The organism is Luteibacter sp. UNC138MFCol5.1 (genome assembly GCF_900110505.1).
Lineage (GTDB): Bacteria > Pseudomonadota > Gammaproteobacteria > Xanthomonadales > Rhodanobacteraceae > Luteibacter.
The window spans coordinates 196,488-254,158 of sequence record NZ_FODZ01000001.1 but is presented as its reverse complement, the minus strand read 5'-3'; the positions used below and the strand labels follow the sequence as shown (position 1 = coordinate 254,158).

General features: G+C 64.9%; 49 protein-coding genes (1 of these 49 only partly in view). 29 read left to right on the top strand and 20 right to left on the bottom strand.

The genetic code is table 11. The annotated features are described in order from the left end of the window. On the bottom strand, positions 1–11 hold the 5' end (the start) of the coding sequence (gene rpmH / locus BMY69_RS01125) for a 50S ribosomal protein L34 (RefSeq protein WP_045828244.1). 124 nt of this gene lie to the left of the window's left edge; only the first 11 of its 135 coding nucleotides appear in the window; its start codon is at positions 9–11; the stop codon falls past the left edge of the window. 192 nt (positions 12–203) lie between these two features. On the opposite strand from rpmH, the gene dnaA reads away from it, so the two are divergent. The 9 genes from dnaA to BMY69_RS01080 all read left to right on the top strand — a co-directional run bounded on the left by dnaA (position 204) and on the right by BMY69_RS01080 (position 10,664). Continuing rightward, entirely contained in the window at positions 204–1,559 is a 1,356-nt protein-coding gene (dnaA, locus tag BMY69_RS01120; protein WP_090058076.1) for a chromosomal replication initiator protein DnaA, read from the top strand. Positions 1,560–1,772: 213 nt separating this feature from the next. Further along, positions 1,773–2,873, top strand: a complete 1,101-nt coding sequence (gene dnaN, locus BMY69_RS01115; RefSeq protein WP_090175034.1) for a DNA polymerase III subunit beta — start codon at positions 1,773–1,775, stop codon at positions 2,871–2,873. 87 nt (positions 2,874–2,960) lie between these two features. Further along, entirely contained in the window at positions 2,961–4,043 is a 1,083-nt protein-coding gene (gene recF, locus BMY69_RS01110; RefSeq protein ID WP_090175033.1) for a DNA replication/repair protein RecF, read from the top strand. A 69-nt stretch (positions 4,044–4,112) separates the two neighbouring features. Further along, positions 4,113–6,554, top strand: a complete 2,442-nt coding sequence (gene gyrB, locus BMY69_RS01105) for a DNA topoisomerase (ATP-hydrolyzing) subunit B (protein WP_090175032.1) — start codon at positions 4,113–4,115, stop codon at positions 6,552–6,554. Between the two features lie 282 nt (positions 6,555–6,836). Further along, positions 6,837–8,144: a tetratricopeptide repeat protein gene (locus BMY69_RS01100; RefSeq protein ID WP_090175031.1), complete on the top strand. Its 1,308-nt coding sequence runs from the start codon at positions 6,837–6,839 to the stop codon at positions 8,142–8,144. A gap of 198 nt (positions 8,145–8,342) precedes the next feature. Continuing rightward, the gene (locus BMY69_RS01095) at positions 8,343–9,005 is read left to right on the top strand and encodes an energy transducer TonB (RefSeq protein WP_029213930.1); all 663 of its coding nucleotides are present in this window, start codon (positions 8,343–8,345) and stop codon (positions 9,003–9,005) included. Positions 9,006–9,055: 50 nt separating this feature from the next. Beyond that, positions 9,056–9,826: a MotA/TolQ/ExbB proton channel family protein gene (locus tag BMY69_RS01090; RefSeq protein WP_049808741.1), complete on the top strand. Its 771-nt coding sequence runs from the start codon at positions 9,056–9,058 to the stop codon at positions 9,824–9,826. 13 nt (positions 9,827–9,839) lie between these two features. Then, complete coding sequence (locus BMY69_RS01085; protein ID WP_090058085.1) at positions 9,840–10,253, top strand: ExbD/TolR family protein; 414 nt, start codon at positions 9,840–9,842, stop codon at positions 10,251–10,253. A gap of 6 nt (positions 10,254–10,259) precedes the next feature. Beyond that, complete coding sequence (locus tag BMY69_RS01080; protein ID WP_090058087.1) at positions 10,260–10,664, top strand: ExbD/TolR family protein; 405 nt, start codon at positions 10,260–10,262, stop codon at positions 10,662–10,664. A gap of 169 nt (positions 10,665–10,833) precedes the next feature. On the opposite strand, the gene BMY69_RS01075 is transcribed toward BMY69_RS01080, so the two are convergent. Both BMY69_RS01075 and BMY69_RS01070 read right to left on the bottom strand, forming a co-directional pair. Further along, complete coding sequence (locus BMY69_RS01075; RefSeq protein WP_090175030.1) at positions 10,834–11,577, bottom strand: pyridoxine 5'-phosphate synthase; 744 nt, start codon at positions 11,575–11,577, stop codon at positions 10,834–10,836. Between the two features lie 144 nt (positions 11,578–11,721). Continuing rightward, on the bottom strand, positions 11,722–12,351 hold the full coding sequence (locus BMY69_RS01070) for a 4'-phosphopantetheinyl transferase family protein (RefSeq protein ID WP_090175029.1): 630 nt from the start codon (positions 12,349–12,351) through the stop codon (positions 11,722–11,724). A gap of 155 nt (positions 12,352–12,506) precedes the next feature. Here BMY69_RS01070 and BMY69_RS01065 point away from each other — a divergent pair, with 155 nt between their 5' ends. Further along, positions 12,507–15,989, top strand: a complete 3,483-nt coding sequence (locus BMY69_RS01065; RefSeq protein WP_177191041.1) for a hybrid sensor histidine kinase/response regulator — start codon at positions 12,507–12,509, stop codon at positions 15,987–15,989. A 13-nt stretch (positions 15,990–16,002) separates the two neighbouring features. Here the strand turns inward: BMY69_RS01065 and BMY69_RS01060 are convergent, their stop codons facing one another. Both BMY69_RS01060 and acs read right to left on the bottom strand, forming a co-directional pair. Beyond that, positions 16,003–16,671, bottom strand: coding sequence for a response regulator transcription factor (locus BMY69_RS01060; RefSeq protein ID WP_090175028.1), 669 nt, complete (start codon positions 16,669–16,671; stop codon positions 16,003–16,005). Between the two features lie 3 nt (positions 16,672–16,674). Continuing rightward, positions 16,675–18,615 (bottom strand): acetate--CoA ligase, encoded by a 1,941-nt coding sequence (gene acs / locus BMY69_RS01055; RefSeq protein WP_090175027.1) that lies wholly within the window; start codon positions 18,613–18,615, stop codon positions 16,675–16,677. A gap of 187 nt (positions 18,616–18,802) precedes the next feature. Between acs and BMY69_RS01050 the strand changes: the two genes are divergently transcribed. Together BMY69_RS01050 and BMY69_RS01045 are read left to right on the top strand one after the other, a co-directional pair. After that, entirely contained in the window at positions 18,803–20,281 is a 1,479-nt protein-coding gene (locus tag BMY69_RS01050) for a hypothetical protein (RefSeq protein WP_343124087.1), read from the top strand. Between the two features lie 13 nt (positions 20,282–20,294). Next, complete coding sequence (locus BMY69_RS01045) at positions 20,295–21,959, top strand: MFS transporter (RefSeq protein WP_090058098.1); 1,665 nt, start codon at positions 20,295–20,297, stop codon at positions 21,957–21,959. A gap of 85 nt (positions 21,960–22,044) precedes the next feature. Here the strand turns inward: BMY69_RS01045 and BMY69_RS01040 are convergent, their stop codons facing one another. Then, entirely contained in the window at positions 22,045–22,809 is a 765-nt protein-coding gene (locus tag BMY69_RS01040) for an alpha/beta fold hydrolase (protein ID WP_090058100.1), read from the bottom strand. A 147-nt stretch (positions 22,810–22,956) separates the two neighbouring features. On the opposite strand from BMY69_RS01040, the gene BMY69_RS01035 reads away from it, so the two are divergent. Beyond that, positions 22,957–24,039, top strand: a complete 1,083-nt coding sequence (locus tag BMY69_RS01035) for a PA0069 family radical SAM protein (protein ID WP_255364429.1) — start codon at positions 22,957–22,959, stop codon at positions 24,037–24,039. Positions 24,040–24,206: 167 nt separating this feature from the next. Here BMY69_RS01035 and BMY69_RS01030 read toward each other — a convergent pair whose 3' ends face one another. The 3 genes from BMY69_RS01030 to BMY69_RS01020 form a co-directional block, all read right to left on the bottom strand. Further along, complete coding sequence (locus BMY69_RS01030) at positions 24,207–25,109, bottom strand: SDR family oxidoreductase (RefSeq protein ID WP_090175025.1); 903 nt, start codon at positions 25,107–25,109, stop codon at positions 24,207–24,209. A gap of 63 nt (positions 25,110–25,172) precedes the next feature. Then, positions 25,173–25,913 (bottom strand): SDR family oxidoreductase, encoded by a 741-nt coding sequence (locus BMY69_RS01025; protein WP_090175024.1) that lies wholly within the window; start codon positions 25,911–25,913, stop codon positions 25,173–25,175. Positions 25,914–26,045: 132 nt separating this feature from the next. After that, complete coding sequence (locus tag BMY69_RS01020; protein WP_090175023.1) at positions 26,046–27,077, bottom strand: alpha/beta hydrolase; 1,032 nt, start codon at positions 27,075–27,077, stop codon at positions 26,046–26,048. Between the two features lie 247 nt (positions 27,078–27,324). Between BMY69_RS01020 and BMY69_RS01015 the strand changes: the two genes are divergently transcribed. From BMY69_RS01015 to BMY69_RS00980, 8 genes are all read left to right on the top strand, one after another. Continuing rightward, positions 27,325–28,206 carry an AraC family transcriptional regulator gene (locus BMY69_RS01015; protein ID WP_090175022.1) on the top strand — a complete coding sequence of 294 codons (882 nt, stop codon included), beginning with the start codon at positions 27,325–27,327 and terminating at the stop codon, positions 28,204–28,206. 63 nt (positions 28,207–28,269) lie between these two features. Beyond that, positions 28,270–30,204 carry a PAS domain-containing sensor histidine kinase gene (locus BMY69_RS01010; RefSeq protein WP_218143104.1) on the top strand — a complete coding sequence of 645 codons (1,935 nt, stop codon included), beginning with the start codon at positions 28,270–28,272 and terminating at the stop codon, positions 30,202–30,204. Between the two features lie 135 nt (positions 30,205–30,339). Beyond that, the gene (locus BMY69_RS01005; RefSeq protein ID WP_177191040.1) at positions 30,340–30,696 is read left to right on the top strand and encodes a response regulator; all 357 of its coding nucleotides are present in this window, start codon (positions 30,340–30,342) and stop codon (positions 30,694–30,696) included. An 18-nt stretch (positions 30,697–30,714) separates the two neighbouring features. Further along, positions 30,715–31,383 carry a response regulator transcription factor gene (locus BMY69_RS01000; protein ID WP_090175020.1) on the top strand — a complete coding sequence of 223 codons (669 nt, stop codon included), beginning with the start codon at positions 30,715–30,717 and terminating at the stop codon, positions 31,381–31,383. 15 nt (positions 31,384–31,398) lie between these two features. Continuing rightward, the gene (locus BMY69_RS00995; protein WP_090175019.1) at positions 31,399–32,451 is read left to right on the top strand and encodes an aldo/keto reductase; all 1,053 of its coding nucleotides are present in this window, start codon (positions 31,399–31,401) and stop codon (positions 32,449–32,451) included. 934 nt (positions 32,452–33,385) lie between these two features. Continuing rightward, positions 33,386–34,795, top strand: coding sequence for an amidase (locus BMY69_RS00990; RefSeq protein WP_090175018.1), 1,410 nt, complete (start codon positions 33,386–33,388; stop codon positions 34,793–34,795). A gap of 93 nt (positions 34,796–34,888) precedes the next feature. After that, complete coding sequence (locus BMY69_RS00985; RefSeq protein ID WP_090175017.1) at positions 34,889–35,452, top strand: TetR/AcrR family transcriptional regulator; 564 nt, start codon at positions 34,889–34,891, stop codon at positions 35,450–35,452. 9 nt (positions 35,453–35,461) lie between these two features. Continuing rightward, on the top strand, positions 35,462–36,136 hold the full coding sequence (locus BMY69_RS00980) for a hypothetical protein (protein ID WP_143070365.1): 675 nt from the start codon (positions 35,462–35,464) through the stop codon (positions 36,134–36,136). Between the two features lie 43 nt (positions 36,137–36,179). Here the strand turns inward: BMY69_RS00980 and BMY69_RS00975 are convergent, their stop codons facing one another. Beyond that, positions 36,180–37,067: a LysR family transcriptional regulator gene (locus BMY69_RS00975; RefSeq protein ID WP_090175015.1), complete on the bottom strand. Its 888-nt coding sequence runs from the start codon at positions 37,065–37,067 to the stop codon at positions 36,180–36,182. Positions 37,068–37,210: 143 nt separating this feature from the next. On the opposite strand from BMY69_RS00975, the gene BMY69_RS00970 reads away from it, so the two are divergent. Further along, positions 37,211–37,861 (top strand): hydrolase, encoded by a 651-nt coding sequence (locus BMY69_RS00970; RefSeq protein ID WP_090175014.1) that lies wholly within the window; start codon positions 37,211–37,213, stop codon positions 37,859–37,861. Between the two features lie 61 nt (positions 37,862–37,922). On the opposite strand, the gene BMY69_RS00965 is transcribed toward BMY69_RS00970, so the two are convergent. The 3 genes from BMY69_RS00965 to BMY69_RS00955 all read right to left on the bottom strand — a co-directional run bounded on the left by BMY69_RS00965 (position 37,923) and on the right by BMY69_RS00955 (position 41,038). Beyond that, entirely contained in the window at positions 37,923–38,903 is a 981-nt protein-coding gene (locus BMY69_RS00965) for an NAD(P)H-quinone oxidoreductase (protein WP_090175013.1), read from the bottom strand. Between the two features lie 158 nt (positions 38,904–39,061). After that, on the bottom strand, positions 39,062–40,048 hold the full coding sequence (locus BMY69_RS00960; RefSeq protein WP_090175012.1) for an alpha/beta hydrolase: 987 nt from the start codon (positions 40,046–40,048) through the stop codon (positions 39,062–39,064). Positions 40,049–40,144: 96 nt separating this feature from the next. After that, on the bottom strand, positions 40,145–41,038 hold the full coding sequence (locus BMY69_RS00955; RefSeq protein WP_090175011.1) for a LysR family transcriptional regulator: 894 nt from the start codon (positions 41,036–41,038) through the stop codon (positions 40,145–40,147). A 158-nt stretch (positions 41,039–41,196) separates the two neighbouring features. Between BMY69_RS00955 and BMY69_RS00950 the strand changes: the two genes are divergently transcribed. The 3 genes from BMY69_RS00950 to BMY69_RS00940 are packed head-to-tail and all read left to right on the top strand — an operon-like array spanning position 41,197 to position 43,091. Further along, entirely contained in the window at positions 41,197–41,409 is a 213-nt protein-coding gene (locus BMY69_RS00950; protein ID WP_090058120.1) for a tautomerase family protein, read from the top strand. 32 nt (positions 41,410–41,441) lie between these two features. Continuing rightward, on the top strand, positions 41,442–42,182 hold the full coding sequence (locus BMY69_RS00945; protein WP_090175010.1) for an SDR family oxidoreductase: 741 nt from the start codon (positions 41,442–41,444) through the stop codon (positions 42,180–42,182). Positions 42,183–42,194: 12 nt separating this feature from the next. Further along, a complete protein-coding gene (locus tag BMY69_RS00940) occupies positions 42,195–43,091 on the top strand; it encodes an SDR family oxidoreductase (RefSeq protein ID WP_090175009.1) in 897 nt (298 codons plus the stop codon). Positions 43,092–43,121: 30 nt separating this feature from the next. Here BMY69_RS00940 and BMY69_RS00935 read toward each other — a convergent pair whose 3' ends face one another. Both BMY69_RS00935 and BMY69_RS00930 read right to left on the bottom strand, forming a co-directional pair. After that, positions 43,122–43,799: an SDR family NAD(P)-dependent oxidoreductase gene (locus tag BMY69_RS00935; protein ID WP_090175008.1), complete on the bottom strand. Its 678-nt coding sequence runs from the start codon at positions 43,797–43,799 to the stop codon at positions 43,122–43,124. An 18-nt stretch (positions 43,800–43,817) separates the two neighbouring features. After that, complete coding sequence (locus BMY69_RS00930; protein ID WP_090175007.1) at positions 43,818–44,279, bottom strand: VOC family protein; 462 nt, start codon at positions 44,277–44,279, stop codon at positions 43,818–43,820. Positions 44,280–44,405: 126 nt separating this feature from the next. Between BMY69_RS00930 and BMY69_RS00925 the strand changes: the two genes are divergently transcribed. Beyond that, the gene (locus BMY69_RS00925; RefSeq protein WP_218143103.1) at positions 44,406–45,350 is read left to right on the top strand and encodes a LysR family transcriptional regulator; all 945 of its coding nucleotides are present in this window, start codon (positions 44,406–44,408) and stop codon (positions 45,348–45,350) included. Positions 45,351–45,371: 21 nt separating this feature from the next. Here BMY69_RS00925 and BMY69_RS00920 read toward each other — a convergent pair whose 3' ends face one another. Then, entirely contained in the window at positions 45,372–46,271 is a 900-nt protein-coding gene (locus BMY69_RS00920) for a LysR family transcriptional regulator (RefSeq protein WP_090058128.1), read from the bottom strand. A gap of 135 nt (positions 46,272–46,406) precedes the next feature. On the opposite strand from BMY69_RS00920, the gene BMY69_RS00915 reads away from it, so the two are divergent. Then, positions 46,407–47,267 carry an NmrA family NAD(P)-binding protein gene (locus BMY69_RS00915; protein ID WP_090175006.1) on the top strand — a complete coding sequence of 287 codons (861 nt, stop codon included), beginning with the start codon at positions 46,407–46,409 and terminating at the stop codon, positions 47,265–47,267. 82 nt (positions 47,268–47,349) lie between these two features. After that, positions 47,350–47,841, top strand: a complete 492-nt coding sequence (locus BMY69_RS00910; RefSeq protein WP_090175005.1) for a hypothetical protein — start codon at positions 47,350–47,352, stop codon at positions 47,839–47,841. 42 nt (positions 47,842–47,883) lie between these two features. On the opposite strand, the gene BMY69_RS00905 is transcribed toward BMY69_RS00910, so the two are convergent. The 4 genes from BMY69_RS00905 to BMY69_RS00890 form a co-directional block, all read right to left on the bottom strand. After that, positions 47,884–48,744: an aldo/keto reductase gene (locus BMY69_RS00905; protein ID WP_090175004.1), complete on the bottom strand. Its 861-nt coding sequence runs from the start codon at positions 48,742–48,744 to the stop codon at positions 47,884–47,886. Between the two features lie 206 nt (positions 48,745–48,950). After that, on the bottom strand, positions 48,951–50,807 hold the full coding sequence (locus BMY69_RS00900; protein ID WP_090175003.1) for a glycoside hydrolase family 2 protein: 1,857 nt from the start codon (positions 50,805–50,807) through the stop codon (positions 48,951–48,953). Positions 50,808–50,809: 2 nt separating this feature from the next. Continuing rightward, positions 50,810–53,191 carry a GH92 family glycosyl hydrolase gene (locus BMY69_RS00895; protein WP_090175002.1) on the bottom strand — a complete coding sequence of 794 codons (2,382 nt, stop codon included), beginning with the start codon at positions 53,189–53,191 and terminating at the stop codon, positions 50,810–50,812. 62 nt (positions 53,192–53,253) lie between these two features. Further along, on the bottom strand, positions 53,254–56,439 hold the full coding sequence (locus BMY69_RS00890) for a TonB-dependent receptor (RefSeq protein WP_090175001.1): 3,186 nt from the start codon (positions 56,437–56,439) through the stop codon (positions 53,254–53,256). A gap of 672 nt (positions 56,440–57,111) precedes the next feature. On the opposite strand from BMY69_RS00890, the gene BMY69_RS00885 reads away from it, so the two are divergent. Continuing rightward, positions 57,112–57,564 (top strand): cupin domain-containing protein, encoded by a 453-nt coding sequence (locus tag BMY69_RS00885; RefSeq protein ID WP_255364428.1) that lies wholly within the window; start codon positions 57,112–57,114, stop codon positions 57,562–57,564. Positions 57,565–57,671: the final 107 nt, after the last annotated feature.

Here is a 57,671-nt window from a genome sequence, read left to right as displayed (position 1 = left end):
GTACGCTTCATGGCGCTTACATCCGGGTGAAGATGGAAAAAGGCCCAGAAGTATGCGTGACAATCCCGAGAACTGTCAACCGCTTGGCCAGAGAGGGAAGCGCCGCCCGCGGCGGCGGCGAATCGGAGGGCGGAAGACGGAACGCTGGTAGACTTCGTCGTCCACCCCGCGCGCACGCGCCCCTTCTGTGGCAAGAATACCCGATGAGTGATCTCTGGAGGCGCTGTCTCGAGCGTCTTGAAGGCGAACTGACGTCCGAAGACGTCCATACCTGGCTCATGCCGTTGCAGGCCAGGGAGGATGCGACCGGACTGTTCCTGTACGCGCCGAACCCCTATTCGCTGGACACCGTACGCGAGCAATACCTGGGCAAGATCCAGTCGATCGTCGAGCATCTGACGGGCCGCGCCCTGCCCGTCCGTCTCGAAGTCGGCTCGTCCGGACCGCGTCCGGCCCCCGCACGCCCGGCGTCGGCCACCGCGCCGAGCCCGGCGCAGGCCGCGCCGCGCGTGGTCGAAGCCGCGCCCGAACCGCCGCACGTGCACAACCTCGATCCGCACTACACGTTCGAGACCTTCGTGGAAGGCAAGTCGAACCAGCTCGGCAAGGCCGCGGCGATGCAGGTCGCGATGAACCCTGGCCGCGCCTACAACCCGCTGCTGCTCTACGGCGGCACGGGTCTCGGCAAGACCCATCTCATGCACGCCGCGGGCAACATGCTGATGCAGAACAATCCGGGCGCCAAGGTGCTGTACCTGCGCTCGGAGCAGTTCGTCAGCGGCATGGTGAAGGCGCTGCAGCAGAAGAACATGGACGACTTCAAGCGGCGCTTCCGTTCGGTCGACGCGCTGCTGATCGACGACATCCAGTTCTTCGCCGGCAAGGACACCACGCAGGAAGAGTTCTTCCACACGTTCAATGCGCTGTTCGAAGCGAAGCAGCAGATCATCCTGACCTGCGACCGTTACCCGAAGGAACTCGACAAGCTCGAGCCGCGACTGAAGTCGCGCCTTGGCTGGGGTCTTTCCGTGGCCATCGAGCCGCCGGATTTCGAGACACGCGCGGCGATCCTCCTGTCGAAGGCGGCGGAGAAGGACATGGAAGTGTCCGAGGACGTGGCGATGCTGCTGGCCAAGCGCATCCGTTCCAACGTGCGCGACCTCGAGGGCGCGCTCAACACGCTCGCGGCCCGTGCCAACTTCTACCGCAAGCCGATCACGACGGATTTCGCCGAAGAGACGCTGCGCGACCTGCTCAACACGCATGCGCAGGCCGTCACGGTGCCCAACATCCAGAAGACGGTGGCCGACTACTACCAGGTGCGCCTGTCCGACCTGCTCTCCAAGCGCCGTGTGCGCTCGCTGGCGCGTCCCCGTCAGGTGGCCATGGCCCTGTCCAAGGAACTCACCGAGCACAGCCTGCCGGAGATCGGAGAGGCCTTCGGGGGCAGGGACCACACGACCGTGCTTCACGCGTGCCGGACGATCCGCGGTTTCTGTGAGAAAGACGTGCGGATGCGCCAGGACTGGGAGCAGCTCATCCGCATATTGACGGGCTGAGAAGCTGTGGATAATAGGTGGATGACCGGAGGATGGTTTCGAGGTCGAAAGTTATCCACAAGGCACCCACACGAAACCGCCTGTTCAAGCCAGTAGATATAAATTCGTAAATCACTGAAATTCAAAGTGAAATACGAGTTTTCAAGATATCCACCGGCCTAACAACAACCACTAAATAAATCTTAAAAACATAAAAGCAGGAGTAGGGGACGCATGCAATTCAGCATCCAGAGGGAAGTACTGCTCAAACCTCTGCAGCAAGTGGTGGGCGTCGTCGAACGCCGCCAGACGCTGCCCGTGTTGGCCAACCTGCTGGTTCGCGCCTCCGGTAGCGAGGTCTCGTTCACCGGTACCGACCTCGAAGTCGAGATGATCGCCACCACCGGCGCCGACGGCGTGCAGGAAGGCGAGATCACGATTCCGGCGCGAAAGCTGTTCGACATCGTCCGCGCGCTGCCGGACGGCGCGAAGATCGACATCAAATTGAATGGCGAACGCATCGCCCTGAACGCCGGCCGCAGCCGTTTCACGCTGGCGACCCTGCCGTCGAGCGAATTCCCGACGATCGACGAGATCGAACTCGTGGAGCGCGTGACGCTGCCGGAAGAAGTCCTCCGCGACCTGATGGACCGCACGGCCTTCGCCATGGCCAATCAGGACGTCCGCTACTACCTCAACGGCATGCTCCTCGATCTCCAGGAGCACACGCTGCGCTGCGTCGCCACCGACGGTCATCGCCTGGCGCTGAAGGAAACCAAGCTCGAAAGCTCCGTTTCCGCACGCCGCCAGATCATCATTCCGCGTAAGGGCGTGAACGAGTTGATCGGCCTGTTCGAATCGGGCGAGGGCTCGGTGGAACTGGAGTTCGGCCGGAATCACCTGCGCGTTCGCCGAGGGGGCGTGGTGTTCACGTCCAAGCTGATCGACGGTCGCTTCCCGGACTACGAGGCGGTGATTCCGCTCGGCGCCGACAAGTCGGCCACGATCGAGCGCGACGTCCTGCGCAGCGCCCTGCAGCGCGCCGCGATTCTCTCGAACGAGAAGTACCGTGGCGTTAAGCTCGAACTGAGCCCGGGCCGCATCAAGATCGTCGCCCACAATCCGGAACAGGAAGAAGCCCAGGAAGAAGTCGAAGCCGAGACCGTTGTCGACGATCTCGCCGTCGGTTTCAACGTCGGCTACCTGCTGGACGCCCTCGGTGCGCTGCGCGGCGACAAGGTGCGTATCAACCTCCGCGACGCCCAGTCGAGCTGTCTCCTGCAGGAAGAGGGCAACGACGAGGCCCGCCACGTGGTGATGCCGCTTCGCCTCTGACGCATGGCACGTTAAAGTTCGGCCACGACGCCGGGGATGTCTTCGACACCCCGGCGTCTTTCGTTTGGGAACGGGAAAAACGGCGGGATGAAGTTCGAATCGTTGCGGATAAGCGGATTACGTTGCCTGGACGGCGTGTCGTTGACGCCGGCGCCGGGGATCAACGTGTTCGTCGGGCCCAACGGCGCCGGTAAGACCAGCGTGCTCGAGGCTGCCTACCTGCTTTCCCATGGCCGCTCGTTCCGCGCGGGATCACGGGACGTACTTCTGAAGCGGGGCGCTACGACGCTTTCCGTGTTCGCCGAAGTCCGTACCGCTGAGGAGCGAATTCGCCGGCTTGGCCTGGGGCGCGAGGGCGGGCGATGGCAGGCGCGTGTGGATGGCGATTCCGCGGCGTCGCTCGGTGCCTTGGTGCAGGAATGCGCGGTGGTCTGTTTCGAGCCGGGATCCCACGACCTTATCGCCGGCCCTTCGGACGAGCGCCGCCGGTACCTCGATTGGGGTTTGTTCCACGTGGAACATGCCTTCGTGAACCAATGGCGCCGGTATCAACGGGCGCTGAAACAGCGTAACGCCGCCCTACGGCAAGGTGGGAACGTCGACCCGGCGGTCCTGGCGCCCTGGGAAGCGGAACTGGCTCAGGCGGGCGAGGGGATCACCGCATTTCGTCGCGGGTACCTCGAGCGTCTCATGCCTCATGTCCAGGGCTTCATGCGGAACGTCCTGCCGGAGCTCGGCGAGTTTTCGATTCGCTACAAGGCCGGGTGGGACGAGGCCAACGATCTGGCCACCACGCTTGCCGACCGGCGGCTGCGCGATATTGGACGAGGGCACACCACGGTCGGCCCGCACCGGGCGGACTTCTCTGTGGCTTTCGAACAGGCGCCGCTGAGGGAGCACCTCTCCCGCGGACAGGAAAAGCTATGCGCGCTCGCCTGCCTGCTCGGGCAGGCGTCGCTGCATGCCGAAATCCGCGGGGAATGGCCCGTGGTCTGCCTGGACGACCTTGCATCCGAGCTCGATCGGACCCATCAAGAGTGGGTAGTCGCGCAACTTCTTGGCCGCGACGTCCAGGTCTTCGTGACGGGCACGGAGATCCCTTCCGCCCTTGTCGACCAGCCAGTGACTGTGTTCCACGTGGAACAAGGTCAGGTCAGGGGTTTGCTATAATCGACCGACTGTCCCGAAGCCATCCGCGCCGCATCGGGGCCGCATTCTGGCGCCATCACCAGGCATCGCATGAACGAACCTCTCGATCCGACCAACTCGAACGCCTACGACTCCGGCAGCATCAAGGTCCTCAAAGGCCTGGAAGCCGTTCGCAAGCGCCCCGGCATGTACATCGGCGACACCGACGACGGTACGGGCCTGCACCACATGGTGTTCGAGGTGGTCGATAACGCCATCGACGAAGCCCTCGCCGGTTATTGCGACTACGTCACCGTGACCATCCATCAGGACGGTTCGGCCAGCGTCGCCGACAACGGCCGCGGCATCCCCGTCGATACGCACCCGGAAGAGGGCAGGTCCACGGCGGAAGTCGTGATGACCGTGCTCCACGCGGGCGGCAAGTTCGATGCGAACTCCTACAAGGTCTCCGGCGGTCTGCACGGCGTCGGCGTGTCGGTGGTCAATGCCCTCAGCGAGAAGCTCTGGCTGACCATCTGGCGCGACGGCAAGGAATACCGTCAGGAATACGCCCATGGTGAGCCGGTGGCCCCGATCGCCGTCGCCGCCGACACGAACCGTCGCGGCACCATGGTGCGTTTCTCGCCCAGCCCGGCCACGTTCACCAACAACATCGAGTTCCACTACGACATCCTGGCGAAGCGCCTTCGCGAGCTGGCGTTCCTCAACTCCGGCGTCACCATCGAGCTGGTCGACGAGCGCAACGATCGCAAGGACATCTTCGCGTACGAAGGCGGCATCAAGTCGTTCGTGCAGCACCTTGCTCAGCTGAAGACCGCGCTGCACCCGACCGTCATCAGCTTCAGCTCGCAGACCGACGGCATCACCGTCGAGCTCGCGATGCAGTGGACGGACGCCTATCAGGAAACGATGTTCTGCTTCACGAACAACATTCCTCAGCGCGACGGCGGCACCCACCTCACGGGCTTCCGCGCCGCGCTGACGCGCACGCTGCAGAGCTATATCGAGAAGGAAGGACTGGCGAAGAACGCCAAGGTGGGCCTGTCCGGCGACGACATGCGCGAAGGCATGATCGCCGTGCTCTCGGTGAAGGTGCCCGACCCGAAGTTCTCGTCGCAGACCAAGGACAAGCTCGTTTCCAGCGAGGTGAAGACGGCTGTCGAGCAGGTCGTCAACGACCGGCTGGCCGACTTCCTCCTGGAGCATCCGGCCGAAGCCAAGGCCATCGCCTCGAAGGCGGTCGACGCCGCGCGCGCCCGCGAGGCCGCCCGCAAGGCCCGCGAGATGACCCGCCGCAAGGGCGCCCTGGATATCGCGGGCCTGCCCGGCAAGCTCGCCGACTGCCAGGAGAAGGATCCCGCGCTTTCCGAACTGTTCCTGGTCGAGGGTGATTCCGCAGGCGGCTCCGCGAAGCAGGGGCGCAACCGTCGCACGCAGGCCGTGCTCCCGTTGAAGGGCAAGATCCTCAACGTGGAAAAGGCCCGCTTCGACAAGATGATCTCTTCCGCCGAAGTCGGCACGCTGATCACCGCGCTCGGCACGGGCATCGGCAAGGAGGAGTACAACCCCGACAAGCTGCGCTACCACCGCATCATCATCATGACCGACGCGGACGTGGACGGCTCGCACATCCGCACGCTGCTGCTCACGTTCTTCTACCGCCAGATGCCGGAGCTGATCGAGCGCGGCCACGTCTACATCGGCCTGCCGCCGCTGTACAAGGTGAAGCAGGGCAAGCAGGAGATGTACATCAAGGACGACGCCGTCCTGAACGAGTACCTGATCTCCAGCGCGGTCGACAATGCGACCCTCGTGCCGGAGGAGGGTGCGCCTTCCATCGACGGCGTCGCGCTCGAGAAGCTGCTTCGCGACTACCAGGGTGCCCTGGACCAGATCGCACGTCTGAGCCATCGCTTCGACGTCGCGGCGCTCACGGCCATGATCGAGCACACGCCGATGGTGGAAGGCCTGTGGACCGACGCGACGGGCATGCAGGCCTGGCTTGATGGCCTTGCCACGCGCCTCAGTGCCAGCGGCCTCGGCAAGCCGACGTACGCGCTTCGCTTCCGCCCGGCCCAGAACGAGCAGGGCGCGGCGATCGAGGTCGAGCGTATGCAGCATGGCCTCAGCCACACGTGGATCATGCCGCAGGCGTTCTTCACCGGCCTGGAGTTCCGCGCCATCCTGTCGATCTCGCAGCAGCTCGCCGAACTCGGCCTGCAGCCGGGCGCCGTGGTTCGCCGCGGTAACGCCTCGCGCGGCGTGCTCAGCTTCGCCGACGTGCGCAACTGGCTGCTCGACGAAGCCAAGAAGGGCCGCACGATCCAGCGCTTCAAGGGCCTCGGCGAAATGAACCCGGAGCAGCTGTGGGAAACCACGGTCAATCCGGAGACGCGCCGCATGCTTCAGGTGGGCGTCGAAGACGCGGTCGCCGCGGACCAGATGTTCTCGATGTTGATGGGCGAGGCGGTCGAGCCTCGTCGCGATTTCATCGAGTCGAACGCCCTCAAGGTGGCGAATCTCGACATCTGATCGATACGCCTGCGTATGGTGGTTGCACACGATGCCCGGTCGGCGACGACCGGGCATTTTTTGTAGGGGATTACCCACACAGCGCACGTGGACGAAAACGGCGTTTTCAAGCCAACCTTCGGCCCATAAAACCGTCAGTGCCAACATTCTTCTAACAAGTCATTGTTTTGACGGTACTTTTTTCTTGCGCTGCGACTTGTTCTTAGGAATCGAATCGGGTTAACCTCTGTAGTCCCCCGGAGAGCCACTGTGTGTGCCGACTCCTACAACCGAGGTCTGTCAATGAAACAGCGTTCCTTCTCGAAGTTCGCGCTCGCTACCGCCATCGCGCTTTCCCTCGTCAGTGGCGTTGCGTCCGCACGCGATACGAAGTCCGCCGATAAGGACAAGAAGGAAGCGCTGTACCCGAACGCCACGCGTTCCGAGCCGAAGCTCGACCTCAAGAGCGAGAAGGACCAGAAGGCCATCCAGGAAGGTCTGGATGCCGCGAACAACGGTGAGAAGGACAAGGCCGTGCAGCTGCTCACGCCTCTCGCCGACGGCTCGGGCACCAGCAGCAAGTACGCTCAGGCCCTCGCGCTGCAGGGTCTCGCCAACCTCAAGTACAACGACGGCGACGTGAAGGGCGCCATCGTCGAACTGAAGAAGGCGCTCGACATCGGCGTGATGCCGAACGACACCTACTTCCAGCTGAAGTACATGTACACGCAGTTCCTCGTCGCCGACGAGCAGTACGCCGCCGCGCTGCAGTCGCTGCAGGAATGGCGCGCCGAAGGCAAGAAGGAAACGGCCGACTCGTACGGCCTCGAAGGCAACATCGATTACCGCCTCGAGAAGTACCCGGAAGCGATCGCTGCGATCGAGAAGGCGAAGTCGATGCCGGACGCGAAGCCGCAGGGTTCGTGGGACCAGATCCTCGCCGCCAGCTACTCGGAGACGGGCCAGGGCGACAAGGCCGCGGCGCTCGCGACCGAAGCGCTCGCCAAGAACCCGAACGACGCGACCACGCTGAACAACGCAGCCTCGTCGCTGATCCAGGCGCAGAAGTATCCGGAAGCGATCGCGCTGCTCGAGAAGGCGCGTAGCGCCGGCGCGTTCAAGGACGAGAAGCAGTACGTCAATCTCGCCAAGGTCTACCTGATCGACGGCCAGGAGCACACCGATCGCCAGGCCGCGAACGCGGGCAAGGCCGCCGCGGTGCTCAAGGAAGGCTTCGACAAGGGCGTCGTGCAGAAGTCGGCCGAGAACTACAACCTGCTGGGCGATTCGTACGTCACCGGCGACAACATGTCCAGCGCGCTCACCGCCTACCAGCAGGCCGCCGCGGTCGCCACGAACGGCGAGCCGGCGCTGAAGGTCGCGCGTGTGCAGCTACAGGAAAATCAGTACTCCGCGGCCAAGAAGTCCGCGACGGATGCCATCAGCAAGGGTGTGCAACATAAGGGTCAAGCCTACATGGTGCTCGCGGAAGCCGAGCGTGGTCTGAAGAACAAGCCGGGTGCCATCGACGCCATGAAGAAGGCGGCGCAGGATCCGGAAACGTCTGCCAAGGCCAACGCCTGGTTGAAAACCGCAGGTACCGGCAAGTAAGCGCTTGTAAAGCCCCGAAAGTAAGGTTTGTGCGACGCCATAAATCTTCCCTTCAGGTGCTATACAAACGCTATATGCTGGTGTAACTTGCTTATCTTTCCGCTTGCAGAAACCTGCGTTTTCGGCATTGTCAACCCGCCGAGCGCCGGAAGAGCAGTGCGGGCTCACTTCCGCTTGATTAGCTCTTGATAGTGACTGATGGCCTCAAGTAACGAATCAACCGGCCAAGCGCCGTTCAGTTGGGGGCGCACAAGTGCGTTGGCAGTAGCCATCGCGCTGCACTCGTTCGCCTTCCTGCTGCTGGTCGCGCCCATGGCGCCGCCCAAGACGCAGGAAAAGCAGAAAGAGAAGGTGGTGCAGGTCGACTTCATCGAACCGCCGCCGCCGCCCCCGCCTCCTCCGCCGCCGCCGCCGGAACCCCCCAAGCAGCCGCCGCCGAAAATCATTCAGCAGGTGAAGCCGCCGCCGACACCGCCGCCGCCGGCTCCGCCGCCGCCGGCTGTCGAAGAGGCGAGCACGAATGCCGTTCCGGCACCGCCGCCGGCGCCTCCCGCGCCGCCAGCACCGCCGGCCGACATCGCGCCCAGCGAGAATCTGTCGTACCGTCAGCGTAATCCGCCAAAGTATCCGCCGCAGGCGGTTCGCCAGCGGCATGAAGGTACGGTGGTACTTCTGGTCCTCGTGGGTGTCGACGGTTCGCCGAAGGACATCCAGGTCGACCAGTCGAGCGGTTTCCGCGAACTGGACAAGGCAGCGCAGGATGCGGCCAGGAACTGGCGATTCAACCCGGGCAAGCGAGGCGGTCAGGCCGTCGAAGGCTATGCACGTGTCCCCGTTACGTTCAACCTAAACCAGCTGTAAGTCCTCTCACTTACATCTCTGTTCACGCTTGACTTCCCAAGGGTAGCGTTATGTTGCAAGACACCTCCGCTCAGCCTGCTAATCCAGGTCAGAACTCGAATGCCGACGCCCTGAAGCAGATGGGCTTCGACCACCTCATCCACAACTTCGACTTCCTCGGTTGGATTGTGTTCGTGGTGCTGGTCGCGATGTCCGTGCTCTCGTGGTACTTCATCGTCGCCAACTTCATCCGTAACAGCCTCGTGCGTTCGCGCGCCGACAAGGTCATCCAGGGCTTCTGGAACACCTCGTCGACGCAGGAAGCCATTCGCATGCTCGAAGAGCAGCCGAAGGGCGAACCGTTCTCGAAGATCGCTCTCGATGCCGCTTCGGCCGTCGCTCACCACCAGCAGGCTGCTGGCGGTCGCCTCGCCGAGACGCTGTCGCGTTCGGAATTCATCGATCGCGCCCTGCGCCAGGCCGTCGCTCGCGAGAGCCTGCGTCTGGAAGGCGGCCTGACCCTGCTCGCCACGGTCGGTTCGTCGGCTCCGTTCATCGGTCTTCTCGGTACGGTGTGGGGTATCTACCACGCACTTATCGGTATCGCCGCCTCGGGTTCCGCGTCGATGGACAAGGTTGCCGGTCCCGTCGGTGAAGCTCTGATCATGACCGCGTTCGGTCTGTTCACCGCTATCCCGGCCGTGCTCGCGTACAACTTCTTCATGCGCTCGAACCGCCTGACCTACGCCCAGTTCGACGAATTCGCGCACGACCTGCACGACTTCTTCGCCACCGGCGCCCGCGTCGAAGGCACCGCTCCGGTCGCCGTCGTCAAGAAGTAAGAGGAACTGACCCATGGCTATGAGCAGCGGGGGCAACTCCGGTGGTCCGATGTCGGAAATCAACGTCACGCCGCTCGTCGACGTGATGCTGGTTCTGCTGATCATCTTCATGATCACGGCGCCGCTGATGTCCCACAAGGTCCAGATCGATCTGCCGAAGGCTAATCCGAACGTTAAGGATGACACCCCGGTCGAACCGATGGATCTCGCGGTCAAGCCGGACGGTACGTACTTCCTCAATGACGGTGAAGTCAGCGAGGCTGAACTGAAGGCTCAGTTCGCGGTTGCGGCGGCGAAGTCGCCGCAGCCGGAACTCCAGATCCGTGCCGATCGCACCACCGAATATCGCGTGGTGAAGAAGATCCTTGGCGATGCCAAGGACGCCGGTATGGTCCACGTCGGCTTCATGTCGACCGGCAAGGAGTAAAGAACCATGGCATTCAGCTCAGGCAATTCCGGTGGCCCGATGTCGGACATCAACGTCACGCCGCTCGTCGACGTGATGCTGGTGCTCCTGATCATCTTCATGATCACGGCTCCGATGCTGTCGCATAAGATCAAGATCGATCTGCCGCAGCCGAACCCGAACATCGTCAACCCGGAAAATCCGCCGGATCCCGTCCGCCTGCAGATTCGCCAGGATGGCTCGCTGTACTGGAACGACACACCGGTCGACGAACTGGGCCTCAAGGCTCAGATCGCGGTGATCGCCCAGCAGTCGAACCAGCCGGAACTGCAGATCGACGCGGATGACGCGGTTCAGTACGAGGCAGTGGCTCGCGTGCTTTCCGACGCGAAGGGCCAGGGCCTGACCAAGATCGGTTTCGTCAACAACTGATCGCCCGGTCGTCCGGTAAAACCAAAAGCCCCGCCTCACGGCGGGGTTTTTTTTGGCGATACGTCGTCGCCAACCGTAGGAGCGCGCCCTGCGCGCGACAGCTTTTCGCGAAGAGGCGAACGGGCCCTGTCACGCTCTCGCCAGGAGCTGTCGCGCGCAGGGCGCGCTCCTACTTCAGGATGTCGAGGTAGGCGCGTACCGTGTTTGCGAGGCCCTGATAGAGCGCCTCACCGATCAACGCGTGCCCGATCGACACTTCCGCAAGGCCTGGGATCGCCGCCTTGAACGTTCCGAGGTTCGCCTGGCTCAGGTCGTGCCCCGCGTTCACGGCGAGCCCCGCCTGCTGCGCACGCTGCGCGGTTTCCGCGAACGACGCCAGTTCCTTGCGCGCATCCCCGCGGTGGAACGCTTCGGCATACGGCCCCGTGTAGAGCTCGATGCGCTGCACGCCGATGGCCTTCGCTTGTTCGAAGCCTTCGCCGCCGGCATCGACGAACACGCTGACGCGGCAACCGATCTCGCGGAACGCTTCGACGACGGGCTTCAGCGTCTCGATATCCTTCGTGAGGTCGAAGCCGTGATCGGAGGTGATCTGTCCGTCGCCGTCGGGAACCAGCGTGACCTGCGTCGGACGTACTTCGCGGCAGAGCTCGAGCAGGCCGGGATACGCGCCGCGCGCGGGTGCGAACGGATTGCCTTCGATGTTGTATTCGACGCGCCCGCGCAGCAGGCCGGCGAGCGTCCGGACGTCCGTCGGCGTGACGTGCCGCATGTCGGGTCGCGGGTGCACGGTGAGGCCGCCGCAACCGGCGTCGATGCAGGTATTCGCCGCTGTCGCGATATCCGGTTCGTTACCGCCGCGCGAGTTGCGCAGCACCGCGATCTTGTTGAGGTTGACGCTGAGTAGGGTCATCGACTGTCCATAAAAAAACGCACGCCACCATCGCGACGTGCGTAATGACTGTCGTCCCAGCATAACGCGCCACGTCCCTGTGGCGCAGCACTCCACGGCTCACTCCACACACGCCAACTTCGACCCGTCGCGCGGCGAAAAGGTTCAAACCGGAAATGTGAAGACGCGGACGCGACGCGGCTCACCACGCCATGCGACGGCGGACACCAGGTCGTCACCGAGGTGGAGTGGCTGGACCTGCCACGCGGATGCCGGCGCGACGTCGCCGTCGAACGCGGCCGGTGCGACCTCCGACCCCTCCACGCTGAACGAAACGCGATGCAGACCGTAGGAAAGCCCGCCGCCGTGCGCCTTCAACACAGCCTCCTTGGCCGTCCACAAGGTGAGGAACCTCGCGAGGCGGGCGGAATCCGGCAACGCCTCGAGCTCGGCCGCCTCAGTGCCGGCGAAGAATCGCCGTGCGAGTTCCACGGCGCGGGGTCGCGGCCGGACCGTCTCGACGTCGACGCCCACCTCGCAACCGGCGGGCCCTCGCCCGACGGCCAGCAGCGCGACGTCGCCGCTGTGGGACCAGTTGAAACCGAGCGTGTCGAACGGAGCCGGAAAACGCGGCTTGCCGTGCTCCCCGCGCTCGATGGCAGGCGCGCCGTCACCGGCGTACACGGCCAGAAGCCGTGCGAACGCCGCCTCGCCCGCGCCGCCGGACCAGGTGGTGCGCCAGACGTGGATGTCGTTCTCGGTGAGGGGCGGAATCGTCGGGAGCGGATGTGCCATCCGCTCGATGCTGAGGCCAAACCGGGGGCCGCGCAATCGTCTTCTCCGTGGAAAACCGGGCTCACCATCGCCGATGCGATCGGCTCCCACCCTTCGGTAGGCCGGGTGTCCGTAGGTCAGTAGAATGGACGCGAGGCCGAGGGGGGAACCGATTCGTGATCGCAGGCTGGCTCTTGCTGCTGGTGTCGCTGCTCTACGTGGGCATGCTGTTCGCGATCGCGTACTTCGGCGACCGCCGCCCGCTCTACCCTCGCCAGCCCAGGCTCCGGCCCGTGGTCTACAGCCTCGCGCTCGCCGTCTACTGTTCCTCGTGGACCTTCTACGGCGCCGTCGGCACCGCGGCGGTGTCCGGCCTGTCGTACCTGCCGATCTACCTCGGCCCACTGCTGCTTTTCGTGCTCGGCTTCGGCCTCATCGAGCGACTGGTACTCGTCGCGCGCGAACGCAACATCACGTCGATCGCCGACTTCATCGCCGCGCGTTTCGGCAAGTCGCACGGACTCGCCGCGCTCGTCGCGCTGATCGCCGTGATCGCGATCATTCCGTACATCGCGTTGCAGTTCAAAGCCGTCGCGATGTCGTTCAACGTGCTGGGCGCGGGCAACACGGCCTGGTGGTTCGGCGATACCGCGCTGTGGTGCGCCGGCCTGCTCGCCGTCTTCGCCATCCTCTTCGGCACGCGCACGATCGATGCCACCGAACACCACCACGGCATGATGCTCGCCGTCGCCGTCGAATCGCTGGTGAAGCTGCTCGCCTTCGTCGCCATTGGCGTGTACGCCTACCTGCACGGTCCGGGCATCGCGGAGACGATCCGCGCGCCGATGCTGCAGGTGGAGAAAGGCAGCATGCCGCCCGGCTTCGTCGCGCAGACGTTGCTGGCGTTCTGCGCGATGTTCTGCCTGCCGCGTCAGTTCCAGATCGGCGTCGTCGAATGCGAGGATCCGCGCGATCTTCGTCGCGCGCGCTGGTTCTTCCCCGTCTACATGGTGCTGATCTCGCTCGCGGTCCTGCCCATCGTGAGCGCGGGGATGGGCATTCCCGCCGTCGCGCGCGGGCACGTCGACGCGTGGGTGCTCAATCTTCCTGTCGCGCTCGGCGACAACGGCATCGCCCTGCTCGCCTTCGTCGGGGGCTTCTCGGCGGCCACCGGCATGGTGATCGTGGCGGCCGTGGCGCTGGCGACGATGATCAGCAACGACCTCGTGATGCCGATGTTGCTTCGCCTGAAAGGTCTCGACCTGGAGCGTCGCGGCGACCTGTCGAACATCGTGCTGCTCGTGCGTCGCATCGCCATCGTCGTGCTCGCCGGCCTCGCGTACATCTACTACCGGATCATCGCCGACGCCGAGAACCTCGCCGCCACCGGCCTGCTCTCCTTCGCGGCCGTCGCGCAGTTCGCGCCCGCCATCGTGTCCGCGCTCTACTGGCGAGGCGCGAGTCGCGTCGGCGTGTACGTGGGCCTGCTCGCCGGCTTCCTCGTCTGGGGCTACACGCTCCTGCTTCCCGCGATGACGCGCGCCGGATGGCTGCATACGCGGTGGATCGACGAAGGCCCGTTCGGGCTGGGTTGGCTGAAACCCACGGAGTTGTTCCACCTCACCGGCTGGGAGCCCGTGACGCACGGCACCTTCTGGTCGCTGCTGGCCAACGTCGGTTGCCTCGTGTTCCTCTCCCTGCGTTTCCGCCCGAGCGTCGCGGAGCGCCTGCATGCCGCGCTGTTCGTCGACCCGTTCATGCGCAGCGCCACCGGCGCCGGCGACTGGCGCGGGCGCGTCACGGTCCGTGATCTGGGCACGATCGCAGGTCGCATCGTCGGCGATCGCGTGACGATGCGCGCGTTCAACGAATACGGACAGCGCCACGGCGTGACGCTCTCCCCCACGGACGCCGCGGACCGCCCGCTGATCCAGTTCACCGAACGCCTGCTCGCCAGTGCCGTGGGCGCGGCGAGCGCGCGACGCATCCTCATGGGCGCGCTATCGGGCACGGGGCTCGACATCGCCGAGGCGATGGCGCTGATGGACGAAGCCTCGCAGGAGCTTCGCTTCAACCGCGAGCTGCTGTCGACGACGCTCGAAAACGTCTCGCAGGGCATCAGCGTCGTGGACGGCGACATGCGCCTCGTCGCGTGGAACCGGCGTTACCTCGAACTCTTCGATTACCCCGAAGGCATGGTGTACGTCGGGCTGCCGGTGGCCGATCTCATCCGCTGGAACGCCGAGCATGGCGAATGCGGTCCGGGCGAAGTCGACGACCATGTCGCCAAGCGTATCCGCTACATGCGCGCCGGCTCCCCGCACGTGTTCCAGCGCGTGCGTCCCGACGGCACCGTGATCGAGATGCGCGGCCGCGCGCTTCCGGGTGGCGGCTTCGTCACCACGTTCACCGACGTCACCGCGTACAAGTCGGTCGAGCAAGCGCTGATCGACGCGAACGAAACGCTCGAACAGCGCGTCGAGGACCGCACCGCCGAACTGTCGGAAGCGCTCGACGCCACCGCGACGGCGCGTCGTGAAGCCGAGGCGGCGAACGCCTCGAAGACGCGTTTCCTCGCGGCCGCGAGCCACGATCTCCTGCAACCACTCAACGCGGCACGCCTGTTCACGTCGGCGCTACGACAGCATCCCGGACTGGACAGCGAAGCGGCGCAGCTTGCCGAGCGCATCGACGCCTCGTTCCGCGCGGCGGAAGACCTGCTCGACGCCCTGCTCGACGTTTCCCGCCTCGATGCCGGCAGCTACCGTCCGGAAATCGCACCGTTCGCGCTCGCCGATCTGTTCGATTCGCTGCGTCAGCAGTTCGCCGTCGTCGCCGAGCAACGCGGTCTTACGCTGCACGTCGTGCCGTCGTCGCTGTCCGTGCGATCGGATGCGCAGCTGCTCCGGCGCATCGTCGCGAACTTCCTCTCCAACGCATTGCGCTATACGCGTTCCGGTGGCGTGGTGCTCGGCGTGCGTCGTCACGGCGCGCAGGTGCGTATCGAAGTGTGGGACAGCGGCCCCGGCATCGCAGACGAGCAGCAGGCTCGCATCTTCGGCGAGTTCCAGCGGCTGGAGCGTCCGTCGCCGTGGGGTGAGAAGGGTCTCGGCCTGGGGCTGTCGATCTGCGACCGCCTCGCCGGCATCCTCGGCCATCCGCTCGCGCTGCGTTCGCGGGTCGGCCGTGGAAGCGGTTTCAGCATCACGGTGCCACGTGCCGAGGCCGTGTCGCGCAAGCGTGCACCCGCGGTCGTCCGCCCGGGCGGCGAGCAGCTGCCGCTGACCGTGCTCTGCCTCGACAACGACGAGACGATCCTCGAGGGCATGCGCGCGCTGCTCGGACGCTGGGGCGTCGACTGCCGCGTGGCGATCGACGTCGAGGCGGCACTGGTGATCCTCTCTTCGACGCACGTGGACATGATCTTGGCCGACTATCACCTGGGCGACAGCATCGACGGTCTCGAGGCACTGCAGTACCTGGCGGACAAGGTTCCCGCGATGCCGCCAGCGGCGATGGTCACGGCCGACGGCAGCACGGAGCTGAAGCAGCGCGCGCGCGCGTTGGGTTATCCGCTGCTGCACAAACCCGTGCGTCCCGCGGCCCTGCGCGCGCTATTGGTGGCGCTCGCCAAGCGCAGCGGCACGCATGCCGCCTGAGCGGCACCCACCCTCAACCTTCCTGCGACACCCCGGGAAACGTCTCCTTCTCCACATCGAGATGGCTCGCCGCAAGCGCCACCTGCGTGCGATTCGACACGCCCAGCTTGCGCATGATGGCGGTCATGTGCGCTTTCACCGTGGCCTCGGACACGCCGAGGTCGTAGGCGATCTGCTTGTTGAGCAGGCCTTCGGCGATCATGTTCAGCACGCGGAACTGTTGCGGCGTGAGCGACGCGACGCGCGCCGCGACCTGCGCCTCGTCCTCTTTCAGCTCCACGCTTCCGCCGACCAGCTGGTGCGGCAGCCACACGTCGCCATCGAGCACCGTGCGCACGGCCTCGACGATCTGCTCCACCGCGGCGGACTTCGGGATGTACGCCGATGCGCCGTGCGCGAGGGCACGCCGCGCGACGTGCCCTTCCTCGTGACCCGAGACGACAATGGTCGGCAACCCGGGATACTGGCCGCGAATGTGCGCGAGCGCCGAGTAGCCCCGCGCGCCCGGCATATGCAGGTCCATGAGCAGCAGATCGGCGTCGGGCAGCGATTCGATCAGGGCGAACAGCGCGGGCACGCTGTCCGCCGTATGCACGGTGGCACCCGGCACCGCCGCGAGCACCGCGCGCTGGAGCGCGTCGCGGAACAGCGGATGGTCATCGGCGATCAGGACGTCGGACATGGCTTATTTGATCAACCGCTCTTCCACGAGGTTCTTCACCACACCCGGATCCGCCAGCGTCGACACGTCGCCGAGCTGGTCCGGCTGGTTCTCCGCGATCTTGCGCAGGATGCGGCGCATGATCTTTCCCGAACGCGTCTTCGGCAGGCCCGGCGCCCATTGCAGGTGATCCGGCGCCGCGATCGGGCCGATCTCCTTGCGCACGCCGGCGACGAGTTCCTTGCGCAGCTCGTCGCTGCCGGTCTCCCCCGCGTTCAGCGTCACGAACGCGTAGATACCCTGGCCCTTGATGTCGTGCGCGCAGCCGACCACCGCCGCCTCGGCGACCTTCGGATGCGCGACCAGCGCGCTCTCCACCTCGGCCGTGCCGATGCGGTGGCCCGACACGTTGATGACGTCGTCGACGCGGCCGGTGATCCAGTAGTAGCCATCCTCGTCGCGGCGCGCGCCGTCACCCGTGAAGTAATTGCCCGGGTAGGTCTTGAAGTACGTGTCGATGAAACGCTGGTGATCGCCGTAGACCGTGCGCATCTGGCCCGGCCACGAATCGGTGATGACGAGGTTGCCGCTCGCCGCGCCTTCCTGCGCCTTGCCGTTGGCGTCCACGATCGCGGGCACGATGCCGAAGAACGGCAGCGTCGCGGAACCGGGCTTGAGGTCCGTGGCGCCGGGCAACGGCGTGATGAGGAAGCCGCCGGTTTCCGTCTGCCACCACGTGTCGACGATCGGGCAGCGCTCCTCGCCCACGACCCGGTAGTACCAGTTCCAGGCCTCCGGATTGATGGGCTCGCCGACCGTGCCCAGCACACGGAGGGACTGGCGCGAGGTCTTCTTCACCGGCGCGTCGCCCTCGCGCATCAGCGCGCGGATGGCCGTGGGCGCCGTGTAGAACAGCGTGACCTTGTGCTTGTCGACCACCTGCCAGAAGCGGCTGAAATCCGGATAGTTCGGCACGCCGTCGAACATGACGACCGTCGCGCCGTTCGCCAGCGGGCCGTACACGACGTAGCTGTGGCCGGTGATCCAGCCCACATCGGCCGTGCACCAGTAGATGTCGTCCTCGCGCAGGTCGAAGGTCAGTTCGTGCGTCAGGCCTGTATAGACGAGGTAACCGCCGCTGGTATGCAGCACGCCCTTCGGCTGGCCGGTGGAGCCCGAGGTGTAGAGCGTGAACAGCGGATCCTCCGCGTTCATCGGCTCGGCGGCGCACACCTCCGACTGCCCCTCCATCAGCGTGTGGTACCAGCGGTCGCGCGGCGACTGGAAGTGGATGGCGCCGCCGGTGCGGCGCACGACGATCACCGTCTCCACGCTGTTCGTGCCGGGGCGCGAGAGCGACTCGTCGACATTGGCCTTGAGCGGGATCTTCTTGCCGCCACGGCAGCCCTCGTCGGCGGTGACGATGAGCTTGGCTTTCGAGTCGCCGATGCGGCTCGCGAGCGAATCCGGCGAGAACCCGCCGAACACGACGGAATGGATGGCGCCGATGCGCGCGCAGGCGAGCATCGCGACGGCGGCCTCGGGGATCATGGGCAGGTAGATCACCACGCGGTCGCCCTTCGTCACGCCGAGGTTCTTCAGCGTGTTGGCGAACTTGCAGACCTCGGTGTGCAGCTGGCGGTAGGTCAGCGTGCGCGATTCGCCCGGATCGTCGCCCTCGAAGATGATCGCGGTCTTGTCGCCCCGCTTCTCCAGGTGACGGTCGAGGCAGTTGGCGGCCACGTTGAGCTTGCCGTCCTCGTACCAGCGGATGTGCAGGTTTTCCGGGTCGAACGAGACGTCCTTGATGCGCGTCGGCGGCTCGATCCAGTCCACCCGTTCGCTCATCTCCTTCCAGAACCCCTCCGGGTCCTTGATCGAGCGGGCGTACATCTTCTGGTAGTCGTCCTTGCCAATGCGCGCCCTGGCGGCGAAGGCGGGATCGACCGGGTGTAGATCGGACATGCTGGCTCCTGCGGTGCGTGTGTTTCGGCGTGGCCGAAAGAATGCGTCTGGCTACGGCTGGAGTTTAGCGTCGCGACGCAACATAAGGCTGTGCCGGTGGTACGACTTTGGTCGAGGTTAGACCTTTGGCGAATGGCAGCCCCAACGCCCCTGTCACATGCTCGGCTTGCCAATGGTTGGGGAGACCATGATGAAGACGATCCGTTCCGGTGGCCGCAAGGCCATCGCCCTGAGTGTCGCCTGTGCCCTGATGCTGCCGATGGCGGCGTTGCCGGACCTTGCCCACGCGCAATCGAAGTCGAAGAAATCCTCGAGCCGCGAGGCCGAGCTCGAATCCCGGGTCAACCAGCTCGAGCAGCAGCTCGCCGAGCTGAAGGCGATGATCCAGGAGCAGAAGGCCGCCACCACGCAGGCCACCGAGACCGCGCAGGCCGCGCAGACGCAGGTGCAGCAGACCGACGAGAAGGTCGCCCGGGTCGAGAAGACCGTGGCCGCCGTGCCGGCGAAGCCGACCTTCACCTCGGCGCCGGGCGTGTCCGTCGCGCTGCACGGTTTCATCAACGCGAACGCCTTCACCCAGAGCAAGGGTTACACGTACGGCAACGGCGCCAATGCGGAATACCCGATTCCCGGCCAGGGCGGACGCGTCAACGATTCGCTCAGCGGCGTCGACGTGCGCAACACGCGCTTCTGGCTCGACTTCACCGGCGCGAAGTTCACCGAGGCCTGGGCCGGAAGCGGCCGCATCGAGATGGACTTCTTCGGCGGCTTCAACGGCACGGGGCCGTACAGCCAGCAGCAGCCCACGCCCCGCCTCCGCCAGGCGTACATGGACCTGACCAACGCCGCGACCGGCACGACGTTCCGCGTCGGCCAGATGTGGGACCTCATCTTCCCGCTCGAATACCTGCCGCAATCGCTCTCGCACATCGCGTTTCCGCTCGGCTACGGCACCGGCGTCATCGGCTGGCGCTATCCCGGCGTGATCTGGATGCAGGATCTCAACCACGGTTCCGACGGCCCCGTGAAGTGGCGCTTCGACCTCGGCGCGTTCGAGGGCAGCTGGAACGGGCCGGGCCTGACGACCAACTACCTCACGGCCGGCAACGCCGGATTCAAGCCACAGGTGGAAGCGCGCCTCACGGCCAAGGGCAAGACCTGGCAGGCGTTCGCCGTCGCGCACTACAGCAAGGTGGACCTGCACGGTGTGGACGGCGCGACCATCACGCCGATCAAGAGCAACATCAAGAGCACGGCGTACGAAGTCGGCGGCATGTGGATGCCGGGCAACTTCATCTTCAAGAGCGCGGTCTACACGGGCAACGCCATCGGCCAGCTGTTCGGCGACCTCTCGCAGTTCGGCGACATCAAGGACAAGGGTGGCTACCTGCAGGTGGGCTACAAGTTCACGCCGAACTGGAGCGCCTACGGCACCTTCGCCGCGAGCAATCCCGACGATCGCGACGTCCTTCGCTGGCGTGCGCCGAACACGGCGGGCCTGCTGAAGAACCGTCAGCAGGCGCTGAGCCTGCAGTACACCGCCGGTGCCTACGACTTCAGCGTGGAATGGATCCACTCGAACCTCAACTCCTCCACGACCAACGGTCTGGGCAGGGAGAAGACGTCTGCCAACGAGTTCACGCTCAACGGCAACTATCGTTTCTGATCGGAGAGCTTTCATGGCAACGACCGTAGACGGCCTCCGCGCCGACGGTAATATCGGCACCAGCCACAAGCGCGTGATCTTCGCGTCCAGCCTGGGCACGGTGTTCGAGTGGTACGACTTCTATCTGTACGGCTCGCTCGCCGCGATCATCGGCAAGCAGTTCTTCACCGGCCTCAACGAGACCAGCCAGTTCATCTTCGCGCTCCTCGCGTTCGCCGCCGGCTTCGCCGTGCGACCGTTCGGCGCGATCGTGTTCGGGCGCGTCGGCGATCTGATCGGCCGCAAGTACACGTTCCTCGTCACCATCGTGATCATGGGTACCTCGACGTTCCTCGTCGGCGTGCTACCCGGTTATTCGACGATGGGCGTGGCGGCGCCAGTACTGTTGATCCTGTTGCGACTGTTGCAGGGTCTGGCGCTGGGCGGTGAATACGGTGGCGCCGCGACCTACGTCGCGGAGCATGCGCCGCAGGGCAAGCGCGGTCTCTACACCAGCTTCATCCAGATCACCGCCACCTTCGGCCTGTTCCTGTCGTTGCTCGTCATCCTCGGCACGCGCCTGGGCCTCGGCACCGAGAGCTTCGAAGCGTGGGGCTGGCGCATTCCGTTCCTCATCTCCGCCGTGCTCGTCGGCGTGTCGGTCTACATCCGCATGCAGCTGCAGGAGTCGCCGGTCTTCAAGCAGATGAAGGCCGAAGGCAAGCAGTCGAAGGCGCCGCTGACCGAGGCGTTCGGCCAGTGGAAGAACCTCAAGCTCGTGATCCTGGCGCTGCTGGGCGCCACCGCGGGTCAGGCGGTCGTCTGGTACACGGGTCAGTTCTACTCGCTGTACTTCCTGACGCAGAGCCTGAAGATCGACGGCACTACCGCCAACCTGCTGATCGCCGCCGCGCTGCTCATCGGTACGCCGTTCTTCGTGTTCTTCGGCTGGCTGTCCGACCGCATCGGCCGCAAGACGGTGGTGCTCTCGGGCTGCCTGATCGCCGCGCTGACGATGTTCCCGATCTTCAAGGGCCTCACCCACTTCGGCAATCCGGCGGTCGAAGCCGCCGCGGCGTCAGCACCGGTCGTCGTCACGGCCGATCCGGATGCGTGTTCCTTCCAGTTCGATCCGGTCGGCAAGAAGACCTTCACCAGCTCGTGCGACGTCGCCAAGAGCGTGCTGGCGAAGAAGGGCATCCCGTACACCAACGCCGCGGCTCCCGCCGGCGCGCTGGCGACGGTGAAGGTGGGCGACGAGGTGATCGAGTCGTTCGAAGGCGGCAAGCTGGACAAGGCGGCATTCACCGCGGCGAACAAGGACTTCACGGCGAAGGTCGCTGCGCAGGTGAAGGCGGCGGGCTATCCCGAGAAAGCCGATCCGGCGCAGTCCAACTACCCGATGCTCGTCGTGCTGCTCGCGATCCTCGTGCTCTACGTGACGATGGTCTACGGCCCGATCGCCGCCTGGCTCGTGGAGATGTTCCCGACGCGCATTCGCTACACGTCGATGAGCCTCCCTTACCACATCGGCAACGGCTGGTTCGGCGGCTTCGTCCCGACGATCGGCTTCATGCTCGTGGCATGGAAGGGCGACATCTACTACGGCCTCTGGTACCCGGTCATCGTCGCGCTGATGACCTTCATCGTCGGCCTGTTCTTCGTTCGCGAAACCAAGGACATTCCGATCCAGGACTGATCGTACGTCACCGTCACCCCGGCGAACGCCGGGGTGACGGCCCCGGTCGTCGAAGCCCTCGGGGCTTCGGCGACCAAGTGCGGAATTACTTCGCCGCGTCTTCGATGATCTTCGCGACCTTGTCCGGATGCGAGATCATCACGACGTGCGAGGCGCCCTCGACCACCACGGTCTCCTTCGACTTCGCACGCTCGGCCATGAACTTCATCGACGCCGGCGGAATGTTCTTGTCCTTCGAACCGTAGATGTGCCACGACGGAATGTGCTTCCACGCCGCCGCCGTCTCGGCTTCGTTCAATGCTTCCTCGGTGATCGGACGCTGTTCCGCGGCCATGATCGTCGCCTGCTTCTTCGGCACGTCGGCAGCGAACTGCTCCGGGAACTTGTCCTGGATCACGTAGAGATCCTTGCCACCACCCGTCAGCGGCACCGGCGTCAGCACCGAACCCAGCGTGCTGCCCGGGAACTTGCCGGAGAGTCCGGCGGCCGACTCGCCGACATCGGGCGAGAACGCGGCGACATAGACCAGCGACTTCACGTTGGACTGGCCTTCGGCCGCCTCGGTGATGACCGAGCCGCCGTACGAATGACCGACGAGCACGACCGGACCCTTGACGCTCTTGACCACGTCGGCGATCGACGCGGCGTCGGTCTTCACGCTACGCAGCGGGTTCGCCGCGGCGATCACGGTGTAGCCGTCCTTGTGCAGCTGTTCGATCACGCCGCTCCAGCTCGAGGCATCCGCGAGCGCGCCGTGCACGAGCACGACGGTCGGCTTATCGGCGGCGAAGGCGGCCGGGCTGACGGCAAGGGCGGCCACCATGGCGGCACGCAGCAGGGAACGGGTCATCGTCTGTCTCCTTGTGGGTGGGGGTAGCGGATTGGACCATCCGGTCCATATCCCTGCCTTGTCCGTTTTGGCGGTCGGCTTGCGGAATCCACCGCGGCCGTGACGGATATCGCGCAATCTGAGACGGCGGTAACGTACATTTGTACGATGTCCCAGCCGATTCCTATGACCCGCCTGCACAAGGGCCGAGGCGCCGCCTCCAACCCGGAGGGCCGCTTCGAATCCACGCGCCATCAGGCCGAGGACGACGGCTGGCACCGCGAAGAAGATGATCGCCGACCTGCCACCGAGGTGCGCGAGGAACTGGCCCGGAGCGTCATCACCCGGAACGATTCGCCCGACGTCGGCTTCGACCACGCGACGAACCCATACCGCGGCTGCGAGCACGGCTGCATCTACTGCTACGCCCGCCCGTCGCACGCGTACCTCAACCTCTCGCCCGGCCTCGACTTCGAAACGAAGCTGTTCGCCAAGACGAACCTCGAGTCGATCCTTCGCGACGAGCTCTCGAAGCGCAGCTACGTCTGCAAGCCGATCAACATCGGCAGCAACACCGACCCGTACCAGCCGATCGAAAAGACCTGGCGGCTCACGCGCGCCGCGCTGGCGCTGCTCAACGAGTGCAACCATCCGTGCACCATCGTCACCAAGAACGCGCTGGTCGAACGCGACCTCGACATCCTGGTGCCGATGGCCCAGCGCAACCTCGTGCAGGTGTTCATCTCGATCAACTCGCTGGACAACCGGCTCGCCGCGAAACTCGAACCGCGCGCGAGCGCGCCCCACCGTCGCATGAAAGCGGTCGAGACGCTCGCTCAAGCCGGCGTGCCCGTCGGTGTGCTCGTCGCACCCATCATCCCGGCACTGAACGAGAAGGACCTCGAAGCGATCATCGAGCAAGCCGGAGCCAACGGCGCCAGATCGATCGGCTACACCTGCATCCGCCTGCCACACGAACTCAAGCAGCTGTTCCGCGAATGGCTCGAGCTCCACTACCCCGACCGCGCCACGCACATCATGAGCCTCATCCAGCAGATGAACGGCGGCAAGGACTACGACAGCAACTTCGCCACGCGCATGCGCGGCCAGGGCGTCTTCGCGGACATCATCCGCAAGCGCGTGCAGGTCGCAGCGCGCAAGGCCGGGCTGCATCGGGCGTGGGATACCGTGCTGGATACGTCGAGGTTCGTGGCGCCGCGGGTGTTTTCGCCGCAGGGGGAGTTGTTCTGAACGTCGGGAGAGCGCCAATCACTCTTCCTGTCACGACATGAGGCTTTCCGCAGCCATCATGACGCCTGCTAGAAAAGCGCTGCTCTCAAGATGGTCCGCGTATTACGTCAGGCCTAGTTCCGGGGAGCCCGGGAGCGGCGGCGCGACGGCGCCGACTATTGAACCTCTTAAGCTAGATTGGCCGGCTTGAGCAGATCGGGAAAACCAACCCGGTGCAGCATCTCTGCACGCAGCCGATCGATCACCGGAAAGCTGATGCTCGCGCCATCTTCGGTGGGATCGTAATGGACGCGGAATGGCCGGCTGCCGAAGGGTAGGTCGACGACCCGCACCATCTCGGCTGCAACACCGGAGGGGTCGGCGTCTTCGGGGACGATCTCCGAGAACGCCTTCATCACCTGTTCGCCGAAAGCCTTGTACGGGCCGGCTTCGTATTCGGCAAGACGCGCCTTGTCTCCCGGCCGGCCGGAATGTGCGAAGTGGTTCGTGCCCTTCGTAAAGGCGCCGGGGACGACGATGGTTGTTTCGATGCCCCAGCGCACGAGTTCACGGGCGTAAACCACCGCCAGGGAATCCATCGCCGCCTTGGCGGCGAAGTACGGCGCCAGATACGGTGGCGTCCCGCCGGCGGAACTGCTGCTTGAGATCCAGAGCAAGAGTCCCTGTTTCGCGGCGCGCATATGCGGCAGGACCGCTCGATTAACCCGCTGCGTACCCAAGACGTTTACGTCATATTGCTCCGCGAATTGTTCGGGTGTGAACGCTTCAGCGGGACCGAAGACCATGTGGCCGGCATTGTGAACCATCACGTCGATCTTGCCGCTGTCGGCGATGATCTTGCTCACCGCGGATTCGATGGATGACTCCGACTGGACGTCGAGCTCGATCGCGCGGATATCGATACCGTCGAGGCGAGACGTTTCCGCCAATTCCGCGACGTTCCTTGCGTTGCGGCCGGCTACGTCGCGCATCGACGCGTAGACGGTGTGTCCCGCCCTTGCCAGAGCTTCTGCGGCGAGGCGACCGAAGCCGCTGGACGCACCGGTAATCAGAATAATTTTCTTGTTCATACGATGAGATCCCTGGTGGGGTGGCAACGGCTCGGCCGGGCCTGAACACGCACGGTTGCGTCTTCAGCACATGCCGCCGTTCGCGCGGATGGTCTGACCATTGATCCAGGCGCCTTCCGGACCTGCCAGAAACGAAACCACATTGGCGATGTCGTTCGTCTGCCCGAGGCGCTCCAGGGGATTCAGCCTGGCCATATGGTCGATCAGTTCAGGGCTCTTGCCGTGCAGGAATAGTTCGGTCGCCACCGGGCCCGGCGCGACCGCGTTGACGCTGACTTCGCGACCACGCATTTCCTGGGCCAGTACCGACGTCAGGGCCTCGACGGCGCCCTTGGTCGCCGCGTAAACGCCGTAGGTGGGGAGGCGAACGCCGATCACGCTGGTGGAGAAATTGATGATCCGGCCACCCTTACGAATCCGCCTGGCGGCTTCGCGGCAGGAGTTGAACGTGCCCTTGACGTTGACGGCCATGGCCTCGTCGAAGGTGGCGTCATCGAAGTCTTCGATCTTTGCGAGGGTAAGGATGCCCGCGCAGTTGATGACCACGTCGACGCCACCGAAAGTGGATTCCGCGGCGTCGAACATCGCTTTGACTGCCGTCGGATCGGAGACGTCGGCCTGTGCGGCGATGCCATCGCCGCCGGCTGCCTTGATCGTCGCCAGAATCTTGTTGGCCGCCTCGGCGTTGCCGGAGTAGTTGAGTACGACTTTGAACCCGTCGCGCGCGAGTCGGACAACCAGTTCCGCGCCGATGCCGCGCGACGAACCGGTAACGATGGCAACCTTATTCGAGGTGCTGCTCATGCTCTTGGCTCCTTCGGAGGATGATAGAGGACGATCTCCGGATATCGGACCGAAGATCTTGTGACGCGGAGACGCCGTGCATCGGTCTTCGCGAGAGGAGAGGCGCGCACCCAGGAGTGCGCGCCCTGGACATCACTTCGCGTTGTGCTCTCGGATGCCGTCGCTGATCTGTTGAAGAGCAGCCTTCGTCGACGGGACTTCGCGCAGCGCGTTCAGGAAGACGAAGTCGTGGATGGTGCCGTTATAGCGAACGGCCGTGACCGTGTTGCCTGCTTCCTTCAGCTTGCGGGCGTAGGCTTCGCCTTCGTCACGAAGAGGGTCGTTCTCCGCGGTGATGACGAGTGCCGGCGGCAGGCCAGTCAGCTCTTCCTTCGAAGCGCGCAGAGGCGAGACGTACGGGTTGTCGCGGGTTTTCGCGTCCGGTGCGTACAGGTCCCAGCCGTACTTCATGAAGTCACGGGCGAGGAAGTGACCGGTGGCAAACTGGTGATACGAGTCGGTATCGACGCTGGCGTCGGTAGCGGGGATGAGAAGGACCTGGTAGTCGATCTTCGGGCCTTTACGATCCTTGGTCATGAGGGTCAGCGCGGCAGTCATGTTGCCGCCGACGGAGTTGCCCGCGACCGTGATGCGGCTACCATCGGCGCCGAGTTCCTTGCCGTTCGCGGCGATCCATTCCAGCACGGCATAAGACTGCTCGAGCTGAGTCGGGAACTTCGCCTGGGGTAGCGGGGTGTATTCGACGAACACACCGACCTGGCCGGACCCGACGACGAGGTCGCGCAGGATGCGCTGGTGGTTCTGAAAATTACCTACGATCCAGACACCGCCGTGGATGAAGAGGAGGACGCCCGGCTTAGGGGCGGTGTGATCGGGCTTCATGATGTAGATCTTCACTGTCTGCCCGTTCTGGGTGATGGTGCGTTCGGAAGTTGTCACGCCGGACATGTCGACCTTGGTCTGCTCCTGGATGCCGGTCAGAATGTCTTGCGGCTTCGGCTGCGGAAGCTCCCAGAATGGGCTTGGGTCCTTGTTGATCTTTTCCAGGAACTGCTTCACCTGCGGGTCGAGGTGGGAGTCGTTTGCGATGTCCTGGGCAAGAACGGGCTGGGTCATGACAGTTGCTCCAATGAGAAGGGACGCGATTTTAGTGAGGCGGTTCATGGCGGTTTTCCTGGGAAGTGTTCACGTGGGCCAAGGGCCGCTGGTGCCAATGTCGGCGAGAACATTGAGGCTCAGGCAATCGCTTGCCGACAATTCATGCCTAGGTGTTACACGCCCGGGGGACACTCGCGAAGCGTCCATAGACACCTGAATTCAGGCGTGAAATGAACAAGATGGGCCGATCCGCCGTTGGATCTAATATCTAGGTAGGGGATCGCTCCCTGCGCGTTGGCACGGGGACATCGACATGGCAATTTCACCGCAGAGCGTGGCCGCTAGTCAGACACTTCAGGGACGTATGTCGCTGTGCAGCTGGGAGCTCGGATGGAGGGACCTCCTGCTCCGCAGCTACGAAGAACCCACCGAAGTAGAGAGCCTTGTCACCGCACCGACTAACGACCACCTCATCGTGCTCGTCACACGAGGAGGCTGTGAGATCGAGGGCCTGTACGCCGGCAAGTGGCAGCGCGCCCGTTATGCCAAGGGTGACATCGGAATGACTGCGCCCGGCGAGGAGGTCAGTCTTCGGTGGTGGGGTGCGCGAGACCAGGAGACTTTGCAACTGCACATTCCTGCTTCGACGCTTGCGGACGTCGCGAAGCTCGATCCCTCGTGGACGGAGGAGATCCGTCTGCCGCACCAGCTGACCTTTCCCGACCCGGTCGTGGAATCCGTACTCCAGAGTCTGCGCCGCGCGGTCGAGTTGAAAATGCCCAGCCTCTACGCCGACTCCGCCGTACATTTTCTGGCCAGCCATCTCCTTCAGTTTCACGCTCGGATTCGTCCCATGGGATCGCTTGGCCGCGATCCGGGGCGCATGGCGATAATCGATGGGTTGATGCGCTCCTCCCTCTCGTTTGATCTGAGCCTGGATGCACTGGCCGCCGAAGTCGGATTGAGCAAGTTCCACTTCCTGAGGGTCTTTAAGGACACCTTCGGCGAAACACCGTTTCAGCGGTTGACACGGCTCCGCATGGAGCGGGCCCGGGTCCTGTTGGACGACCGAGCACGTAGCGTCACCGATGTTGCGTTGGATTGCGGGTATGGGAACCCCGGGCATTTCGCAGTGGCCTTCCGTCGGGCCTACGGTGTCTCGCCGCAGGCGTTTCGCTCGCGAAAGTCCCGCTGACCCGCAATCCGGCGACAGTTCGGCGCAATTTCGCGAGCGACACCGCAAACCCGGCTGCCGAAAATGCATCGACGCTCGCTGATGGCCAGGTCGATGTTGGCGGACAATACGGTTGCACTCGTCAGAAATCGTTCTCCGGCTGCACGCCGGCCTGCGCTATTGCTCGCGGCGACCGTGCTTGCGATTTGTATCCTCGCGCTGGATTTGCGGCAGTCGCTCGACGGCGCGGTAGCTGTTCTCTACATTGCGGTAGTGCTCGTGGTCGCGCCGCTCGGCGGTCGTTATGTCATCGCCAGCGGCATCACGGCCGGAGTACTGACGACCGCCGCCTTCCTGACCGGGCACCTTTCGCATCCGACCAACGGCGCCTATTCGCGCTTCGTGGTCAGTCTGGTGGCGATCGGAATCACAACGCTACTGTCGCTTCGTGACCGGTCTTCGCGCACCACCCTCGGCGAGCAGGCGCGTATTCTCGAGCTTTCGCACGATACGGTCATCATCCGGAGTAACGAGGACGTTATCCTCTATTGGAACGAGGGCGCCGAGCTTCTCTACGGCTGGGCACGACACGAAGCGCTGGGGAAGAAAAGCAGCGAGCTTCTGCGTTGCGAATACGATGATCCCGACGTGGACGAATGCCTGCGAACGGACGGCCACTGGTCGGGCGAGGTCGTCCGCAACCGCCGGGACGGTACCCGTCTGGTACTGGCAAGCCGGTGGCTGCTTCGTCGCGACCCCGAAGGCCGCCCCGTCGGCATCATCGAATCGAGTTCCGACCTCACCGCACGTCTTCGCTCGGACACCGAACGTCTTGCGTCCGAGCGGCGGTACCGGGCGATCTTCGACTCCGCCGGCTTTGCCATGTGGGAGTCGGACTGGTCGCAAACGGTTGGTGCGGTGCTTCATGCAGCCCCGCCGGGTGACCTACGCCCTTGGCTCGCGTCCCACCCTGAGATCGTTGGGCCTGCAATACAGGCCGGGGTTATTCGCCATGCGAATCAGGCAGCCGCGGATCTCTTCGGTGTTCGACACCGGGAGGAGCTGGCTGGCGCGAATCTATGCGGACGGTATCTCGAGTCCGGTGTGGGGGCGTTCTCGACCATCCTGGCTGCCCTCGCAGACGGTGAGACCTCGGTCGAAGCCGAGACCCGCCTGAAAACGTTCCACGGCAGGGTTGCCGACATCGTCCTCAGGGTAACGCTCCTTCCAGAGAGCCGGGACTGGTCGCATGTCCTGGTGATGGCGTTCGACGTTACCGAGCGAAATCACGCTCGGGCGCGCTTTGAACAAGCCTCGGCGGAACTCGCACATGCCGGGCGCGTGTCGATGCTTGGACAACTCGCCGCGTCGATTGCGCATGAGGTCAACCAGCCACTGACCGCCATCATCAACTACGCGAAGTCGGCTAGCCGGTGGGTCGATCGGGATGAGCCTCGCCTGGATGAAGTGGAAAAGTGCCTCGCGAGTATCGTTTCAAACGGAACGCGTGCGGCGGAAGTCATCGGCCGGGTCCGGTCTCTGGCCCGAAAAGCCGAGCCGCAGGCCGAGGACGTGGACCTTCTTGACCTGATCGACGGCGCACTTTCAATTACCCGGCGTGAGGCGGCAGCTCAAGCGGTCCAGATTGTCTGGAATCGTCCTGTCGCCCCGGTGCCGAAGGTCAGGGCGGACCGGGTCCAAATTCAGCAGGTGCTCGTGAACCTCATCATCAACGGCATTCAGGCAATGGTGAGTTCGACTGGATCGACACGAGAGCTTTGCGTCTACGTGAAGGTGCTTCCCGCTGGCGACGTGGCGGTTCACGTGCGCGACTGCGGGACGGGCTTTCCGGACGGGCAGGGAACGACGATCTTCGAACCGTTCTTTACCACGAAGTCGGATGGGATGGGGATGGGACTGTCCATCTGCCGAACCATTATCGAGGCCGGCGGCGGGACCATCTGGGCCCAGAACAATGAAGGCGCCGGGGCAACCGTGGCGTTCAGCTTGCCAGCCTGAACCGTCCTTCCTGGTCTCCCGGCTACTCATATCTAGATGTTATTGGCCTCACAGCTGGAATCGCCATGATGGAGACCATGTTGCGGAAGGCGTGAGAGGTACACGGTTGTGATTACACAGGCACGCGTGTGCATTGTGGACGACGACGACGAGGTCCGGGAGAGCATCGCCTCCTTCTTCGATTCCGTCGGCATGTCAGTGGCGACCTTCCGCGCCGCCGAAGACCTGCTGGCGTCGCAGTGGTTGCCCATGGCGGATTTCATCGTCAGCGACCTCCATATGCGGGGCATGAGTGGTTTGGGCCTCCTGCACGAAGTACGGACACGGCGGCCGGACCTCCCGGTGGTGCTCATGACCGCGTTCGGCACGGCGGAAGCTCGTGCGCAGGCGACACAGCTTGGCGTTCACGCATTCCTGTGTAAGCCGGTCGATCCGGAAAACCTTCTGGTTCTCATACGCACCGTGTTGACCGGTGACACGGCGAGCCGATAGCGAAAAGACGTGCACAGCATGACGAACTCCGCGAACGACGAAATCGACTTGCCGGTATGCGTTATCGATGATGACGAAGACGTACGGTCGTCGATCGCCAACCTGCTGCGCTCGTGCGGCCACACGGTCGAGATATTCAGTGGTCCCGCAGAGTTCAGAGACCGCGGTGGCTACGGAGCAGTGGCGTGTCTGGTCCTGGACGTGAGGCTCAAGGGCGCGAATGGGCTCGATTTCCAGGAGGAGCTCCTGCAGGACCAGCTTTCAATCCCCATTGTGCTGATGAGCGGCCATGGCGACGTCCCCATGACGGTGCGTGGGATGCGTGCCGGTGCGATCACGTTCCTGCCTAAGCCATTTCGTGAAGAGGACCTCCTTGCGGCGGTCCGAGAAGCGATTGCCATCGGCGAACGTCGGCGAAGGGAGGAAGGCGCTCATGCTGAACTTCGCGACCGCTTTGCCACGCTGACGCCGCGCGAGCGCGACGTCCTTGGCCTGGTTGCCGCTGGTCTGATGAACAAGCAGATCGCGGGGCAACTCGCCATTAGCGAGATCACCGTCAAGATTCATCGCGGTAATGCCATGCGAAAAATGAAGGCGGACTCACTCGCCGATCTTGTCCGCATGGCCGAGAAGCTTGGAGCGCGCGAAAACCAAAGCCGCTATGGACGCGCGCGGACCACTGACTGAAGTAGGGTGAAAATCATGAAATACAAACAGCTCGGAAACACTGGACTATTGGTCTCGCGGCTGTGCTTCGGCACCATGACATTCGGTGGCGCGGGTGGTGTTTACGAGCATATCGGCAATGTCGACCAGGCCGGCGCCGATGAGCTGGTAAGGGCATGTATCGACGGCGGGATCAACTTCTTCGATACGGCTGACGTGTATTCCGCCGGCGAGAGCGAGAAAAGCCTCGGTCAGGCCTTCAAGAATCTTGGCGTACCCCGCACCGAGGTCGTCCTTGCAAGCAAGGGCTACAGCCGCATGGGCCAGGGTCGAAACGACGTAGGCGCGTCCCGCGGTCATCTCATGGATGCTGTCGAAGCCAGTCTGAAGCGTCTGCAGACCGATCACATCGACCTGTATCAGATCCACGCGACCGATGTCCTGACGCCGATCGAGGAAACCATGCGTGCGCTTGATGACATGGTCACACAGGGCAAGGTGCGCTATATCGGGGTGTCGAACTGGGCTGCCTGGCGTATCGCAGTGGCCAACGGCATCGCGACAACGAAAGACTATGCGCGATTCGAAACAGTGCAGGCTTATTACTCCATTGCGGGCCGCGACCTCGAGCGGGAACTCGTCCCTCTGATGGAATATCAGAAGCTCGGCCTGCTGGTCTGGAGTCCGCTGGCCGGTGGATTGTTGTCCGGAAAGTTCAGCCGCACGAACCAGAATCCAGAGGGGTCTCGTCGATCCGCCTTCGACTTCCCTATCGTCGACAAGGATCGGGCGTGGGATGTGATTGAAGCCATGGAGCCTATCGCCCGATCCCGAGGCTGCAGCATCGCGCGGATCGCCCTGGCCTGGCTGCTCTCCCGCAACGTTGTGACCTCGGTGATCGTTGGAGCGAAGCGGCTCAGCCAGCTCGAGGACAACCTCTCAGCCGTCGACATCGAGCTGACCGAGGCGGAACTAGCCTCGCTTTCCGAAGCAAGTGAGCTTCCCCGCGAGTACCCGGGCTGGATGCTGGAGACGCAGGGCGCCGATCGCTTCGGCCCGGTGGACTTATGGGCTGGCAAGACACGCTGAACGACGCGGTCTTGGCTATCGATACCGTCGATCAAGGACTAGCGCAGCAACGTCGCCACGCGTATGCGCGGGCAGGGCGTCTTCGCGGACATCATCCGCAAGCGCGTGCAGGTCGCGGCGCGCAAGGCCGGGCTGCATCGGGCGTGGGATACGGTGCTGGATACGTCGAGGTTCGTGGCACCGCGGGTGTTTTCGCCGCAGGGTGAGTTGTTATAGCTCGGGCATGACGTCCCGGCAGTGAAGCTGCACGTTGGAAGATAGAAGCGTTCGGATGGCTACTCGTAGAAGCCCGAGCCGCTCACGACCGTCTACCAGGTTGTCTCAATCGACCACGTTGCTTGTGCCGGCACAGCGACCAGCGCTCACTCGTCTCGCGGTGGTCTTCATCGCAGGCGTACCGGTACGTTCGACCACGCCAACCTCGCCTCCCTTGAATCGCGCTACTGCGCCGCCTCGTGCTTCGCGCGGCTTATGCATTAGCTCCTCACTTCGCGATGCCGCCGGACGGGCGAATCCGGTGGCATTAGCGAAGAGTCTGCCGAGGTATTCCTGGGCGACGCGCATCGAACTGCAACGTCGCATGCATGCGCTCTGGTCAGATGATCGACAGGCTGCCCGTCTGCTGAGCAGGCCGCCGTGCCGTCGGTCGCCGTGATGCCAGGCCGGGGTTCCCTTGCTTCAGGCGTGCGCATGCAGCGCGCGGTGGGATAGCCAAACCTACCCTAGGCGACCTAGCGATCGTTAGGTAGGGGTTGACACCCATCCGTATCAGCCGTAGCCTGAACCAACCTAACGACAGTTAGGTTACTTGGGAGTGAGGCTCGACGCCGAGTCGAGTAGCTCAAGCCCAGCACGGCCGCCATGGCGTTCCTGAAGTGCGTCCCAGGGGTGTCCGCCCCGTGCCTGCACCATCACCCAGCAAATCGAGAAGACCATGAGCAACGAACTGATTTTCAAAGATGCCACCGGCCTCGCCGAACTCATCCGCACCCGGGAGGTGTCGCCGGTCGAGGTGATGCAGGCCCACCTCGATCGGATCGCTGCCGTGGAGCCGCGAGTGAATGCGCTCGTGACGGTCGCCGAGGGCGCGATGGCCGCCGCCAAGGTCGCCGAGGCGGACGTGCTGGCGGGTAAGGAACTCGGCCCCCTGCACGGCGTGCCGTTCACAGTGAAGGACTCGATCGATACGGCCGGGGTGCTGACCCAGCGCGGTTCGCCGATCTTCAGGGGTCGGGTGCCCGACCAGGACGCGACCAGCGTTGCTCGTATGAAGAAGGCCGGCGGCATCCTCCTGGCCAAGACCAACCTCCCCGAGTTCTCCTACTGGATTGAGAGCGACAACCTGCTGACCGGTCGCTCGAACAACCCTTGGGACCTGACCCGTACGCCAGGCGGCTCCAGTGGCGGCGAGTCAGCTGCCATCGCGGCGGGCATGTCGCCCCTTGGCCTCGGCACCGACCTGGCCATCTCGGTACGCGGTCCCGCGGCACAGACGGGCATCGTGTCCTTGAAGGCCACGCATGGGCGCATTCCGATGACGGGCATCTGGCCACGCGCTCCGCGCCGATTCTGGCATGTGGGTCCCATGGCTCGCAGCATCCGCGACCTGAAACTCGCCTTCGAGCAGCTCTATGGTCCCGATGGGCAGGACGCGTTCTCGACGATAACCGGCCCGTTCGATGCCGGCGTCGGCTCGGCACCGGTGCGACCGCTGCGCGTGGGCTGGTTGGTCGAGCCTGGCTTCGGCCCGGTGGATCCGGAAGTTTCCGCGGTGGTGAAGTCCGCAGCCAATGCGCTCGCAGGCCTGGGCATGGTCGTCGAGCCGGTCCGAATTCCAGCCCTGGAGCGTGATTTCGCGCTGGACGTATTCAATCGGCTGCATGTCATGGAGATGAAGCCGGCGTTCGCTGAGGCTACGGCGGGCCGTCGTCCGGACGAGATCTACAAGATGGCCAGGACCATGCTCGGCTTGCCGGATACCTCGATGGAGGACTACATCGACGCCGAACAGGCTGCCGAGCGACTGCGCGACGGGTTCGCGGAATACTTTGCGAAGTACGACGTGCTCCTGACTCACGTCCTGCCCATCCCTGCCCACAAGCACGGTGTCGAGGAATTCGTCATCAACGGCCAAACCGTCGATGCCACGTACCTGCAGGGCGCCACGGTGCCGCTCAACGTCACGGGTCTGCCGGGCATTGCGATGCGCTTTGGTACGAGCTCGGAAGGCCTGCCGATCAATGTGCAACTCGTGGGTAGCTGGCTGGCCGAGTCGACGATCCTGCATGTGGCTGGCCTCCTCGAAAGCGTCAGCACAGTCCGTGACCTGCACGCGTCTCTCTGAAAAACCTACCTGTCGCCCGGTAGGTTAACATGCGGGTCAAGGCCTGGGCCCTCATGGCCTGGGCCTGACCGTTCGCATCGCTGGAGTGTTTGCATGAGCACGAATTCCAAAGAGGCCATCCTGCAGACCGCACGCAATACCGTGCAGGCTCACGGCTACAGCGGACTCTCTTACCGCGACCTCGCGGCGGAAGTGGGAATCAAGGCGGCAAGTATCTATCACCATTTCGCCAGCAAAGCAGAATTGGGGGCGGCTGTCGCTCGCCGTTACTGGGAAGACGCCGCCGTCAATCTCGAGGCGATCGACGCGGAGTACCCCGACCCGCTGGACCGACTGCGAAACTATCCGCAGATGTTCCGGCGCTCGCTCGTCAACGACAATCGCCTGTGCTTGGGAAGCTTCATGTCTGCCGAGTACGACGATCTGCCCGACGCGGTGAAGACCGAAGTTCAGGCGTTCGCGGACGTCAATGTGACTTGGCTCGCCAAGACACTGACGGACGCCGGCATCGTCGACCAGACCATCAGTCAGGCGCGTGCCAAAGCCATCTTCGCCGCGATTGCAGGCGCGCAGTTGCTTGCCCGCAGTCGATCCGACCTGGATTTGTTCGATGGTTTGATCGCAAGCTATCAGCAGGCGGGACTGTTCCCAGGCTAGAACTCCCGCGTGAAGACGTCTCAAGCCGCTGCTGCAAGTCTGACGGACCGTCGCGTGGATGCGGCGAAGGATATGCAGATGGCACGGCGCCATCCGATGCGGAAACGGTCATCCGGAATCAAGCGGTCGCTTCCTATCGCGATCGCGTTGACGATACTGTCTCCCGTAGCAAGCTCCGTTGCGCAGACGCCTATGTCTTCGGCTCTGAACGAAGCCTGGAAGGGCCAGCGTGCGAACCCAAGCTTCAACCCGAAGTATTGCAAGGAGGCGTTCGAGCTTCACCTTCGCGATGTGCAGGAAGCCGCGTCCTCGCCACAACTCACCGCTCTTGGACGCTCACTATCAGGAGCGCTCACGACGCAGGTCTGGACCGTCTCGGAGAGCGGAGGAAGCTCGTTCTACGGCTTGCTAATCGCGTCGCCTGACAAAGTGGACGTCGTTACTGTGGTTGACGACGAGCGACCCGAACATCGGGTAATAAATGACTTGAAGCAGATGAAGCTGAAATCGTTACTCGATGATGTGATGTCGCTACCCATCGAAGAGATAAGCGACATCGCGGATGGCTCCTGTACGTTGGTCACGGACGGTCCGCGCTCCCGCGTGTTTCCGCCAGGCTATGGCATAAGGAGGCAAGGCGGCGACAAGCTCCATGACCTACTACAGCTGTTTGAAGATCGGTGAGCTAGCGGCAGACGCAGGAACCCGCGCACATGCCCACGCACGACTACAAGGCGTCGCCATCCTCATGCGCATCGAAACACTCGATGAGCATGTCCGTCAGCGCGCGTACCGTGCGAGGTGCCTGAGGTCCGGGCGGGCGAACGACGAACACGCCGGCGACGGGTAGCGGGAATCGCGTCATGATCGGTACGAGGTCGCCCGACGCCACGTGGGCATTGGTGATGCCGTCGGGCAGATAGGCGATGCCGAGACCGGCCAGCGCCGCGGCGACGAGTGCGGTGCCGTTGTCGCTCTTGAACTTGCCTCGCGGCCTCACGGTGATCGCGCGGTCGCCGTCCATGAAGGTCCAGCTTTCCGTTCCCTGCATCAACGCCTCGTGCTCGACGATGTCGTCGGGCGTTTCCGGCGCGCCGTGGGCGCGGATATAGGCCGGACTCGCCACGAGCTTTCCGAAGATGGGTCCGACCCTTCGCGCGACCAGATTCGAGTCGGGCATGTAACCGAACCGGATGGCGCAGTCGAAGCCTTCGGAGAGAAGATCGACGAATCTGTCGCTGTAGGACGTATGGATGTGCAGCCGCGGATGGCGTGTCGCCATGCCCGCCAGCACGGGTGCCAGATGCGTGAGCCCGAACGTCAGTGGCGCCGCGATGCGAAGTCGGCCTCGCAACTCGCCTTCGGGTGCGATGCTCTCCAGCGCCGTGTCGATTTCGCGGCAGATCCTCGCCGCGTATTCGCGGAAGGTCGCTCCGGCCGCGGTAACAACCGCGCCACGCGTGCTGCGTGAAAGCAGTTGAACACCCAGCTCGGTTTCGAGCCGGACGATCTGTCGGCTGACGACGGACTTGGTGACGCCGAGCCGCCTCGCCGCCGCCGACACTCCACCCGCTTCCGTCACCTCAACGAACGTTCTCAGATCATCGGTTTCCATAGGTGTTCCCCATTAGGCGACGTCACGTCGCGTTCTGCGGTGCTACCTCGCCTGGGATGACGATGGCACTGTCTACGAGGGGTTCGCCACGGCGATGGCCAACCTTCGCAGAGCATCTCATCTAACGACACCAGAGGACTACCATGGCATTCCGCAACGGACTCGATTCGCTTCTCCGACCGGAGGACTCGGTTCTCGTGCTCATCGACCACCAGGCCTACCAGCTCGCAGGTGTCGGTAGCCACGACCCGCAAGCCATCGTCAACAACGTGACGGCGTTGGCCAAGCTGGCGAAGGCCTTCAGGGTGCCGACGATCCTGACGAGCGTGCTTGCCGCCCGCGGTGGTTATCTCTTCAAGAGCATCACGGACGTGTTCCCCGATGAGGAAGTGATCGACCGCACATGGGTGAACACGTGGGAAGACAAGAACGTCGTCGACGCGGTCAAGGCCACGGGCCGCAAACAGTTGATCATCGCCGGGCTGTGGACGGAGGTGTGCGTCGCGATGCCCGTCATTCATGCGCTGGGCGACGGTTGGGATGTCTCCGTCATCACCGACGCCTCGGGCGGTATCTCGAAGGAATCGCACGAAGTGGCCATCCAGCGAATGATCGCCGCTGGCGCCAACGTCATGACGTGGATGGCGCTCGCCGGGGACTGGCAGCGCGACTGGGCCCGTACGGAACACGTGCAGGAACTCACCGAGATCTTCATCGCCCATCTCGGCGGAAGCGGCATCGCATACCAGTGGGAGCAGCAACTGCTGAACACGCCTCCCGGCTCCGCAGGCTGAGCGAAGCTAAGACCGGCTCGGTGGAGACGGACCGTCGGCCTCTCCACCGAGCACGCTACCGTCACATGCGCAGGATGATCTTTCCGATGCTCTCGTTCGTCTCCATGCGGCGGTGCGCTGCCGCGGCCTCGGCGATCGGATAGACCCGATCGATCAGCGGCGACAGCGTGCCGTCCGCGAAGCGTGCAAGCCACGCTTCGCGAAAGCGCGCCACCATCGCCTGTTTGACAGCCTGAGGCCGCGTTTTCATCACCGTGCCGAGGATCTGCAGATGACGGTAGAGCAGGCGCTCCATGTCGAGCGTCGCGCCCGCGCCGCCACCCAAGAGGCCCACCTGCACGAGGCGGCCGCCGTGACGCAGCGAGCGAAGGTTCCGATCCAGGTACGGCGCGCCTATGAAGTCGACGACCACGTCGACACCGTCACCACCGCTTTCGCTTTCCACCGCCGCGACGAAATCGTCCGATTTGAAGTCGATGACGATGTCCGCACCCAGTGCCAGCACGCGGTCGCGCTTCGCCGCCTGCGTGGTGGCGAACACGCGTGCTCCGGCGGCATGGGCGAGCTGCACGGCGGCGGATCCGACGCCACCCGCCGCGGCGTGCACGAGCACCGCCTCGGAAGGCCGCAGCTTCCCCAGATGGAACAGCGCTTCGTTCGCCGTCACGAATACCTCGGGAATCGCCGCCGCATGCACGTCGTCGATGCCGTCCGGCACCGGCATCGCCATGCGATAGTCAAGGCGGGCGAGTTCGGCATAGGCACCGCCGCCGGTGATACCCATCACGCGATCACCCACCTCGTAGCCCACCACGTCGGGTCCCTTGGCAACGACCTCGCCGGCAATCTCCAGGCCGATCAGGTGCGAATCGCCGAAGTCGGGCCGGCCGTAATGTCCCGTTCGCAGGAGCAGGTCCGCACGGTTCACGCCAGCCGCGCGAACGCGCACCAACAGGTCGCTGGCGCGAACCACCGGCTCCGGAACATCCACCAGCCTGAGCACATCGGGCTCGCCGAACTCCGCGAAGTCGATGGCTTTCATGCGCCGGGTCTCGTGGTTCGCGTCGTTTCGTCGTGGTCTTCGCGTAGTTTCATCAGTCGTCCATCTTTCAATCGGAAGGCCCCGCTAACCTGCACCTGCGTGCGCTCATCGGGCGTGAAGAAAGGCTGGGTAGTCGGCTCGATCCTGGCGCAAGTTCGTCAGCGTGAGACTGCAGGCAGAACGCCGATGGTCCGCATCCAGACCTCGGCCAGTTCCGGCCAGCGCGTGACGGGATCCTCCGTGCGCCGCAACCCGAACGCATGCCCGCCCTTCGCGTACAGGTGCATCTCCACCGGGATCTTCACCTTCTGCAGCGCGAGGTAGTACGTCAGCGATTCGCGGATGTCGTCGGTCTGATCGTCTTCCGCCTGCACGATGAACGTCGGTGGTGCGTGCGGATCGATCGTCACGTCGGGATCCAGCGTGAGGCCCGGCTCGGTCCACAGGTGACCGGGATACAGGGCGATGGCGAAATCGGGACGCACGCTCACCTTGTCGGCGTCGTCCACGGCGCGGTAGCTGCGCATGGCGTGATGGCTGACGTCGGCGACCATCCGTCCCCCGGCGGAAAAGCCGAGCACGCCGATGCGGTGCGGATCGATGCCGAGCGAGGCGGCACGCGTTCGCAGCAGACTGATCGCTCGTTGCGCGTCCTGCAGGGCCATCGGCTCGTGCGGATCGCGGCGGCAGTTGCACTCGTCGTTCCAGTACGGGCCTGAGCCCGGCACGCGATATTTCAGGACGACGCACGTGATCCCTTTGGTGGTGAGCCAGTCGCACACCTCCGTGCCTTCCAGATCGATGGCGAGCACGCGATAGCCTCCGCCCGGAAACACGACGACCGCCGCGCCCGTATTGAATCCCTTTGGCCGGAAGATGCTCATCGTCGGCGTCGACACGTGCTGGACGAACGTCACCGGCTTTCCGGCGATGTCCTTCGGGCCCAGCCCGTACACCTCGTCGCCCGGCGTTGCCGGCGGAGCGATCGCATGGCCCTTCGGCCAAAGCGTGACGGACTCAGCGGGTGCCTGCGGTTGCCACGGGCGCTGCTGGCGATCCCGTAGCGGCTCGGATCCTGTGGTCGCCAAAGCCACGGATGACATCAGAGCGATGACGAGCACGGCGAGTGCGCGTAGCCAGTTCATTCCAACCCCCTGCAGGTATGACGCGATGGTCGAAGCCCAAGCGTGCAGGGCAGGCAGGGCGGAACAATGGCAGCGCGGGGGTGATTCCGGGAGGCCTTACGGGTCGGCGGCCTCGAAGACCCCCGCGAGCCAGTCGATGAACACCCGCACGCGCGGGGACAGATGCCTGTTCTGTGGATAGAGCACCGACACGGGCATCCGCTCCGGCGGGAAGTCCTCGAGGATCGGCACGAGTTTCCCCGTCGCGATCTGTTCGGCCACGCGATACCGCGGTACCTGGATCAGCCCCAGACCCGCCACGCCCGCCGCCGTGTAGATTTCCGCGCCACGCACGACGACATCGAAGGGCAGGGGAATCTCGCGCAGCTGCCCGTTCACCGTGAAGTCCATCGGATAAGGCTTGCCGGTGGCGGACGTGCTGTACGCGACCATGCGATGGCCGTCGAGGTCGTCCGGTGTCGCGGGCGTGCCGTACCGCGCGAGATAGTCGGGGCTCGCCAGTGTCACCTGCTCGAAGACGGTGACGCGCCGCCCCATGAGCGAGGAATCGGGCAGGTCGCCCGCACGCACGACGCAGTCGAAGCCTTCGGTGATGAGATCGACCATGCGGTCGGACTCGCTCAGGTTGAGCGCGATCCCCGGATAGCGCGCCATGAATCCCGGCAAGGCGGGAAGGATGAAGAAACGCGCGATCGTGCCCTGCATGTCGACGCGCAAGGGCCCCTTCGGCTCCGGATTACGAAACACGCTTTCCATCTCGTCGAGGTCGGCCAGCAGGCGGACGCAGCGCTCGTGGTAGAGCGCGCCGTCGAGTGTCGGCCGGACGCTGCGCGTGGTGCGCTCCAGGAGGCGGACGCCGAGGTCGGCTTCGAGGTGCTGGATGGCATGTGTAGCCGTGGGGCGAGGTATCACGAGATCCCGGGCCGCCTGCGCGAAGCTCCCGCGCTCCACGATCCTCACGAACAGCCGCATGACCTCGATTCGATCCACGATCCGTGCCCCGATTGTTAGGTCTGGTGAAACAGTGATGTTTGGATCGGCATTCTAGCGCCATTTTCGATAACGCCTAACTTAGTGGGTGCCGGGCGTCTCCCTAAGGGACGAGGCCCGCCACATCCCTCTGACACAGCGAATCCGGAGACACGACCATGCCTTTTGCCAACTTCAAGCTCCCCGAGGCCGCCCTCACCCGCGCCCAGAAGGAAGAGCTCGTCCATCGCACCACCGCGATGCTCGTGGACTATTTCTCAGAGGCCGCCCGGCCGCACACGATGGTCCTGATCGAAGAGATCAAGGACGGCGGCTATGCCCGTGCCGACGAGGTCTTCACCATCCCCGACGCCTATCGCGTGAAGGACTGATCCGCCCTTTCCATCCTTATAGGAGCATCGACATGACTACTTCGAACGACAAGGTCGCGATCGTCACCGGCGCATCGCGTGGCATCGGCGCCGCCATCGCCGCGCGTCTGGCGCGCGACGGCTTCACCGTCGTCGTGAACTACGCGAACAACGCGAAGCCGGCCGCCGAGCTGGTCGAAACGATCGAGAAGGCGGGCGGCCGCGCGATTTCCTGCCAGGCGGACGTCGGCGACCCGCAGGCCGTCAAGCGCATGTTCGACGCGGCGGAGACGCGCTACGGCGGTGTCGACGTGTTGGTGAACAACGCCGGCATCATGAAGCTGGCGCCGGTCGCCCAGACCGATGATGCGACGTTCGACGAAACCATCGCGATCAACCTCAAGGGTACGTTCAACGGCGTGCGCGAAGCGTCCCGGCGTCTTCGCGAAGGCGGCCGGATCGTCAACTTCTCGACCAGCGTGGTCGGACTCTACCAGCCGACGTATGGCGTCTACGCCGCGACGAAGGCGGCGGTGGAGGCGCTGACGCACATCGTGGCGAAGGAACTCGGCGCGCGGAAGATCACCGTGAATGCCGTCGCGCCGGGCCCCGTCGCCACCGACCTGTTCCTGGAGGGCAAGGACCAGGCGACGCTCGATCGCATCCGCCAGATGATCCCGCTCGGTCGACTCGGCGAGGTCGACGACATCGCGCGCGTCGTGTCCATGCTCGTCGGCCCCGACGGCGGCTGGATCAACGGCCAGGTGCTCCGCGTCAACGGCGGCGTCGTCTGAGGAGGCGTGCGCATGAAGCAGACCATTCTCGTCACCGGCGCATCGAGTGGCTTCGGCCGCCTGATGGCCAACGCCCTCGCCGCATCGGGACACACGGTGTACGCCTCGATGCGCGACCTCGGCGGCAAGAACGCGAGCCAGATCGCGGAAGTGGCCGTCTACGCAAAAGCGCATGAGGTCGATCTACGAACCATCGAGCTCGACGTCCAGTCCGAGGCCTCGGCGCAGTCGGCGATCGACGCCATCGTCGCCGAACACGGCAGGCTCGATGTGTTGATCCACAACGCCGGGCATATGGTGTGGGGTCCGAGCGAAGCGTTCTCGCCCGACGACCTCGCCCACCTCTATGACGTCAACGTCCTCGGCGCGCAACGCGTCAACCGCGCGGCGCTGCCGTCGATGCGAAAAGAGGGCAAGGGCCTCGTCGTATGGATCGGCAGCAGCAGCGCCGCGGGCGGCGTCCCGCCGATGCTCGGGCCTTACTTCGCCGCGAAGGCCGGCATGGATGCCCTGGCCGTCTGCTATGCGCGCGAACTCGCGCCATGGGGTATCGAGACGTCCATCGTCGTGCCGGGCGCGTTCACCAAGGGCACGAATCACTTCGCCCACGCGGGCTCGCCATCGGACAAGGCGCGCGCGGCGGAGTACGACGCCGCGCTGCCTGCCGGCTTCGCCGACGACATGCTCGCGGCGCTGGCGAAGACGGTGCCCGACGACGCCGATCCGGCGTCGGTCGCGGATGCCGTCGTAAACGTCGTGAACGCGCCCTTCGGCAAGCGCCCGTTCCGCGTGGTGGTCGATCCCGCCAGCGACGGCGCCGCCGTGTCGTACGCGGTGATCGATCGGGTGCGCTCGGAGTTCCTGCATCGCATCGGGTTCGCGGGACTGAAGCATCCGCGGGTGCCATGACGGGGCCGGGGCCACGGATGGCCCTGGCCGTCAGTCCGCCACCGGATAGAGCGTTTCCCATGTCCACGCTCCGGTGGGCTGCGCGTGCAGCGACCAGAACGCCTCGGCGATCCTGCCCGGGTGTTCCGGATCGGACGCCACGAGCGTCGACACCCGCACGGTGGCCACGTGGACTCCGTGCGCTTTGAGGGGCTCGAACAACGCCTGCGCGATGCTGCGCGTGGCCGCCTTGCCAATGCTCAGGGTCAGCAGGTCCGCCGATGGCTCGACGCCGAGGCCACCACCGGTGAGCAGGATCGTGCCCTCACCCCGCTTCGTCATTGCCGGGATGACCTTCGCCAGCGCGACGAGCGCACTCGACACGTTCACGGTGATGTCGGTAGTGAGTTCATCGGTCGACTGGCTTTCGATGCCTTGCATCACGAGCGCACCGGTGCCGTCGAAGCGCATCGCGGCGGCGTTGTAATGCACGACGTCGGGTGGCCGGCCCGCATAACGATCCATGAGCGATGCGATCTCCGCGGGATTCGACGCATCGGCTGTCTCGAAGACGACGTCGATACCTTCGTCGGCGAAACGCGCCGCGAGGTGTTCGTTGTCGCGCGCGCTGCGGGAGACGAGCACGACCCGGTAACCTTCCCGGCCGAAGCGGCGCGCCGTGGCGACACCGATCCCGGGACCTGCGCCTATGCACATGTAGGTCTTCATGCGGATTCCTCGGTTCGCTCAGGCCACGGATTCGGCGAGTTCGATCAGGTTGCCGAACGGGTCGGCGATAAAGGCGAGCTTCCGGTTGATCGCATCGAGGTAGAACGGCTCGGTGACGATCGTCACGCCCCGGCTGCGCAGTTCCTCGACCACCGCTTCCATGTCCTGCACGGTGAGGCAGAAGTGGTGGTAGCCGGCCAGGCGCAGGCTGTCGCCGAGGTCCGAGTAGACGGGCTTCGGAATAGGTTTGGGCTCGCCGCCGGCCAGGAGTTCCACGGTGAAGCCGTCGTCGGTCGCGGGGGCGACATAGGCGAGCTGCTGGTCGGCGTACGGCCAGCGGTGCACGACGCGGAAGTCGAGCTTCTCGACGTACCACGCCACTGCCTGTTCGAAATCCGGCACCCGGACGGCGACGTGGTTACCCGCCATCGAGGCGAGCTTGCTGGTGGTGTTTTTCGCGGGAAAGGTGACGACGGACATGGCGCTGGACCTCGGATTCGTTGGGGTGAATCCAAGCTACGCCCGCACCGCTGTGGAGAGAATCTGCGGAATCTTCCTTACACTATGAACCTGTAGCTCATAGTGGCTTGTGGATAACGGGCGAACATGGCGGGCGAATTCAGCGACATGACCTTGCGGGAATTGCAGGCGCGGCTGCCTGGCCTGCTCGTGTTCCAGAGCGTGGCGCACCACCTCAACTTCGCCCGCGCGGCGGACGAGCTCATGGTCACGCCGACCGCGGTTTCGAAGGCGATCAAGCAACTCGAAGAACAGATGGGCGTGCGCCTGTTCAACCGGAACACGCGCAGCACCGCGCTGACCGAGGCGGGCCAGAAGCTCGCCACCCACCTCGAACCGGCCCTGCGGCAGCTGAAGTACTCGCTCGAATCGGCAACGAGCGATACAGAGCGACCTGCGGGCCTTCTGCGCATCAATACCTCGTTCGTCCCCTATGCCACGCTGATCGAGCCGCACCTGGCCAGCTTCCTCGCCGCCCATCCCGGGATCCGCTTCGAGGTCTCGCTGGACAGCACGATGGTCGACATCGTCGAGAGCGGGTTCGACGCAGGCGTCCGGCTGGGCCACGCCGTGCAGCGGGACATGGTTGCGGTACGCCTGGGGCCGACCCAGTCGCTGGTCGCGGTCGCGTCACCCGGTTATCTCGCCACGCACGGCCGCCCGGCGCACCCGCACGATCTGCTCGGCCACCGCTGCATCCGCCAGCGCTTCGCCAGCCAGACCCGCTTCTTCGAGTGGACATTCCAGGTCGGCGGTAAGCCCGTCACCATCGACGTCGACGGGCAGATGATCGTGGATGAGATGCGCCTCGCGGCGAGGGCCGCGCTCGACGGGATCGGCATCGCCTACGTCTTCCGGCAGTTCGTCGAAGACGACATCGCCTCGGGTGCGCTGGAGGTGCTACTGGAAAAGCACAGCCAGCCCCGCGGCATGTTCCACCTCTATTACCCGAGCACGAGGCAGATGCCCGGGAAGCTGAGGGTGTTCATCGATCACCTGCGCGCGGCGAATGGGGCTGGCGCGGCACCGTAGGCTCACCCGACCGCCGCGTCCTCAGCCGGCCAGCTCCACGCAGAAGTCGACGAACGCGCGCACCTTTGGCGGCGCGTTCCGGCGCGAGGGATAGAACGCGTAGAGCGGAAACGTCTCGTCGGGCCAGTCGGGAAACAATTCGACCAGACGTCCATCCGCGACGGCATCGCGCACGCTGACGGCGAGCAGCTGCGCGATGCCGACGCCAGCGAGGCATACCGCGGTCATCGTGCCGGAATCGTTGACGAGCAACGGCCCGTCGGTCTCCACCGTCACCACCTTGCCGCGTCGGTGGAACTCCCACTCGAAGGGCCGGCGCGTCACCGGGTCGCGAAACTGCAGGCAGCGATGTCGGGCGAGGTCCGTCGGCGTCTTCGGCGTGCCGTGCGCCACGAGATAGGCGGGTGTGGCGACGGTGATCACGCGGGTATCGAGCAGCTTGCGCGCCACCAGCGACGACGTTGGCGGCTCGCCGAAGCGCACGGATACGTCGATGCCTTCGCTGATGAGGTCGCCGAGCTCGTCGCGGGCGACGATCTCGATCTCCAGTTCCGGGTAGCGACGCAGGAAGTCGTCCAGACGTGGCGCGACGACCTGCCACGAAAACATCGGATCGAGACTCACGCGAAGACGCCCCCGCACGGCGTGCGCGTCGCCAGCCGCCGACAAGGCGGCATCCTCCAGGCCGGACAACAGCGGGCCGACCTTCGCATACAGCCGCTCGCCCTCGTCCGTCAGGGTCACCGAGCGCGTCGTCCGATGCAGGAGGCGAACCCCGAGCCGCGTCTCGAGCCTCGACACGGCGCGACTCACACCGGACGGCGACAGACCGAGCGCCTCGGCCGCACGCGCGAAGTTGCCGGTCTCCACCACGGACACCAGCACGGAAAGATTCCCCAGCAAGCGACCGTCGGTGGGCATGCGTTACTCCTGGCTCCGGGTGCGTCCGGTCCGATTAGTGATCGGAAGTCACCAAAGAACTGATCGACCGCCTATTCAGTCATGGCTGGCGCCATCCTATCTTCTTCCTCGTCCCCACGAAAACGAGGAAATCCCATGTACGCCATCACAGGTATCACCGGTCAGGTCGGCGGCGCGCTTGCCGACGCGCTGTTCGCAGCGGGCAAGCCCGTCCGGGCCGTCGTGCGCGACCGCGGTCGCGCGGAAGCTCTCGCCGCGCGAGGCGCCGAGGTTGCCACGGCGGCCATCGACGACGCGGCGTCGCTCGCCCGCGCCTTCGCCGGCGCCGAAGCCGTCTTCATCCTCCTGCCGCCCGAATTCGATCCGGCGCCGGACTTCCTGACCGCGCCCGACCCCGTCATCGCGTCGATCCACGAGGCCATCCTCGCCGCGCGCCCCGATCGGGTGGTGGCGCTGTCGACCATCGGCGCGGACGCGGCCGAGGCGAACCTGCTCTCCCGGCTGGGGCGGATGGAGCGGGTGCTCGCCACGCTTCCGATGCCGGTCACCTTCCTGCGCGCCGGCTGGTTCATCGAAAACGTGCAGTGGGACCTCGCGTCCGCCCGCGAGCGCGGCAGCATCGACAGCTACCTCGCGCCTCTCGACCGGAAGATCGCGATGGTCGCGACGAAGGACATCGGCGGTCTCGCCGCGAAGCTGCTGATGGAGCCGGGCAAGGGCGTGCGTGTCGTCGAACTGGAAGGCCCGGAGCGCGTCAGCCCGAACGACCTCGCGGATGCCCTGTCCCGCTCGCTGGGCAAACCGGTGAAGGCGAACGTGGTGCCGCGGGATACCTGGGAGGCGCGGTTCGTCGCGGAAGGCATGACGAATCCCGAACCGCGCATGCGCATGATCGACGGCTTCAACGAAGGATGGATCGACTTCGGCGCGACGGCGCTGAAGGGCACGACCCGAATCGACGAGGTGATCGCCGGGTTGGTAGAGCGGTCCGCCTGACCGGCGAGGGGAGGTGCGGACGCGGACCGGGCCGTCCATACTCGGTGACGCTGCGCCTCCCCCTCCCCGGACAGGATCGGACATGAAGCCTCTTCGCACAGCCTTCGTCGTGGCATGCCTCGCCGTGCCGGCGCCCTACGCCCGAAGCGCGGACACGCATCCGGCATCCGCGCCGCTCATCGGCACCTGGTCGCTCGATACGTCGCGATTACCCATGCCTCCCGACCAGCGCCCGAAGAGCGTGACGTTCCGGTTCGCCGAGGCGGGCGTCGACAGACTCACGACGCAGGTCGACATCGTCTACGCACCGGGGCAGGAGGTCCACTCCACCTCGACCACGCCGCTCGACGGCACGTACGTCGTGATCGAGAACAGTCCCGAGGCCGATCACGTGGCGCTGCGGAAGCCCACGCCGAACGTCCTCGTCATGGCGCTGCAGAAGGACGGCGTGCTTGTGTCCACGCGCACCTATGCGGTCACGCCGGATGGCAGGAACCTCGTCGAGACCGTGGTCTATCCCGGTAACGACAGGGATCGCGCGATGCGGGCGAATTACTTCACCCGCGCTCGCTGATACCGCGTCCCGCCCCGCGATGCGCGGGGCGGGGGCGATTCTTCAACGAACCGCGTGCTCGAGCGCTTCGTAGTCTTCCTTCGACAGGTGCAGGCTCGCACCCTTCACGTTCTCGCGGAGATGCTCGGCATCGCCGGTACCCGGAATGGGCAGCATCACCTTCGACCGCTGCAGCAGCCACGCGAGTGCGACCTGGCCGTTGCTGGCGCCGTGCTGCTTCGCGATCGTGGAAAGCACCGATCCCTCCCTGGCGAGCTCGCCCGCGGCGAGCGGGAACCAGGGGATGAAGCCGATATCGTGCGCCTCGCAGTAATCCAGGACCGACTCGCTCTGGCGATTGCCGAGGTTGTAGAGGTTCTGGACGGTGACGACCTTGAAGTACTTCTGCGCGGCTTCGATCTGCTCGACCGAAACCTCGGACAGGCCGGCGTGGCGGATGAGGCCTTCCTTCTGCATCTGCTTGATGACGTCGAACTGTTCGTCGGCCGGAACCTTCTCGTCGACGCGGTGGAGCTGCCACAGGTCGATACGCTCGACGCCGAGGCGGCGCAGGCTCATCAGCACGCACTGGCGCAGGTACTCGGGACGGCCCACCGGCGCCCACTTGTCCGGACCGTGGCGGGTCAGGCCGCCCTTGGTGGCGATGACCAGGCCCTTGTACGGGTGCAGCACTTCGCGAATCAGGTCTTCGCTGACGTACGGACCGTAGCTGTCCGCGGTATCGATGAAGTTGATGCCGGTCTCCGGCAGGGCCTTGAGCACCGCCTTCGCTTTCGCGGGATCTTCCGGGTCGCCCCAGATGCCCTTGCCGGTGATGCGCATGGCGCCGAAGCCGAGGCGGTTGACCTCGAGGTCGCCGCCGATCCGGAACGTGCCACTCGCAGAGGCGTTTGCCTGTGTCATGTCGTGTCTCCAGCCGTGTTTGGGTAAGAACGCTCGTTATCGTACGTTCGATCCCGGCTGGCGCGCGTGACGAAAACACGTGTATTTGCGTCGTTTTGCTCCGTTGGAGCGGACCTGGCCGCGACAGCTTTTCGCGAGGAGCATCAGGTCCTGCTGCCCTGACGCGAAGAGCTGTCGCGGCCAGGTCCGCTCCAACGGGGCTACGGTTACCTCGCGAACGCCTTGATCGTGGCTTCGTTGATCGCCTTCACGCGCTTCTCGTCCACCTTCTCGACCTTTCGGTCATACGTGTAGAGGCCGTTGTGCTCGCCTTCCACGTCGGTGATCTGCGTGTACACCGAGCCGGACATCCCGACGCCGGGACCCTTGTCGCGGAGCACCGCGGTGTTGGCGACGTAGCCGTCGTTGAGGGCCGCGACGTCCTTCACCGCGCCATAGGGGTTGATGGCGGTGTTCGGCCACAGATGGCCGTCGACGTTGAGCGTGAGACCGCCGTGCTCGCCATCCATGGAGGCGCGGGTGGCATCCGGCTCCGGCAGGCCCGGGCCCTGGTAGTCGTGGACGTCGATAATGTCGCCGGCGTGCACGTCGCCCTTCGTGTCGCAGCAGTTGTAGCCGCTGCGCGCGTTGACGATGCGGGTGGGATCCAGCTTCTTGATCTGCGCCGCCAGTTCGCCCGCGGCGCCGATGCTCCACTGACCCCAGCCTTCGTTGAACGGGATCCAGCCGATGATCGATGTCTCGCCCTTGAGCTGCTCGACGATGCTGGTCACGTCCTTGCGGAAGCCAGCCTTCGCGGCCTCGGAAAGTTTCTCGTTGTGGCCGTTCGGCAGGGAAGGCATGTCCTGCCACACCATCAGGCCAATGCGATCGGTCCAGTAGTACCAGCGTGCCGGTTCCACCTTGATGTGCTTGCGGATCGTGTTGAAGCCGAAGTCCTTCGTCTTCTGCACGTCGAACTTCAGCGCGGCGTCGGTCGGGGCGGTGTGCAGGCCGTCCGGCCAGTAGCCCTGGTCGAGCGTGGCGAGCAGGAACGTGGGCTTGCCGTTGAGGACGATGCGGTTACGCCCGTCCACCTTCTCGATGGCGATGGTGCGCAGGCCGGCGTAGCTGGTGACCTCGTCGCGCTGCTCGCCCTGGCCGAGCGTGGCCTTGAACGTGTAGAGGAACGGGTCGTCCGGGCTCCAGGTGCGCGGATTCGCGATCGCGATGCGCAGCGGTTTCCCGGCGGGGCCGGTCGCCTCGCCCACGGCCTTGCCGTCGGCATACGCGGTGACGTGCAACGGCGCATCCTTGCCGGCGCCCTGCACGGTCGCGTCGACCATGAACGCATCGAGCGTCTTCGCCGGGGTGAAGCGCAGCTTCGCGAGGCTGACGGCCGGCACCGGCTCGATCCACACCGATTGCCAGATGCCCGAGGCGGCCGTGTAGAAGATGCCTTCCGGCTTCAGGCGCTGCTTGCCGACCATGACGTCCACGCCGTCGACCGGCGCATGCACCGCGACCACGATTTCCTGCTGACCGCCGGGACGCAGCGCGCTCGTGATGTCCGCGCCGAACGAGGTGTAGCCGCCGGTGTGGCGCACGACCTCCTTGCCGTTGACGTACACCGTGGCGTCCTGCGCGACGGCGCCGAAGTTCAGGCGCACGTGCTGGCCCTTCGAAGTGAAGTCCGCGGGCACGTCGACGAGGCGGCGGTAGACCATGTCGTCGGAATGCTTCTGCACACCCGACAGCACCGACTCGATCGGGTAGGGCACGAGCACCTTGTCCTTGAGCGTCTGGCCGAAGGCCGGCTTCGCAGAGCTCGTCGTGGCGGCGAACTCCCACAGACCGTTCAGGCTCATCCAGCGCGGTGACTCGAGTGACGGACGCGCGAGCTGCGGGCGCGGGTACTCGGGCAGGGCGTTGGTGGGAGAAACCTGCGCCGTCCACGGCGTCGCCAGGGGCGGCGTCTTGCCGCTCCACGACGTCGACGCCTGGTCCGCCATGGCCATGGGTGCGAAGCCCAGCGCGAGCGCGATGCACGCGCCGAGGCCACTTGCCTTGATCTTGCTCGTCATCCTCAGTCCTTCTTCACGTTGCCGGCGGCCGACATGGAGGGCGGCGCGTCGTTCGGGTCGGTGCCCCAGGTCTTGCCCGGCGTGGGGCCCATCGTCAGTTCAAGCGTCGCGCCGTTCACGATGTCGGCGTGGCTGAACCACGGTTTCGTCCACGGCTTGCCGTTGAGCGTCGCGGACTGGACGTACATGTTCTTCGCGGAGTTGTTGCGCGCGACGATCTCGAACACCTTGCCGTTGCCGAGGCGCAGGCGTACGTGGTCGAAGATCGGGCTGCCGATGATGTAGTCGGGCGTGGCGGGATCCACCGGGTAGAAGCCCATCGCGGAGAGCACGTACCACGACGAGGTGGAACCCTGGTCGTCCATGCCCGGATAGCCGTAGCCGGTCGCGTCGCTGCCATACATGTCCGCGAGCACGCGGCGCGTCAGTGCCGCGGTCTTCCACGGCTGGCCGCTCCACGCGTAGAGGTACGGCGCCTGCTGGTCCGGCTGGTTGCCCTGCACGAACTGGCCGATCAGACCGGTGCAATCGCGGCAGATGCCCTTGGCGGTGTACGGCGTGGTGAAGAACTGATCGAGCTTCGCGTTGAAGGCGTCGCGCCCGCCGAGCGCATTCATGAGGCCCTGCACGTCGTGAGGCACCAGCCAGAGCGTGGACCAGCCCGAGGCCTCCTTCATCATGAAGTTGTAGTACGGCTCGCCCGGATCGAACGGCGAGATCCATTTGCCGTCTTCCGTGCGGCCGCGAACGAAGCCGACCGACGGATCGAACACGTTGCGCCAGTTCCCCGCGCGGCGCTCGAACATCTCGGCGTCGTCGTTCTTGCCGAGGCGTCGGGCGAAGTCGGCGAGCGCGTGGTCGTCCCACGCGTATTCGAGCGTGGTGGCCGCGCCCGCCTTGCCACCCGCGTACGGCGGGCTCGGATTGTTCGGCGGCACGATATCGGAGATCCAGCCGTTCTTGTCGTACTCGGCGAGGTAGCCACGCGGGCCCTTGGGATCGGTGGCGTTCTTGCGCAGGTACTCGTAGGCCGCGGCATAGTCGAAGTCGATGCCGCGAGTCCACGCGCCGTTGTAGAGGAACACGGCGTGGTCGCCGTGGAACGAGGTGTTCATGTAGCCACGCTCGCGCGCGCGGTCGAGCTCGGAGCGCATGATGTCCTGCACCACCGTGGGCTGCAGCAGCATGAGCAGGGCGATCTGGTTGCGGCCCGTATCCCAGAACGGCACGGGGCCGTAATGGTCGTAGTCGGCGATGCGGTCCTTGCCGTCGGCGTCGATGTAGCCCTCGCCCTTGCGCGCGATCATGCGCGGGCTGGCGAACGAGTGATAGAGCGTGGAATAGAACAGCATGCGTTGCTTCGGCGTGCCGCCGCTCACCTGCACGCGATCGAACAGCTCGGCCCAGCGTGCACGCGCCTTCGCATGCACGCGGTCGAAGTCGGCATCGCTGTCCTGGGCGCGAAGCCGCTGCTCGGCCTCCGCCGCGCTATGCCCGTGCGCGATGCGCACGACCACCTGGTCGCCGGCCTTCGTATCGAAGGTCACATAGGCGCCGGCATAGCCGCCGGACGCCGCGCGGCGATCGGTCTGCACGTCGGTGCGGCCGAGGCCTTCGCCCTTGTTGGTCACGTCGGCGGTGAACGTGCCGAACTGCCGGAAGGGTCGCGAGAACTCGGCCACGAAGTACGGACCATCCGAATCGCGGTCGCGACGGCCTGCCGTCGCCGTGCCACGGATGACGCGGTCGCCGACGACTTCGACGTCGCCGCCCGAGCGACGCAGGTTGAGAACGACATGCGAGCGATGGCTCTCGGGGAAGGTGAACCGCATCAGGCTGGTCCACTGCGTCGCGGTCAGCTCCACCTTCGTATGGAACGTCGCGAGATCGACGGCGTAGTAGCCCGGCGACGCCTTCTCGGTCGCCTTGTCGTACGTCGACGTCATGTAATCGGGTGGCACCGTCCAGTCGCCGACCACGGGCATGACCATGGGCGCGCCGCGCGCGCCGTAGGTCGAACCGCCGCCGGTGAAACCGATCATGGCGGGTCGACGGTAATCGTAGGCGACCGGCACGCCGGTCGCGAAGCCGAGATCGGCGTTGATGTTGACGGGCGCGGCCTCGGTCGCGCTCTCCGGCAGGCTGGCGCCGGGTGTCGTCATGCCGGTGTACAGCGGCTCGCCCTCGGGTGGCGCGTTGCCGATGAGGTCCTGGCGGTCCAGCGGCGCCGTGCCGACGAGCGGGTTGGCGAGGTCCACGTTGGCGGTGGAGGTCGGGGCGGCCTTGCTGGCGGCCGCGTGCCCGGTATCGATGGTGCCCAGCGCAATGATCGCCAGTGCCAAGGCGAGCGGCGCGCGGTGGGGAAGACGCGCGAATGGTGTCATCGGGTTTCCTTCGCTCAAAAAGGAAGCGGGGCCGGGCTCATCGCCCGGCCCCGCTCGTTTTGTCACTTGTCGCTCTCACCACCGAACTTGTAGGTCACACCCACGTAGTACTGGCGTCCCGGATACAGCAGGTTCACCAGACGGGCGCGGGTATCGCCACCCAGGTAGGTGTGCGGCGTGCCCTTGTTGAAGTTGATGATCGACGCCGTGACCATGAAGTGCTTGTTGAATTCATAGTCGCCGTTGAGGTCGATCTGGTGGTACGGCTGCGAGTAGATCGGCAGACCGGCCGCGAGGCCGTTCATGCGGCGGCCCGTCCAGTTGTCGCTGGCGCGGAGCAGCAGGCCGTTCTTTTCGTAGAACAGCGACACGTTCGCGGCGTACTTCGCGCTACCGATCAGCTCCGCCTTGCCCACCTGCGTGTCGCCGAGCGAGACGGCGGTTTCGTTGGTGTGGTTCAGCGTGTAGTTGGCGATGTAGCCGAAGCCGTTGTCCCAGGTGTGCTGCGCGTACACCTCGATGCCCTTCGACGTGCCGGAGCGGCCGTTGGCGTTCGTGCTGTACTGGCGGAAGTTCGTCGCCGTACCGCCGACATCGACATCGATGTTGTTGACGGTGACCGGGACGACGAAGTTCTTCACCTTCTTCTGGAACAGGTCGATACCGACCACGCCGTGCGTCGCGTAGTACCACTCACCGGCCAGGTCGAACTGCGTCGCCGTGAACGGCTTCAGGTCGGCGTTGGCACCCGAGCCGTACCAGCCCGGCAGCGGAGCGCCGAACTGCTTGCGGTCGTTGTAGTACTCCTGCGTGTTGTTGGTCAGCTGACCCAGCTGCGCGAGATCGGTGTAGTTCGCGCGGGCGAGGGCCTGCGAACCGGCCGCACGCAGCACGAAGTCGTCGGCGATGGTCCAGGCGATGTTGAAGCTCGGCAGGAACTTGTTGTAGCGCTTGTTCGTCGTCGAGTTGGTGAAGCCTTCCACCACCGCGATTTCGCGCGGCAGGTACTGGAAGTCGCCCGGAGCGCAAGGACCGCCACCCGCGTTCACGCCCGAAGCCGGGCAGATCAGGATGTTGCCGCCGGCGTCGTGGTAGTACGTCGCGTTGTTGGTGGTGACCTGGTTGGCGACCGTGAGGTCCTGCTTCGTGGTGACGAAGCGCACGCCGACGTTACCGCGGATGGTGCCGGTGTCGAAGTTGGCCTGCACGTAAGCCGCGGCCACCTTCTCGCCGATCGACGACTTGTTCTGCGGCTTGTTGTAGATGACGCGGTCGTAGGTCGAATTGAGGTGGTTGTAGTAGGCCGGGAAGTTGATCGCCGGGAAGATGTCGTCGCCGTACGCGTGGTTCACGCCGTCGAGGTAGTTCGGCAGCAGGAAGCCCGGGGGCAGCTGGCCGGCGTTTGGATCGCAGGTCTGGAACTGCAGCGTGGTGCCCTTGCAGTACCAGCGCACTTCGTTGCTCTGCTGCTCGGCGTTGGCGTCGGTGTACTTGCCGCCGAACTGGATCGACTGCAGCCAGCTGGAGTCGAGCGACCAGGTGAAGTCGGCCTGCGCGAAGTTCTGCGAGTTCGTGGTGTTCACCATGTTCGAACCGGTCGAACCGAGGTCGACCTGGCCCGCGCCGGCGAGCATGTTCTGCAGCACGTCCGGTGCGGCGCTGATGCCCGGCTTGCCGCTGAGGTCCCACGAGGCGCCGTTGCTGCCGTTCACCCACGCGCCGTTGACGAAGTTACGCGGCTTGGCGGCCATGCCCAGCTCGACCGACGGACCACCGCTGGCCCAGGTGCGGCCGACGTTGAAGCTGCCGCTCAGGGCGCCGCCGGTGTCCCATTCGCCTTCGATGTTGACGGTCTGCGACTTGGCCTTCTCGATCGAGTAGTTGCCGTTGAGCCACGGAATTTCCGTGTTGCAGACGTCGACGGCCTGGCGGGTGGCACCCGTGACCGGGTTCACCGTCGAATTACAGCCCACGCCGGCCGGCGGCAGCACGTAGTTCGCGCCGGTGACGATGGTGCCGGACTTGTCGAACGTCAGGCCGTTCGGAGCGAGCAGGCGGCCGTTCTGGTCGGCGAAGTTCGTGTTGTTCGGCAGGCCCCACTCGGGAATCTCGAGCGTGTTGGTGATCTGCTTCTGGGTGCGCTCGAAGCGGAAGTAGTTACCGGTCAACAGCAGGTGGTCGCTCGGCTTGAACTGCATCGTCGCCTGAGCACCCTTGGTCTTGAGGTTCAGGTCGTTGCGGCTGGTGGCGAACTGCTGCGGCATCCAGAAGCCGTTGGAGATGTTGCCGGCCTGGTCGACGACGCCGTTGCCCCAGAGGTCGATGTTGTTGTCGACCGCGGCGCCATACGGCTTGCCGTGCACGTTCACCGGCGGCTGCGTGCAGGTCGTGTGGTCACGGCAATCGTCGGACCACCAGTGCCAGCTGGTCGCGTCCGCGGAGTACGTGGTGGCCTGGCGCTTCTGGTACGCGCCGGCGACGAGGACGCCGAACGTCTCGTCCTTGTTCTTCCACGACCACAGCGCGGAGCCCTGCGGTTCCGTCTTGGCGCTGGTATCGGAGCTCGCGGCCGTGCCGGTCACGAAGCCCTCGTTGACGCCCATCTCGAGCGGACGACGCGTGCGCAGGTCGACGTTGCCGCCGATGCCGCCCTCGTCCAGACGCGCCTCGAGGCTCTTGTAGAGCTTGATGTCCGAGAACATGTTGGCGGGGAACAGCGTGTAGTTGAACGAACGCGTCAGGCCGGCCGAGGTGTCGGCCGAGGCGACGTAGTTGCCGTTCAACTGGGTGTACGTGAGTTCCGGCGCGAGGCCGCGGATGCTGACGGTCTTGCCTTCGCCGGATTCGCGGCTGATGACCACGCCCGGGACGTGCGCCAGCGCGTCCGCGATGTTCTTCGCCGGGAACTGCGCGATGTTCTGCGCGTTGATCACTTCGACGATGGAATTCGCGTCACGCTTCTCGATGACGCTCTGTTCGACCGACTGGCGATAGCTGGTGACCACGACGGTGTCGAGGTTCGTCGGACCGACCTTCTTCTTGTCGGCCTCCTTGTCCTTCTCGTCCTGCGGCGTGGCGGCACCGGCGGGCGCCTGGGCCTGCGCGGGTGCGACGGCGGCGGCCGTGGCGGGCGCGGCGGTCTGCGCGAACGCGGACGCGGGCACTCCCATGTAACCGACAAGCGACAGGGTAGCCGCGGCGAGCGCGGCAGACAGCGGCTTGCGCTTGAGCATGTGTTGGTACGTCATTTCTTTTTATTTCCCTCGAAGAAGCGCCCTGGTGTTTCCGGCGCGTTGGTCCCCCGCTACATCACAGCTGCAGATGCCCGTTCTATGGCTCCACAAACCCTCCTGACCTCAATTGGATCGATCCAAAATGACGGGTGCCGACGGACCCCGTTTCCATCGGCACGGTGCTTTCAACGGAATGTCGGGTGGTCGCGCTCCTCGCGCGGGAGGGCATCGTCGAGGTGGCGGGCAACGGCCTTCGTCGGCGCCGGCATCGCTCGGGCACCCGTGGCTCGTTTCATGAAATGGTCGGCACGATGTGTCTGCATGTCCCGCTTCCCATACCCCTCGCGAATCCGGCGGAAAGCAGGCAGCCTTCGGCCGACGCTCCACGCGCCTGCCCTGACGGCTCTGGCTCACCCCGATTTAAATCTCGCAGATCCGGCGCTTCCGCGACGTGACCTGATTCACTTTGACTTGGATCGATCTAAGTCCCCGGTGCGAATTAAGACCTCGAAGTCGCAGGCTGTCACGCTGCGCTGCAAAAACTTTCCGGGCCGATCGATCAGCGGCGTGGAACTTTGCGCGATGGCCGTCACAAAACGCGCATCGATCGCGGCTTTGGATCAAGAGGTCGAGGCGGATGCGGGGTAGGTTCCGTCGTCCCCGCGCGCGAAAAAACGAAGGTTGCCCATGAAGTCGGTCAGGTTGATCCACGCCGTCATGCTCGCCACATGGCTTCCGTCCCTGGCGGCGGCAGCCGACGCGAAGCCGAAAGCGGAGACGGTGCTGAAGAGCGAAAGCAGCTGGACCGGTGCGCCATACACCGCGTATCCGAAGGGCCGGCCCGAGCTGACCGTGCTGCGGATCGTCATCCCGGCGAACTCCGCGTTGCCCTGGCACACGCATGTGGTGCCGAACGCGGCCTATGTGATCTCGGGCCACCTGACCGTGGAGGAGAAGGCCACGGGCAGGAAGAAGGTGATCCGAGCGGGAGAGGCCTTGCCCGAATCGGTAGGCGTCGTGCACCGAGGCGTGACCGACGACGAGGAGGTCGTGCTCGTCGTCATGTACGCGGGCACGAAGGACACACCGCTCTCGGTGCCGCTCGCCGAAGACAAACCCGAGTTCGCCACACCGCCGTAGGAGCGGCCCTGGCCGCGACAGCTGTTCGCGTCAATGGTGAAGCTGGCGCGCCAGGTTGGGGACCGGGTCGAGAAGCCGTCGCGGCCGGGTCCGCTCCCACAGCGCGT

Coding starts and splice junctions, on each gene's coding strand:
- dnaA (WP_090058076.1), top strand. CDS start 204: ATGAGTGATCTCTGGAGGCGCTGTCTCGAGCGTCTTGAAGGCGAACTG.
- dnaN (WP_090175034.1), top strand. CDS start 1,773: ATGCAATTCAGCATCCAGAGGGAAGTACTGCTCAAACCTCTGCAGCAA.
- recF (WP_090175033.1), top strand. CDS start 2,961: ATGAAGTTCGAATCGTTGCGGATAAGCGGATTACGTTGCCTGGACGGC.
- gyrB (WP_090175032.1), top strand. CDS start 4,113: ATGAACGAACCTCTCGATCCGACCAACTCGAACGCCTACGACTCCGGC.
- BMY69_RS01100 (WP_090175031.1), top strand. CDS start 6,837: ATGAAACAGCGTTCCTTCTCGAAGTTCGCGCTCGCTACCGCCATCGCG.
- BMY69_RS01095 (WP_029213930.1), top strand. CDS start 8,343: ATGGCCTCAAGTAACGAATCAACCGGCCAAGCGCCGTTCAGTTGGGGG.
- BMY69_RS01090 (WP_049808741.1), top strand. CDS start 9,056: ATGTTGCAAGACACCTCCGCTCAGCCTGCTAATCCAGGTCAGAACTCG.
- BMY69_RS01085 (WP_090058085.1), top strand. CDS start 9,840: ATGGCTATGAGCAGCGGGGGCAACTCCGGTGGTCCGATGTCGGAAATC.
- BMY69_RS01080 (WP_090058087.1), top strand. CDS start 10,260: ATGGCATTCAGCTCAGGCAATTCCGGTGGCCCGATGTCGGACATCAAC.
- BMY69_RS01075 (WP_090175030.1), bottom strand. CDS start 11,577: ATGACCCTACTCAGCGTCAACCTCAACAAGATCGCGGTGCTGCGCAAC.
- BMY69_RS01070 (WP_090175029.1), bottom strand. CDS start 12,351: ATGGCACATCCGCTCCCGACGATTCCGCCCCTCACCGAGAACGACATC.
- BMY69_RS01060 (WP_090175028.1), bottom strand. CDS start 16,671: ATGTCCGACGTCCTGATCGCCGATGACCATCCGCTGTTCCGCGACGCG.
- acs (WP_090175027.1), bottom strand. CDS start 18,615: ATGTCCGATCTACACCCGGTCGATCCCGCCTTCGCCGCCAGGGCGCGC.
- BMY69_RS01050 (WP_343124087.1), top strand. CDS start 18,803: ATGATGAAGACGATCCGTTCCGGTGGCCGCAAGGCCATCGCCCTGAGT.
- BMY69_RS01045 (WP_090058098.1), top strand. CDS start 20,295: ATGGCAACGACCGTAGACGGCCTCCGCGCCGACGGTAATATCGGCACC.
- BMY69_RS01040 (WP_090058100.1), bottom strand. CDS start 22,809: ATGACCCGTTCCCTGCTGCGTGCCGCCATGGTGGCCGCCCTTGCCGTC.
- BMY69_RS01035 (WP_255364429.1), top strand. CDS start 22,957: ATGTCCCAGCCGATTCCTATGACCCGCCTGCACAAGGGCCGAGGCGCC.
- BMY69_RS01030 (WP_090175025.1), bottom strand. CDS start 25,109: ATGAACAAGAAAATTATTCTGATTACCGGTGCGTCCAGCGGCTTCGGT.
- BMY69_RS01025 (WP_090175024.1), bottom strand. CDS start 25,913: ATGAGCAGCACCTCGAATAAGGTTGCCATCGTTACCGGTTCGTCGCGC.
- BMY69_RS01020 (WP_090175023.1), bottom strand. CDS start 27,077: ATGAACCGCCTCACTAAAATCGCGTCCCTTCTCATTGGAGCAACTGTC.
- BMY69_RS01015 (WP_090175022.1), top strand. CDS start 27,325: ATGGCAATTTCACCGCAGAGCGTGGCCGCTAGTCAGACACTTCAGGGA.
- BMY69_RS01010 (WP_218143104.1), top strand. CDS start 28,270: ATGCATCGACGCTCGCTGATGGCCAGGTCGATGTTGGCGGACAATACG.
- BMY69_RS01000 (WP_090175020.1), top strand. CDS start 30,715: ATGACGAACTCCGCGAACGACGAAATCGACTTGCCGGTATGCGTTATC.
- BMY69_RS00995 (WP_090175019.1), top strand. CDS start 31,399: ATGAAATACAAACAGCTCGGAAACACTGGACTATTGGTCTCGCGGCTG.
- BMY69_RS00990 (WP_090175018.1), top strand. CDS start 33,386: ATGAGCAACGAACTGATTTTCAAAGATGCCACCGGCCTCGCCGAACTC.
- BMY69_RS00985 (WP_090175017.1), top strand. CDS start 34,889: ATGAGCACGAATTCCAAAGAGGCCATCCTGCAGACCGCACGCAATACC.
- BMY69_RS00975 (WP_090175015.1), bottom strand. CDS start 37,067: ATGGAAACCGATGATCTGAGAACGTTCGTTGAGGTGACGGAAGCGGGT.
- BMY69_RS00970 (WP_090175014.1), top strand. CDS start 37,211: ATGGCATTCCGCAACGGACTCGATTCGCTTCTCCGACCGGAGGACTCG.
- BMY69_RS00965 (WP_090175013.1), bottom strand. CDS start 38,903: ATGAAAGCCATCGACTTCGCGGAGTTCGGCGAGCCCGATGTGCTCAGG.
- BMY69_RS00960 (WP_090175012.1), bottom strand. CDS start 40,048: ATGAACTGGCTACGCGCACTCGCCGTGCTCGTCATCGCTCTGATGTCA.
- BMY69_RS00950 (WP_090058120.1), top strand. CDS start 41,197: ATGCCTTTTGCCAACTTCAAGCTCCCCGAGGCCGCCCTCACCCGCGCC.
- BMY69_RS00945 (WP_090175010.1), top strand. CDS start 41,442: ATGACTACTTCGAACGACAAGGTCGCGATCGTCACCGGCGCATCGCGT.
- BMY69_RS00940 (WP_090175009.1), top strand. CDS start 42,195: ATGAAGCAGACCATTCTCGTCACCGGCGCATCGAGTGGCTTCGGCCGC.
- BMY69_RS00935 (WP_090175008.1), bottom strand. CDS start 43,799: ATGAAGACCTACATGTGCATAGGCGCAGGTCCCGGGATCGGTGTCGCC.
- BMY69_RS00930 (WP_090175007.1), bottom strand. CDS start 44,279: ATGTCCGTCGTCACCTTTCCCGCGAAAAACACCACCAGCAAGCTCGCC.
- BMY69_RS00925 (WP_218143103.1), top strand. CDS start 44,406: ATGGCGGGCGAATTCAGCGACATGACCTTGCGGGAATTGCAGGCGCGG.
- BMY69_RS00920 (WP_090058128.1), bottom strand. CDS start 46,271: ATGCCCACCGACGGTCGCTTGCTGGGGAATCTTTCCGTGCTGGTGTCC.
- BMY69_RS00915 (WP_090175006.1), top strand. CDS start 46,407: ATGTACGCCATCACAGGTATCACCGGTCAGGTCGGCGGCGCGCTTGCC.
- BMY69_RS00910 (WP_090175005.1), top strand. CDS start 47,350: ATGAAGCCTCTTCGCACAGCCTTCGTCGTGGCATGCCTCGCCGTGCCG.
- BMY69_RS00905 (WP_090175004.1), bottom strand. CDS start 48,744: ATGACACAGGCAAACGCCTCTGCGAGTGGCACGTTCCGGATCGGCGGC.
- BMY69_RS00900 (WP_090175003.1), bottom strand. CDS start 50,807: ATGACGAGCAAGATCAAGGCAAGTGGCCTCGGCGCGTGCATCGCGCTC.
- BMY69_RS00895 (WP_090175002.1), bottom strand. CDS start 53,191: ATGACACCATTCGCGCGTCTTCCCCACCGCGCGCCGCTCGCCTTGGCA.
- BMY69_RS00890 (WP_090175001.1), bottom strand. CDS start 56,439: ATGACGTACCAACACATGCTCAAGCGCAAGCCGCTGTCTGCCGCGCTC.
- BMY69_RS00885 (WP_255364428.1), top strand. CDS start 57,112: ATGAAGTCGGTCAGGTTGATCCACGCCGTCATGCTCGCCACATGGCTT.